The organism is Pseudoroseomonas sp. WGS1072, assembly GCF_049340465.1.
Taxonomy (GTDB): Bacteria; Pseudomonadota; Alphaproteobacteria; order Acetobacterales; family Acetobacteraceae; genus Pseudoroseomonas.
This window is the reverse complement of sequence record NZ_JBMPSU010000001.1, coordinates 1,212,501-1,268,042: the sequence shown is the minus strand read 5'-3', so window position 1 is coordinate 1,268,042 and position 55,542 is coordinate 1,212,501. Positions and strand designations below refer to the sequence as shown.

Sequence of the window (55,542 nt, the reverse complement as noted above, 5' to 3'; positions counted from 1 at the left end):
TGTTGCCGGCGGCGTTGGTGACCACCTCGTACATGGTGCTGAGCGGGATGCCGGCGCGGGCGGCCAGCGCCATGGCCTCCGCCCCGGCGGCGATATGCACGCCGGCGAGGAGCTGATGCACGATCTTGACCGTGGCGCCGAGGCCGATCTCCTCGCCGATCTCGTAGACCTTGCCCGCCACCGCATCGAGCACCGGGCGCAGCCGGTCGAACGCGGCGCGGGAGCCCGAGGCCATGACCGTCATCTCGCCGGCGGCGGCCCTGGCGGCGCCGCCCGAGACGGGCGCGTCGAGCGGCAGCAGGCCGCGCGCCTCGAGCCCGGCGGCGATCTCCTTCGCGTCGGCGGCGGAGATGGTGGCCGAGACCATGACGCCGGTGCCGGGGCGGAGCCGCGCGGCCAGGCCGTCCTCGCCGAAGAGCACGGCCTTGCACTGGGCGGCGTTGACCACCAGCAGGAGCACGGCGTCAAGCTCCTCCGCGAAGGCCAGGGCGTTCTCACCGGCCCCCGCCGCGCCGCCCTCGGTCAGGGCCGCACGGGCCGCGGGATTGAGATCGGCGCCATAGGTGCGAAGGCCGGCGCGCAGGCAGGATTGCGCGGCCCCCATGCCCATCGAGCCGAGCCCGACGACGCAGACCGTGTAGCTGTTGGCGATCATCCCGGCCTCTCTGTGAAATTATGATGGCATCCGTGATCGGCGCCCTTCTAGGCTCTGGGCGCGCGACAAGGAAGATCAAAAAATCACACGATTTCCAGAGATTTCACGAGAAGTCGCGTTTTGGCGTATGCCGGGCATGAAAAACCCCGGGAAGGCGTGCTTCCCGGGGCGGACGGGCCAGGCGCAAGGTCCTGGCGGTGGCCGGCAGCATTTGTTTTTGCCAGCGTCTTCACCCGATCAGGCAATTCCACCTGATCGGGATCTGCTCTAGCGGCGCGAGCGCCCGTCGCGGTAGCCGTCGCGGTAGGAGCGCTGCTGCGACTGGTCGTACAGGTAGCCGGCACCGGCACCGGCACCGGCACCGAGCAGCGCGCCCCAGCCGGCATTGCCGCTGAAGGAGCCGATGACGCCGCCCAGCGCGGCGCCGCCGGCCGTGCCGCCGACGACGTTGCGGGTGGACGGGTTCATGTCGGCGCAGGCGCCGAGCGAGAGGATGGCGGCCAGTGGCAGGGCGAGGCGCAGGGGTCGGATCATGATGGCGTTCCTCCTCGTCTCAGCGGGCCGCGCCGCGCGCCGGGCGCGCCGGTGTCGGGCAGGGATAGGTGGCCTGGGCCCAGCGGAACAGGCCGTCCAGCGCCGGCTCCGCGGCGTGCTGCGGGTTCTGCCGCGCCCAGGCGGCGAAGCCGAGACCGGTCTGCGCCACGGTCGGCGCCGGGTCCGGCAGGCAGAAGAGGGGCGGGCGCCGACCGCCGGCCGGATGAAGCGCCGTATGGTACTGGCCGGCCGCGGTCACATAGCCCTGGCAGTAGGCGATGGCTTCCAGCCGCAGCGGGCTGTTCGCCGGGGGGTCGCAGATGGCGGCGAGGTCGGCGACGGTGCGGACCTCGGTGACGGCGGAGGGGGTGGCGGTCTGGGCGATGGCCGGCACCGCCAGCGCCGAGGCGCCGATCAGGGCCATGGCCGTGAGCATAGTCCGCATATCGTGTCATCCTTGCGGTTGCGACGAACGTCCGGCCCCAGCCGCGCCCTTCCCGCTTCCACGGGGGCGGGGGCGGCCGGGCTTTCCATCACTGTCCGGCTGACGGTGGCGAAATTGGGGCGGAGCGCCACCGCGGGTCACAGTGGGCGGGAGTCATTCCGACTTGCGCTTGCGCGCCTTCTTCGGCGCCGCCTTCGCGCCGGACTTCTTGTCGGGAAGCTCCTCGAGCGTGGCGGAGCGCGCGGGGAGGGGTTCGTCTTCCGGGGCCTTCGGCTTGTCCTCGCGCTCGCCCGGCATGGTCACGGAAGGCGGGTCGCTGGCCGGGAAGGTGTCCGCCAGTTGCTGGTCCAGCTCGTCCGAGAGGGCCCGCGCCTGGCCCGTGACCTCGGTGCTGGCCTGATACCAGAAGGAGTCGGCCTGGCCCTCGGGACGTCCGGCTGCCTCCCAAAGCTCATAGGCCCGTTGTCGGATGCGGGCTTCCTGATCCTCGCCGCTCATGCGACTCTCCTTTATGGATCGCTGGTAACAAGGTTCGTCCAGCAGGGTTGCGGGATCAAGCGGCGGCCGGGTCAGAGTTCTCGCCCGATGAGGCGGTTGAGCGTGCGGCAGGCGGCGACCACGGCCATCAGCAGCAGGCCCTGGCGGATCAGCCCGCCCGGCGTCAGCCATTCGCCGCCGATCTGCAACTGGCGTGGCAGGTACTGCAGATACTGCTGCAGCTCCGGCTCCAGGGTCAGGCCTCCCGCCAGCTGGAGCGCCAGCCACCAGATGCCGCCGGCCAGCAGCAGCAGCGGCGCCAGGAACTCCGCGAGCAGCTCGATGAAGGTCAGGGCGAAGCCGGCGAGGGCGCGCGCCAGGGTGGCCAGGCCACGCAGGAGCGGGTTCGTCGCCGGTCGTTCATAAGGGCGGTCGAACATGGTGCGGGATTCGGTGCGGGACATTCTGCGCTCCATGCCGATGGCCAGGGGTGTGTCATCAGCGACTTTGGCCATTTCGGGTTGTGGCGTCAGGTAACGCTGACGTGAAGGCGGGAAGGGCCCTCAGGCGGCGATCTTCCCCAGCAGGCGGCGCGCCCGCAGGGCCAGGGCGCGGATGGTCTCGTCCGGCAGCATGTCCACGCCCGGCACCGTGTCGTAGTGCAGCTTCCGCTTGACGACATAGAGTCCACCGACGGCGGGGACGATGGTGGCGGCATCATAGGCGAGAAGGGACAGCAGCATCAGAAGCCCCGCGCGAGGCGCCCTCACGGACCGGCGGTGCCCTGGCGCGGCGGCGGGCTGTCAAGTCGGCTTTCCTCAAGGCAGTGCATCACGCAGGCCATGTCCTTTCGCCTGTCCCGGGGCATGGACGGCATTGTATTCCCTGCGGACGGCCGGGCGGGTGATTTCTTCGCTCCGCGCTCGGGAGGCTCAATGACGAGCTCAGGCTTTGTGATGTGGCCGAGGCTGAAAATTGCCCTTCATGGTGAGGGGATTGGCAGTAGGATAGCGCAATGGTTGCATTGTGGAACGGATGGCCTGACTCTCCGGAGCGGAGCGACTGGCACTGGATCGAGGACGGGGATGGCCTGCGCCCCCTCCTCTGGCGCGGCCAGGACTGGCCGGAGCCCGCGGACCGCATGAGCTGGCGGGACGGCTTTGCCATGCTGCTGCCCGAGGATCTGCGCCACGGCACCTACCATGGCCGCCTCATCATGCCGCCCACCGTGGCGGCGAAGTTCCGGCTCAATGTCATGCTGGCCGTGGCCTGAGGGCCGGCTGACGACCGGCCGCCAATGCCCCCGGCCCGCGCCGGGGGTCCGCCGGCCGTGCCGGTGCCCGCCGCCCGCGACTCAGCCCGGCGCCCGCGCGAAGCCGGCGGAGATGTCGGCCACGCGGCGCAGGGCCCCCTCCGGAAGCGGTCCCTTCAGCACGGCGGCGAGGGCTCCCTCGAATTCCTCCAGGCTGGCCATGCCGACCAGGATGGTCTCCAGCCCGGGCTGGGCCACGGCGAAGCGGATGGCGGCCTCCGGCAGGGAGGCGGCGAAGCCCTCGGTGACCAGGGGCATCAACTCCGCAGCCCGGGCGAGATCGGCCTCGTAGGATTCGCCGGAGCCCATCGGCGCGGGCGCCGGGCTGGCGACCGGATGGCGCGCGGCGGACCCGCTCAGCGCCCCACCCGCCAGGACGCGGATGCCGACGGCACCCATCCGCCGCGCCCGCATGCGGTCGAGCAGCCGCCCGTAATCCTGCGCCGGATAGCCGGCCGGAAGCGCGTGGCCGGCCGAGGGGTTCAGCATGTTGTAGATCACCTGGGCGCCGCCGAAGAAGCCGGCGTCGATCACCTGGTGCAGGGCGGCGGTCTCGCCGACGGCGGTCATCGCCGGCACCCGGATCCTGCCCGCCTCCTGGAGCGCGCGGAAGGCCGGCACGACCTCCTCCAGCACCTGGCGCACGCTCAGATTCTCCCCGCCGCCTTCCAGGGTGATCTCGTTGTGCAGGTAGAAGATGTCCGCATGGTCGCGCCGCAGCCGCCTGAGGCTGCCCTCGAGGGAGGCGGCGACGGCGCTGCCGATGGCGCCGAACTCCGCCGAGCGCAGGCGGACCTTGGTGCCGACCAGCGCCGACCCCGCCTTCAGCCGGTGCAGGGCGGCGCCGAGGTTCTCCTCCGAGGCGCCGTCGCCGTATTGCACGGCGGTGTCGAAATAGGTGATGCCGGCCTCGAGCGCCCGGGCGACGGCGCGTTCCCGGTCGGCCGCGGCGCCGCGCACCATGAGGCCGCCGACGCCGCCGCAGCCGAAGCCCAGGCGGGAGACCGGCAGGCTCTCCGGTCCGAAAGGACGTGTGCCGATACGCATCGTGAAACCTCCCCGGGCGCGCGGCTCGTCATGGCCGCCGTCGCGGAGGGCATGGTGCCGCCATGCGACGGCCGGCGCCAGGGGCGAGGTGGGGCCCTTCCCGGCCACCGCGTCAGCCCGTCCAGCTCAGCCGGATGGCGCGCGCCACCTCCTCCACGAACAGGCGCGTCTTGGCCGGCACCATGCGGCCGGGCGGCAGGACGGCGTGGACACCGCCGCCCTCGGGGCCGCTCCAGCCCGGCAGGACCTCCACCAGCTGGCCGGCCTTCAGCGCCGGCCCCGCCAGCCAACTGGCGATGAAGGCGATGCCGGCGCCCCCGATGGCCGCTGTCAGAAGGGCCTCGGAATAGTCCGCCGTGAGGCTGTAGGGCGGACGCACGGTCTGCCGCCGCCGGTCCTTCACCAGCACCCAGTCGGGCCATGCGGCGTGGCCGGTGAAACCGAGGCAGGCATGACGGACCAGCTCGGCCGGTACCCGCGGCGCGCCACGGCCGGCGAGATAATCCGGTGCCGCGACGAGGATGGTCCGGTAGGAGGCCAGGTGCCGCACGGTCAGGGAACTGTCGCGCTGCGGCGTGGCGACGACGCGGATTGCCACGTCGAAGCCCTCGGCGATGATGTCGACCAGGTGGTTGGAGAAGCGGGCCTCGATGCGGATCTGCGGATGCCGCCTCAGGAAGCCCGGAAGCAGCGGGGCGATCCAGTGCTGCCCGAAGGTCACCGGCAGCGCGACGCGGACGGTGCCCCGCGGGCTCGCGGCGTGGTCGCTGGCCTCCCGGTTGGCGTCGGCCATCTCGTCGAGCAGGCTCTGCACACGGCGGCAATAGGTCGCCCCGGCCTCGGTCAGGCTGACGCGCCGCGTGGTCCTGGAGAGCAGCCGGACCCCGAGCCGCCGCTCAAGCTGGCTGACCCGGCGGGAGAGGACGGAGGCGTCGCGGGCCAGCAGGCCGGCCGCCGCGGTGAAGCTTCCGGCCTCGGCGACGGCGACGAAGGCGGCCAGCTCCTCGAGCCGTCCGGGCTCGAGCAATTCCTGCGGGATCTGCACGAATGATTTGCGTACCGGCCACATTATCTCCCTTGTCGCATAGCCTACCCTGCGCGGCCAGGACAACAGGAGGCCCTGCATGGCCTCGGGCCGGGAGGCGGAGATGGTGAGATGTCGTCGCGTCGAAATCAGGGCGTTCGGACCGCCCGAGGTCATGACGATCGTCGAGGAGGATCTGGCCCCCCCGGCGGCGGGCGAGGCGCGGCTGAGGCACAGCGCCATCGGCTTCAACTTCATCGACATCTATCAGCGCAGAGGCATCCGTAAACTCCCCCTGCCGACGGGCCTGGGCTTCGAGGCGGCCGGCGTTGTCGAGGCGGTCGGCCCCGGCGTGTCCGGGATCGGGCCGGGCGACCGGGTCGCCTACATGAACGCCGGGGTCGGCGCCTATGCCGATCGCCGGAACGTCCCGGCGGCGAAGCTCGTGAAGTTGCCGGAGGCAGTGGGGGACGAGGCGGCGGCCACGCTGCTCTTCAAGGGGATGACGGCGCAGTACCTGCTCCGCGCCACCCACGCCGTCGCGCCGGGTGACCTGCTGCTGGTGCATTCGGCGGCGGGCGGCGTCGGCCAGATCCTGACCCGTTGGGCGACTGCCCTGGGCGCGACCGTCATCGGCACGACTGGATCGCCGCACAAGACGCCGGCCGCCCTGGCGGCCGGCTGCGCGGCGGTGATCGACCTGAACGACCCGGACTGGCCGCGAGCCTTCCTGGTGGCGACGGGCGGCCGGAAGGCGCGCGTCGTCTATGACGCGGTGGGCCAGGACACGCTGCTGAAGTCGCTGGACTGCGCCGCGCCCTTCGGGCTGGTGGTTAGCTACGGCAACGCCTCGGGGCCGGCGCCCGCCATCGATCCGGAACTGCTGGGCCAGAAGGGCGGGCTGTACCTGACACGCCCCTCGGTCTTCCCGCACAATGCCGAGGAGGGGGCCTTGCGGGCGCATGCGGCCGATCTCTTCGACGCGATCGTGAAGGGGCACGTGAAGGTGGATGTCGGCCAACGCTTCCCGCTCGACCGGATCGTGGACGTGCATCGCGCGGCGGAGGAGCGCCGTGCCGAGGGGGCGATCCTCATCACGCCTTGACGGCGCCGCCTCCGGCACGCCCGCGCCGGAGGCGGCGATCCGGTCCCGTTGCTGTCGCGGATCTGGCGGGATCTCCGGAAACCGGCCTTTCGCGGAGCCCGGGAACTGGATGTTCCTTCCGGGCCGGAAACCGGGCATCGTCCAGCCCGTTGGAGGTCCCGCAGCATGTATGTCCCGCCCGCCTTCCGCGAGGATGATCTCGCCGCCCTGCATGGAACGATCCGGGAAGCCCGCCTGGCGACCCTCGTGACCGCCACCTCCGAGGGCCTGGCCGCCACGCCGCTGCCGCTGTTCCTGGTGCCAGGGGAAGGCCCTCACGGCACGCTCTACGGCCATCTGGCGCGGGCGAACCCGCAGTGGAAGCTGCCGCCGGCGGGGGAGGCGATGGCGGTGTTCATGGGGCCGGACGCCTATGTCAGCCCGTCCTGGTATGCCTCCAAGCGGGAGCATGGGAAGGTCGTGCCGACCTGGAACTACGTCGCCGTCCATGCCTATGGCCCGGCCGAGTTCTTCGAGGATGCGGAGCGCCTGCTCGAGGTCGTCACCCGCCTGACGGAGCAGCGGGAGGCAGGCCGGGCCGAGCCCTGGGCCGTCAGCGACGCGCCGGGCGCCTTCATCCGCGCCCAGCTCCGGGGGATCGTCGGCCTGCGGCTGCCGATCGTGCGGCTGGAGGGCAAGCGGAAGATGAGCCAGAACCGGAGCGCCGAGGACCGGGCGGGCGTCGCCGCCGGCCTCCTGGCGAGCGAGCAGGCCGCCGACCGCGCGGCCGGGGCGCTGATCCCCCGCTGAGCGGAGGGGCGCCTCACCGGAGACGCAGGGGAACAGAGGCGGCGCCTGCCAGGCGGGTGGAATCTGCACCTTGCGCATGTCCACGTCCATCGGGACGATGCATTCAGGTTTGTTTCACGAAAGAGCAACGCCAACACATCTTATTCAGGTTATTCTGATTTCGAATTGTTCACACCTCGAACTCCTGTGGCTAAGCTTCCGCAGCCGATGGAATCGCGGCGTCGCATCGCCGGCTCCGGAGCGTGCCGGCGCCTGTTCCCTTGGAGGAGCGGCCGGCCCGGCCGGTGCCGGCCGACGGAATCGCTGTGCCCTTGTGGCATTTGCAACGGAGGTGCCTCGGGATGCCGCAAGCACTTGGACCCGCCATCCTGACGAGACTGGTGCTGCGGGGTGTGGTGCTCACCGGCCTCCTGGCTCTTCCCGCCTGCGGCCCGGCCGAGCCGCCGCCGCCCGAACCGCCGCGCCCGGTCCGCGCCAGCGTCGCGGTGTCGCAGCCGGGCGGCGAGACGGTGGCGCTGACCGGACAGGTGGAGGCGGCCGAGGAAGTCGGCCTGGCCTTCCGCATCGGTGGGCGGATGATCGAGCGCGGCGTGAACGTCGGCGATCAGGTCCGCGCCGGCCAGGTCATCGCGCGGCTGGAGGACAGCACGCCGCGCGACAATCTGCGCGCGGCCCGGGCGGCCACCGCGGCGGCGCGGGCGGCGCTGGTGCAGGCGCGCAACCACTACGACCGGCAGAACCAGCTGCTGCGCAGCGGCTTCACCACCCGCGCCAGTTACGACGACGCGGTCCGGCGGCTGCAGGCCACGCAGTCCCAGGTGGATGCCAGCCTGGCGCAGGAGAACATCGCCGAGACGACGCTCGCCTATACCGACCTCGTGGCGGATTCGAACGGTGTCGTCACGGCCCGTGGCGCCGAGCCGGGCGAGGTGGTGGCGGCGGGCCAGCGCATCGTGACCCTGGCCCGTGAGGGCGGACGCGACGCGGTGTTCGACGTGCCCGCCCGGCTGATGGAGCAGGCGGAGCCCGACCCGCTGGTCACGGTGTCCCTGAGCGGCAACCCCGCGGTCCGGACGACGGGACGGGTGCGGGAGGTCTCGCCGCAGGCCGATCCGGTGACGCGCACCTTCCGGGTGCGCGTCGGGTTGATCGACCCGCCGGAGGCCATGCGGCTGGGCTCGACCGTCAATGGCGGCATCCGAATCGGCGGAGTGAGCGGCATCGAGGTTCCGGCCTCGGCCCTGACCCGGGCCAACCAGGGTCCGGCGGTCTGGGTGGTGGATGGACAGGATTCCACCGTGTCGCTGCGCCCCGTCGAGGTGGTGCGCTACGATGCCGCGCGCGCCATCATCGCCGGCGGGTTGCGGGACGGCGAGGTGGTGGTGACGGCGGGGGCGCAGACCCTCCGGCCGGGCCAGCAGGTCCGGGTGCTCGGCGCCGCGCAGGCCGCCTCCCCGGGCACGGCCGGGGGCGCCGCGCGGTGAGGCCGTTCAACCTTTCCGAATGGGCGCTGAACAACCGCTCCATCGTCGTCTACCTGATGATCGTCGCGGTGCTGGCCGGCACCCTCTCCTTCCTGCGGCTGGGCCGGGCGGAGGACCCGGTCTTCACGATCCGCACCATGATCGTCCAGGCCAACTGGCCCGGCGGCTCCATGGAGGACACGCTGAACCAGGTCACCGAGCGGCTGGAGCGCCGGCTGCAGGAGACGCCCAACCTGAACCGGCTGCGCAGCTTCACCCAGCCCGGCCAGAGCCTGATCTATGTGGACCTGCTGGGAAGCACGCCGGACGCCCAGGTCACGGACACCTGGTATCAGGTCCGCAAGAATATCGGCGACATCCGCCACACCTTCCCGCCCGGCATCCAGGGCCCCTTCTTCAACGACGATTTCGGCGACACCTTCGGGATCGTCTACGGCTTCACGGCGGACGGCTTCACCCATCGCGAACTGCGCGACCATGTGGAGTACATGCGCTCGGAGCTGCTGAAGGTCCCCGATGTCTCCCGGATCGAGCTCATCGGGGCGCAGGACGAGCGGGTCTTCATCGAGTTCTCGATGGAGAAGCTGGCGGGGCTGGGCATCGACCGCAATGCGCTGATCGGCGCGCTGCAGGCGCAGAACCTGATCTCGCCCACCGGCACCATCGAGGGCGGGCAGGAGCGGCTGCTGCTGCGCGTCTCCGGCTCCTTCGAATCCGAGGGCGACATCCGGGCGATGAACTTCGCGATGCCCGCCGCCCAGGGCAGCCGCATCCTGCGCCTGAGCGACATCGCGGAGGTCCGTCGCGGCTACGCCGATCCGCCCCAGCCGATGTTCCGCGTGAACGGGCGGGAGGCGATCGGCCTCGGCATCTCCATGCGCGATGGCGGCGACGTGCTGCAGCTCGGCCACAACATCGACGTGGCGGCGCGCCGCGTCATGGCCGACACGCCGGTGGGGATCGAGATGAGCGCGGTGGCCGAGCAGCCGCGCACCGTCGCGCTGGCCATCGCCGACTTCATGGGATCGCTCTGGCAGGCGATCGCGATCATCCTGGTGGCGAGCTTCGTCAGCCTCGGCGTGCGGCCCGGCGCCATCGTCGCCCTGGCCATCCCGCTGACGCTCGCCATCGTCTTTCCCATCATGCAGATCGTTGGCATCGACCTGCAGCGCATCTCGCTGGGGGCGCTGATCATCGCGCTCGCCCTCATGGTGGACGACGCCATGACCACCGTGGACGCCATGATGAACCGGCTCGCGGCCGGCGACAGCAAGGAGGCCGCCGGCACCTACGCCTTCCGTGCCCTCGCCTTCTCGATGCTGACGGGCACGCTGGTGACCATCGCCGGCTTCGTCCCGGTCGGTTTCGCCCGCAGCTCGGCGGGCGAATACACCTTCTCCATCTTCGCGGTCGTCACCATCGCCCTGCTGGTGTCCTGGCTGGTGGCGGTGATCTTCGCGCCGCTGCTCGGCGTGCTGATCCTGCGGCCGCCCAGGCCCGGCACCTCCAACGAGCCCGGGCGCCTGGTGCGGGTCTACCGCTCCTTCCTCGGCACGGCGATCCGCTGGCGCTGGGTGACTATCGCCGCGACGGTAGGGCTCTTCGCCCTGTCGGTCTTCGGCATGCGCTTCGTCAGCCAGCAGTTCTTCCCGTCCTCGGACCGCTATGAGCTGATGGTGGACCTGACCCTGCCGCAGAACGCCTCGATCCATGCAACCGACGCGGCGGCGGCGCGGCTGGAGGCGATCCTGGCCCGGGACCCGGATGTCGAGCGCTGGAGCACCAATGTGGGCCGCGGCGCCATCCGCTTCTACCTGCCGCTGGACGTGCAGCCGCCGAGCAACTTCTTCGCCCAGCTCGTGGTGATCACCAAGGGCCTGCAATCCCGCGACCGGCTGGAGACGCGGCTGGAGCAGGTGCTGCTGGAGCAGTTCCCCGAAGTGGTCGGCCGGGTCTATCCGCTGGAACTGGGCCCGCCGGTCGGTTGGCCCATCCAGTACCGCGTCTCCGGCGACGATCCGGACAAGGTACGCGATCTGGCGATGAACCTGGCCAAGGTGGTGGCCGCGCATCCCTCCACGCGTGGCACCAGCTTCGACTGGATGGAGCCCGCCCGCCAGCTTCGTGTCCGGGTGGACCAGGACGAGGCCCGGCGCCTCGGGTTGAGCTCGGCGGCGGTGGCCAGCGCCCTGAACGCGGCGATCTCCGGCACCACGGTGACGCAGATGCGTGACGGCATCTACCTGATCAATGTGGTGGTGCGGGCGGTCGAGGCCGAACGGATGTCGGTCGAGGCCCTGCGGACGTTGCAGGTTCCGATCCCCGGCGGCCGGACGGTGTCGCTCAGCCAGTTCGCCACCTTCGACTACGAGCAGGAGTATCCGATCATCACGCGCCGGAACCGCATCCCGACGCTGACGGTCCAGGCCTATCTGCCGCGCGGCGTGCTGCCGAACGACGTGGTGGACGACCTGGCGCCGGGGATCGCCGCGGCGGCGGCGGCGCTGCCGCCCGGATACCGGATCGAGACGGGCGGCATCGTCGAGGAAAGCGCCGACTCCCTGGCCTCGGTGAAGGCGGTCGTGCCGCTGATGCTGTTCATCATGCTCACCGTGCTGATCTTCCACCTGAGGAGCTTCTCGCGGCTCTTCATCGTGCTGAGCGTGGTGCCGCTGGGCCTGATCGGCGTGGTGGCGGCCCTGTTGCTCTCCGGCAGCCCGCTCGGCTTCGTGGCCATCCTGGGCGTGCTGTCGCTGATGGGCATGATCGCCAAGAACGCGGTGATCCTGGTGACGCAGATCGAGGCCGAGCGCGCGGCGGGGCGCGGCGTCGCCGAGGCGGCGCTGGAGGCCAGCACCTCCCGCTTCCGGCCGATCATGCTGACCGCCATCTCCACGGTGCTCGGCATGATCCCGATCACGCCCACGGTGTTCTGGGGGCCGATGGCCTTCGCCATCATGGGCGGTCTCCTCGGCGCCACGATCCTCACGTTGATCTTCCTGCCGGTGCTGTACGTGACGTGCCTCGAGGGGCGGGGCGGGGCAGGGCGCGGCCGGGCTGATCCGGCCCCGGCCGCACGGCCCGCCTCCACAACAGGAAGCATGGAGCCAGTATGAGCGAGACATCCAGCACGCAGGGTCCCTCCCGGAGCCGGACGGCGCGGCGGTCCGAGGACGCCGCGCCGGAAGCCCGCCCGCGCGATCCTGTCGCCGTCGATCTCGGCCTGCAGGGCGGTGGCTCGCACGGGGCCTTCACCTGGGGCGTGCTGGACCGGCTGCTGGAGGAATCCTGGCTGGAGATCGATGCGATCAGCGGCACCTCAGCCGGGGCCATGAACGCCACCGCCCTGGTGGCGGGCTACCATCAGGGCGGGCGCGACGGCGCCAGGGCCGCGCTGGAGCGCTTCTGGAGCGCCGTGGCACGGGCGGCGCTGCTGAGTCCCTTCAAGCGCGGCCCGCTCGACATCCTGCTGGGCCGCTGGTCGCTGGACAGTTCGCCGGCCTTCCTGGCGATGGACATGATGGCCCGGCTGGTCTCGCCCTACGACATCCACATGGTCGGCGGCAATCCGCTGAGCGCGGTGCTCGCCGAGACCATCGACTTCGATCGCCTGGCGTTGGCGGAGCAGCGCCTCTACGTCACCGCGACCAATGTGCGCACCGGACGGGGCCGGGTGTTCCGCAACGCCGAGGTCACGCCCGAGGCGCTGATGGCCTCGGCCTGCCTGCCCACGCTCTTCCAGGCGGTGGAGATCGAGGGCGAGGCCTACTGGGACGGCGGCTATGCCGGCAACCCCACCATCACCCCGCTCGTCCGCGATGGCGGTTCGGCCGACGATCTCCTGCTGGTGGCCATCAACCCGGTGGAACGACCCGGCGTGCCCCGCTCCGCCACCGAGATCCAGAACCGGCTGAACGAGATCTCCTTCAACGCCACGATCATCAAGGAACTCCGCATGATCGCCCTGCTGCAGCAGGTCGTCGCGGAGAGCGGCGCGAAGCTGGACAGCAGCAGGGTGGAGGGGGCGCGCTGGGCCAGCTTCCGCGTGCATCTCCTCTCCAGCCCCGTGATGATCGATCTCGGCTATTCCTCCAAGCTGAACGCGGAATGGGCTTTCCTCACCTTCCTGCGCGACGAGGGGCGGCGGACGGCGGAACGCTTCCTGGCCGAGAATGGCGAGGCCATCGGCCGCCGCTCCTCGGTCAACCTGAACAAGCTGCTGGAGGGTGTCTGATCCCATGGGCCTTCTCGGCATCCTCCTGGGATTGGCCCTTCTCATGGGGCTGGCCTTCCGCGGCTGGAGCGTGCTCCTCCTCGCGCCCGCCGCCGCCCTGGTGGCGGCGGGCTTCGCCGGCGAGCCGCTGCTCGCCCACTGGACCCAGACCTTCATGGGCGGCGCGGCGGGCTTCATCGCGCAGTTCTTCCCGCTCTTCCTGCTGGGCGGGGTCTTCGGCAAGCTGATGGACGACAGCGGGTCGGTCACCGCCATCGCCAACGGCATGACCGCCCGGCTCGGCAGGAAGCGGGCCATCCTGTCCGTGGTGCTGGCCGGCGCGCTCGTCACCTATGGCGGCGTCAGCCTTTTCGTCGCCTTCTTCGTGCTCGCCCCGATGGCGCACGCGATGTTCCGCGCGGCCGATATCCCGCACCGGCTCATGCCGGGGACGATCATGCTCGGCGCCTCGACCTTCACCATGTCGGCGCTGCCGGGAACGCCGGCCATCCAGAACGCCATCCCGATGCCCTTCTTCGGCACATCGCCCTGGGCGGCGCCCGGGCTCGGCCTCATCGCCGCGCTCGTCATGGCGGCCCTCGGCCTCTGGTGGCTGGACTATCGCGAGAAGCAGGCGCGCAAGGCCGGGGAAGGCTACAGCCTGTCCGATCCGGACGGGCGGGAGGCCACGGAGCGGGCCCTCGACGATTCCGTGGTTCGCGAGCATGGCGCGATCTCCACGGAATTCGATCCGGCCGAAATGCGCCATGGCGAGCACGGCCGGAGCGAACCGGGCTTCTGGACCGCCCTGGCCCCGATCGGCGTGGTGCTGATGGTCAACCTGCTGATGACGGCGGTCGTCCTGCCGCGCATGGATACCGGCTTCCTGGCCGATCCGCGCTGGGGCGGCACCACGATCGGCGCGGTCGCGGGCGTCTGGTCGGTGGCCCTGGCGCTCTTCGCGGCCTGCCTGGCCGTGGTGCTGCTGAACCGCGCCAACCTGCCCTCCCTGCGCGCCACGCTGGATGCGGGCGCGAACTCCGCCGTCCTGCCGGTGCTGGGCGTCGGCAGCCTGGTCGGCTTCGGCGCGGTGGTGGCCTCCCTGCCGGCCTTCGGGATGGTGCGCGACCAGGTGCTCGGCATCGGCGGCGGGCCTCTGGTCTCCCTGGCGGTGGCGACGAACGTGCTGGCGGCGCTGACGGGATCGGCCTCGGGCGGGCTGACCATCGCGCTCGACACGCTGGGCCCGACCTATCTCCGGATCGCCGCGGAGCAGGGGATCGATCCCGGCCTGCTGCACCGCGTCGCGGTGATCGGCGCCGGCACGCTGGATGCCCTGCCGCACAACGGCGCGGTGGTCACGCTTCTCGCGGTCTGCGGCTCCGATCACCGGAACAGCTACCTGGATATCTTCATGTCCAGCGTCGTCAGCGCCCTGGTGGCGCTGGTGGTCGTGATCCTGCTGGGGAGCCTGATCGGCTCCTTCTGATCTGGGGGATCACGGCGGCTCTCCGAAGCGATACCCCACGCCCGGCTCGGTGCGGATCAGCTTCCCCCAGGGTCCGAGCTTCTGCCGCAGATGGCCGACATAGACGCGGAGGTACTGCGCCTCCCCGGCCTGCGCCGGGCCCCAGACCGAGGAGAGCAGCTGCCGGTGCGTCAGGACGCGGCCCTCGCCGCCACGCACCAGGGCGGCGAGCAGATCCCATTCACGGGGCGTGAGATGCAGGGGCTCGCCGCCGTCGAGGCGGGCGAGGCGATGCGCCAGATCGACCTCCAGCCCGCCGAACCGCCGCGGCGTGGCCTGGGCCTCCGGCGCGCGCTGGCCGGCGCGGCGCAGCGCGGAACGGATGCGGGCGAGCAGCTCGGCCAGCGCGAAGGGCTTCTCGATATAGTCGTCCGCCCCGGCATCCAGCGCGGCGACCTTCTCCGCCTCGTGATCGCGGGCCGAGAGAATGAGGATCGGCGCCTCCGTGAAGGCGCGCAGCCGGGGGATCATCGCCTTCCCGTCGCCATCCGGCAGGCCGAGGTCCAGCAGCACCAGCGCCGGCGCGCGCTCGGCGGCCATGCGCATGCCCTCGGCCACGGTCCCGGCGCGCAGCGGCCGGTAGCCCGCCGCCTCCAGCGCGGCGGCGAGGAAGCGATGGATCTGCGGTTCGTCATCGACGACGAGGATCGAAGGTTCCGTCATGTCGCGGGAAACCGGATGACGATGCGCGTGCCGCGCGCCTCCGCGACCGGGCTCTCCGCCGCGATGCGCCCACCCATCGCCCGCACCAGGCCGCGGCAGATCGCCAGGCCCAGCCCGCTGCCCGCCGCCACGCGATCGGTGCGCGTCGCGCGGAAGAACGGATCGAAGATGCGGTAGAGATCGCCGGCATCGATGCCGGGCCCGTCATCCTCCACGGCGATGACGGCCTCCGCGCCCTCGCGACGGACCTGCACGGCGACCCGGCTCCCCGCGGGGGAGAACTTCAGCGCGTTGTCGAGCAGATTGGCCAGGGCCTGATCGAGCAGCACCGGATCGAGCCGCGGTGCCTCGGGCCGCGATTCCGCCTCGATGGCGATGGGCCTGCCCCGCGCCTGGATGGCCCGCGCGACCGCCGTCTCCACCGCCTCGACAAGATCGACCGGCTCCCTGCGCGGCTCGATCTGGCCGTGCTCGATCCTGACCATGTCGAGGATGTTGGCGATCCAGCGCGAGAGGCGTGCCGCTTCCTCCTCCGCCGTGGCGAGCAGATCGGCGCGTGTCGCGTCGGACAGCACGGGGCCGGCGGTCCGCAGCGTGGCGATCGCGCCGCGAATCGAGGTCAGCGGCGTCCTCAGGTCATGGCCGAGCGAGGTCAGCAGCGCGCTGCGCAGCGACTCGGTCTCCGCGCGCGCCTCGCCGCGCGCGCGCTCCTCCATCAGCTCGGCGCGCTCCAGCGCCACGCCAGCCTGGTCGAGCAGCGCATCCAGCGCCCGGTCGGCCTCCGCCTCCAGCGGCCCGCCCTGTGACGCGCGCAGCCCGACGAGCCCCGCCAACCCGCGCGCCGTGCGCATGGGGCGGAACTGCCACGCGACCGATGGCAGCGTGTCGGTGCCGCGACCGGCCGCGCGGCGGTTCGCCACCGCCCAGCGCGCCGCGGCCATCGCCGCCTCGTCCGGCTCGGCATCCAGCGGCACGGCGGCGCGCAGCACGGGCTCCGGTGCGGTCTCGCCGGGCAGCGGCGGCAGCAGCAGCAGGACGCAGGACGGCGCGCCGGCGATGCGCGAGGCTTCCTCGGCGATCGCCTGCACGATGTCGGCCCTGTCGCCCGGGACACCGAGGCGGCGGCTGAACTCCACGAGCCGGCGCAGCCCCAGCATGCGCGCCCGCGCCGCGCGGACCGAGCGGCCGAGCCGGCCGGTCGTCCCCGCCAGCAGCAGCGCGACCAGCGCGAAGACGATGACGCCGAGGACATCCTGCGGGCCGGCGATGGCGAAGGTGTGGCGCGGCGGCAGGAACAGGAAGTTCCAGCACAGGAAGGCCAGCACCGCGGCCACGCCGCCCTGGACGGGACCGAAGCCGACCGCGGCCGCGACGATCGGCACAAGGTAGACCATGCCGAGCGCGGCCTCCGGCACCTCGGGATCGAGCGCGAGCCCGACGCCGGTGGCCAGCGCCACCAGCAGCGGGGCCGCCGCCCAGGCCAGCCAGGGGGGCACGGCGCGCGGATCGGGCGCCACGCGGCGCGGCGGCCCGGCGGGCGTGGGCACAAGGTGCAGCGTGAAATCCCCGGCCCGACGCAGCAGGAGGCCGGAGAGGGTGCGCCCCGTGGCCAGGCGCCAGAAGGGGGGCCGGCCGCGGCCGATCACCAGATGCGTCACGTTGCGCGCCCGTGCCTCGCGCAGGATGGCGGCCGGCACATCCGCGGCGATCACCGTCTCCGCCGTCGCGCCGAGTTCCTCGGCCAGCCGCAGCATCGCGCCGGGATCGCCGGCACCGGGGGCGGCGGGGCGTTCGACATGCAGCGCGAGCAGCGGCGCCTTCAGCGCGTCGGCGATGCGCCGGGCCTCGCGCACGACCGTCTCGGAGGCGGGATCGGCGCCGACCAGCGCCAGGACGCGCTCGCCCGCCGGCCAGGGACCCGGGATGGCATTGGCCCGCATGTAGCCGGTGACATCGGCATCGACGCGCTCCGCCGTGCGGCGCAGCGCCATCTCGCGCAAGGCGGCCAGATTGCCCTCGCGGAAGAAGCCCTTCAGCGCGCGGTCGGCCTGGTCGGGCCGGTAGATGCGGCCCTGGCGCATGCGCTCGATCAGCTCGGCGGGCGGGATGTCGATCAGCTCGATGGCATCGGCCTCGGCCAGGACGCGGTCCGGCACCGTCTCGGCGATGCGCACGCCGGTGATGCGCGCCACCGCCTCCGAGAGGCTTTCCAGGTGCTGGACGTTCACCGTGGTCCAGACCTCGATCCCCGCCGCGCGAAGCTCCTCGACATCCTGCCAGCGCTTCGGATGGCGGCTGCCCGGTGCGTTGCTGTGCGCCAGCTCGTCCAGCAGCAGGATCTGCGGCCGCCGCGCCAGCGCGGCATCGAGGTCGAACTCCTCCAGCATCTGGCCACGATAGGCGATGCGCGCGCGCGGCAGCAGAGGCAGTTCGCCGATCGCGGCCTGGGTCTCGGCACGTCCATGGGCCTCGACGAGGCCGATCAGCACATCCGCGCCGCCCGCCCGCCTGCGCCGCGCCTCGGCCAGCATCTCCATGGTCTTGCCGACACCGGGCGCGGCACCCAGAAAGACCTTGAGGCGCCCGCCTTCCGCCTTTCGCGCCAGGGCGAGCAGCGCGTCGGGATCAGGGCGGGCGGGCTCGCTCGGCATGGGCGGGGAATAGCATCACGTCCCGGCCAGCGCGTCGAGCGCCAGGTTGAGGCGCAGCACATTCACGCGCGGCTCCCCCAGCAGACCGAGTTCCCGGCCCTCGATGTGCTGCGCCACCAGGGCCGCCAGCCTGTCCTCCGGCAGGCCACGCGCCTGCGCGACGCGGGCGATCTGCCGCGCGGCATTCTCCGGGCTGATATGCGGATCGAGGCCGGAGCCGGACGCGGTGGCGGCATCGGCCGGCACCGTGGGGCCGCCGGCCGCCGCGACGCGCTGTCGCACGCTGTCGAGCAGCGTCGCCGAGGTCGGGCCAAGCTGCGACGCGGCGCCGGCGGCGGCGTTGTAGGGCTCCGGTGCGGTCGCCGAGGGGCGCGGATGGAAGTAGCGCGGCCCGGTGAAGGCCTGGCCGATGAGCGCCGAGCCGACGACGCGCCCGTCGCGCCGGATGAGGCTGCCACCGGCCTGGTCCGGAAACACCAGCCCGGCGATTCCGGTCATGGCGAGCGGCATGGCGATGCCGAGCAGCGCCGTCAGCAGCAGCACCATCGCGACGGCGGGACGGAGGATGGCGGTCATGGTTCAGGCGAGTCCCAGGAGCTGGAGGATCAGATCGATGAGCTTGATGCCGAGAAACGGGGCGACGACGCCGCCAAGCCCGTAGATCAGCAGGTTCCGCCGCAGCAGCGCGGCGGCGCCCACCGGCACGTAGCGCACGCCGCGCAGCGCCAGCGGCACCAGCGCCACGATGACCAGCGCGTTGAAGATGACCGCGGCCAGGATGGCGCTCTCCGGGCTCGCCAGGTGCATGACGTTGAGCACCTGCAGCTCCGGATAGCTCGCCACGAAGATGGCCGGCAGGATCGCGAAGTACTTCGCCACGTCATTGGCGATGGAGAAGGTGGTCAGCGCGCCGCGCGTGATCAGCAGCTGCTTGCCGATCTCCACCACCTCGATCAGCTTGGTGGGATCGCTGTCGAGATCAACCATGTTGCCGGCCTCGCGCGCCGCCTGCGTGCCGGTCTGCATGGCGAGCCCGACATCGGCCTGCGCCAGCGCCGGCGCGTCGTTGGTGCCGTCGCCGGCCATCGCGACGAGCCGGCCCTCCGCCTGCGCGCGGCGGATATAGGTGAGCTTGTCCTCCGGCGTGGCCTCCGCGATGAAGTCGTCCACCCCGGCTTCGGCGGCGATGGCGGCGGCCGTCAGGCGGTTGTCGCCGGTCACCATGACGGTGCGGATGCCCATGCGGCGCAGCGCGTCGAAGCGCTCCCGCATGCCGGTCTTGACGATGTCCTTCAGCTCGATCGCGCCGAGCAGGGTCGCGTCCCGGGCCACCGCCAGCGGTGTGCCGCCGGCGCGCGCGATGCGATCCACCGCCTGGGCGAGCGGCGGCGGCACCGCCACGCCGAGGCTGCGCGCCAGCGCGTCCACCGCGCCCTTGCGGTAGCGCCCCTGCGGCAGGTCGAGGCCGGAGATGCGCGTCTGCGCCGTGAAGGGCACGGCCACGGCGCCGGGCGGCGGGCCATCGGCCAGAACGCCGTGGCGGTCGCGCGCGAAGGCCAGGATGGAGCGCCCCTCCGGCGTCTCATCCGCCAGGCTCGCCAGCATCGCGGCCTCGGCCAGTTCGTGCTCGCCCACGCCGGGCGCCGGGACGAAGGCGGCCGCTTGCCGGTTGCCCAGCGTGATGGTGCCGGTCTTGTCGAGCAGCAGCACATCCACGTCGCCCGCCGCCTCCACCGCACGGCCGCTGGTCGCCAGCACGTTGAAGCGCACCAGGCGGTCCATGCCGGCGATGCCGATGGCCGAGAGCAGGCCGCCGATCGTCGTCGGAATCAGCGTGACGAGCAGCGCCGCCAGAACGGCGACGGAAGGCGGCCGGCCGTTCCAGCTCGCCAGCCCGACCAGCGTGGCGACGGCGATCAGGAAGATGATCGTCATGCCGGTCAGCAGGATGTCGAGTGCGATCTCGTTCGGCGTCTTCTGCCGGCTGGCGCCTTCCACCAGGGCGATCATGCGGTCGAGGAAGGTGGCGCCCGCCGCGGCGGTGATGCGCACCACGATCCAGTCGGAGACGACCAGCGTGCCGCCGGTCACCGCGCTGCGGTCGCCGCCGGACTCGCGGATGACGGGCGCGGATTCGCCGGTGATCGCGGCCTCGTTCACGCTGGCGATGCCCTGGACGACCTCCCCGTCCGAGGGGATGAGCTCACCGGCCTCGACCAGCACGAACTCGCCGACGCGGAGGTCCGTCGCCGGTCGGTTCTGCCACAGGCTGCGGTCGTCCTCGCGCAGCAGCACCCTGGCGCTCGCCTCACCACGGCCGCGGCGCAGGCTTTCCGCCCGGGCGCGGCCGCGGCCTTCGGCGACCGCCTCGGCGAAGGTCGCGAACAGCACGGTGAGCCAGAGCCAGAGCGCGATGCCGGCCTGGAAGCTCCAGGCATCGCCGAGAAAGGCGGCGCGGATCGCCAGCAGCGTCACGAGGATGGAGATGACCTCGGTGACGAAGATCACCGGGTTCCGCACGAGATGGCGGGGATTGAGCTTGCGGAGGGCATCGGTCCCGGCACGCCGCAGCGCGTGCCTGCCCAGGGCGGATGTCGTTTGCATGATCAGGGACCTCAGAAGGTCTTGCCGGCGAGCAGCACGAAGTGCTCGGCGAGCGGCCCGAGGGCGAGGGCGGGCATGAACTGCAGCCCGCCCAGGATGAGGATCACGCCGGCGAGCAGCCCGGCGAAGAGGGGACCATGCGTCGGGAACGTGCCGGTGGAGGCTCCGAGCTTCGGCTTCGCGGCGAGCGATCCCGCGATCGCCATCACGGGAACGACATAGGCGAAGCGGCCGAGCAGCATCGCGATGCCGAGCGTGGTGTTCAGCCAGGGCGTGTCGGCGGTCAGCCCGCCGAAGGCCGAGCCGTTGTTGCCAGTGGCCGAGGTGAAGGCGTAGAGCATCTCGCTCAATCCATGCGGCCCGGCATCCTGGATGGAGGAGACCGCCGAGGGCAGAACCAGCGACACCGCGGTGAAGCCCAGGATCGAGGCCGGCAGCACCAGCACGGCGAGCATGGCGAGCTTCACCTCCCGCGCCTGCACCTTTTTGCCGAGATATTCCGGCGTCCGGCCGACCATCAGCCCGGCCACGAACACCGCGAGCAGCACGAAGACAAGCATGCCGTAGAGGCCCGAGCCGACGCCGCCCGGCAGCACTTCGCCAAGCTGGATCAGGACCATCGGCACCAGGCCGCCGAGCGGCGTGAAGCTGTCGAGCATCGCGTTGACCGCGCCGCAGGACGCGCCGGTCGTGGAGGCGGTGAACAGCGCCGCCAGCGCCATGCCGAAGCGCAGGTCCTTGCCTTCCATGTTGCCCTGGGCGGGATCGACGCCGGCGGCCAGGTGCAGCGGGTTGCCGCCCGCCTCGGCCGCATAGACCAGCGCCATGGCGATGAGGATGTAGCCGAGCATCACGCCGAGCAGCGCGCGGCCCTGGCGGACGTCGCCGACGATATGGCCGAAGGTGAGGGCCAGCGCGAAGGGGATCACCTGTTGCGCCCAGATCTGCAGCGCGGTGGCCAGCGCCGAGGGTCCTTCGAAGGGATGCAGCGCATTCACCCCGAAGAAGCCGCCGCCATTGGTGCCGAGGTGCTTGATCGCGACCTGGAAGGCCACCGGCCCCAGTGCGATGGTCTGCGTGCCGCCTTCCAGCGTCGTGGCCCCGGCCGCGCCGACCAGTGTCTGCGGCATGCCCATGGCGACAAAGACAAGCCCGACGACGATGCTGAGGGGCAGCAGGACATACAGGGTGATGCGGAGGAAATCGGCCCAGAAGTTGCCGAGATTCTTCACGCCACCGGCCGCGAAGGCGCGGCAGACCGCCAGCGCCAGCGCGATACCGGTGGCGGCGGAGAGGAAGTTCTGCACCGTCAGCCCCGCCATCTGGCTGAGATGGCTCATCGCGGCCTCGCCGCTATAGGCCTGCCAGTTGGTGTTGGTCACGAAGCTCACCGCGGTGTTGAAGGCGAGCCAGGGCGACAGCCCGCCGAAACCCTGCGGGTTCAGGGGCAGCGCGCCCTGCAGCCGCAACAACGCATAGAGCAGCACGAAACCGCCGGCATTCGCCGCCAGCATGGCCAGCACATAGGCCTTCCAGCCCATGCCACGCGCGGGATCGATCCCGGCGGCTTGGTAGAGGGCGTGCTCCAGCGGCGCGAGCCAGGCGACACGCCCGGCCGCGACGGCGGCGATGTAGCGGCCGAGCGGGATCGCGGCGGCGATCACGCAGGCGAGGACGAGCGCGATCTGCGCCCAGCCGATCCAGGTCATGGAATCACAGGTCCTCGGGGCGCAGCAGCGCCCATACGAGATAGAGAAGCAGGCCAGCCGCGACGATCCCTGCCAGGAGAAGCTCGGACATGGCGGCTAGACGCGTTCGCAGCCGACGGCGTAGGCCGCCATCAGGGCGAGGATGCCGACGCCCAGCGCCAGCAGGAGCAGATCGATCACGTTTGTGCCTCATGCGTCGACCGAAGGGTCAGCGCAGCTCTAGGCGGGAGGACCGTAAAGGATCGATGCCGGTTCGCGGCGCCCTACATAAAGAACGCATAAAGACGCGCCGTCCGCACAGGCGGTCTTCCGCATCGCCGCGGGGCATGGTCAGCCAGTCCGGTGATCCATCGTGTCGGGGGCAAGGCCGGAAGGGCCGCTGTTCGTGCGACGGGGTTTCGTGGCGCGTTCCGCCTCAGCGGCCCCGGAAGCAGAAAGGGCCCGCCGAAGCGAGCCCTTGCTAAACGCCTGTGTTTCCTGAGGAAATCTGGAGCAGGGAGTGCGACCGGGTTCGAACCGTCGCTGACGCCGCAGGTGTAGAACAGGCCGAGCAGGAAGGTGAGGTTGCCTACCCGTAGATGACCAACTCCGACGGTTCGACGAACCCGAGTTGCACACAGACCGCGTGCTGGTCGAACAGCCCCCATTGTTCGGCGATCCGTCCGCCGACCATGCGCACGAACATCGTATCCACCGCCTCGAACGACTTGCCCGACGGCTGGAAACGTCCGACAGCGCGGCCGGTGTGCGTACCGGTATTGATCATGCGCATCGCGACCATGTCACCCGAGCCGACGACGAGTTGCGGCGCCTCGTGGTAGTCGGGGCAGACGCTCTTGATCCAGGTGACAATGTTGCGCAGCCCCTCGTGGCCAACCCAGGTGGGGCGGCCCGGGACGCCGGTCCAGTTCAGCCGGATGTTCGGCTGATGGGCGTGGAAGTCCTCAGTGTAGAATTCGGGGATGCGGTCCACCTCGCCGCGGCACCAGATCACCTCGATCGTCTGCCGTGCGATGTCCTCGTTCGTCATGCCAGTATTCCTCTCCTCGGTGTTCAGGGGGGTGCCCGCAGGGGGGCACATGGGGCGCGGGCGAGGCCCGCTTCCGCGCCACGTGTCGCCTCAGTCACGGCCCGCCTTGGCCAGCACCGCGTGCAGCAACACATCGGTGCCGGCGGCGCATGCCGCCGGATCCGTGTACTCGCGCTCGTTGTGGCTGAGGCCGGCCGCGCTCGGTACGAAGATCATCGCGGTCGGGGCGATCGGCGCCAGCGCGATCGCGTCATGGCCGGCGACCGTCAGGATGTCCTGGCACCGGTGGCCGCGGCTGCGTGCCGTCCGGCGGAGTAGGTCAACCAGCCCGGCATCGAAGTGGACCGGCCCGAACTGGTGGAACGGATCGAGCGTCATCGCGATGCCGGTGCGGCGCGACGCATCCTCGATGGAGGCATGCAGGTCCGCCGCCATCGCGCGCGCCACCTCCGGGTCGGCATGACGGACGTCGCAGGACATCTGCACCGTCTCCGCCACCGTGCCGCGGACGTTCGGGAACACCTTGACCCAGGAGGCGTTCGAGCGGCCCTGCTCGCCATGCGCTGCGCCGACCCGGCGGATGGCGAGGATCGCCTCCGCCATGCCCACCAGCGCATCACGGCGGTCCGTCAGGGGCTGCGCCAGATGCGACGCTTCTCCCGCTATGGTCAGGTTGAAGTAGCGCACGGTGTAGGTGCCGGTGACGATGCCAACCGGGATGCCGGCGCGTTCCAAGTAAGGCCCCTGTTCGACATGCAGCTCGAAGCAGGCCTCGATGGGGCGGCCGCCCACCGGTTCCAGGCCGAGCTCGTGCAGCGCCTCCAGCGCGTCGCCGATGCGCGTGCCGTCTGCATCTGCATGCGCCAGCGCCTGCTCCAGCGTATACTTGCCGGCGAAGGCGAAGGCGCCAGCGTTGCCGGGTGCGAAGCGCGCGCCCTCCTCGTTGGTCCACACGACAAGTTCCAGCGTGCGTTCCGTCGCGATGCCGGCGTCGTCCAGCGTGCGGAGCACCTCGAGCCCGCCTAGCACACCGAGCACGCCGTCGAACCGCCCGCCTGTCACGACGGTGTCGAGATGGCTGCCCATCATCACCGGTGCCAGCTCGGGCCGGGTTCCCGGCCGGCGGATGAACAGGTTGCCGATGCGGTCGCGGGCGACGCCGTAGCCGTTCTCCCGGGCCCAGCCGACCAGCAGGGCGCGGCCGGCGGAATCCTCCGGCGTCAGGCCGAGCCGGCGACAGCCGCCACCCGGAAGGGCGCCGATCTCGGCCATGCGCATCAGGCTGTCCCACAGCCGTTCGCCGTTGATCGCAAGGTTGCTGCCGCGGTCGGTCTCGGTCATGTCGGTGTCCCTGGCGACTGGCGGGATGCGGGAGAGGCATGGCCGCGCCTTCGCGGGCCATGCCCCTGCTTCGTTCAGGCGCGCCGCACGCCCCACGGATAGGGCGCCGGGCCTTCGACCATGCCGGTCAGCGTGCGCCGATAGGCGGTGCGGATCGAGAACTGGCCGATCGGAACGGAGGGCACGTCCTCGAAGGCGAGCGCCTGCATGTCAGCGACAATGCCGACGCGGCCATCCTCCGTCGGCTCCCGCAGCCAGCGCTCGTTCAGCTCCTCCATCCGCGCGCTTTCGTACCAGCCGGCCCAGCCCTGCGCGCCTTGGCCGCGCATCGCGGCGTTCATCGCGGGGTTCACCAGCGTCTCGCCTGTCCACCAGACGTGGAACATGCTCCAGCCCCCGCTTTCCACGGGGCCCCGGTTGGTGCGCCGCTGCAGCATCGCGCCCCAGTCGGTTTCGATCAGCTCGACGTTCATGCCGAGCTGGCGGAGCAGGGCGTTGGTGATCTGGCCGAAGGGCGCGATGGTCGCGAAGTCGGTCGGGCTGAGGATGACGATCTTCTCGCCCGCATATCCGGAGTCGCGGATGAGCTGACGCAGCTGATCGATCGAGGGGCGTTGCGCCATAGGGTTCGGGCTGGGCGGCGTGCCGTAGGGCGTGCCGCAGGGGAAGAAGGAGTGGCAGACCCGGTACGCAGAGGGGTCGTTGGCGGTCACCGCGGCCATGTAGTCGGCCTGGTTGACGGCGCGCATCAGCGCCTGGCGGAGCCTGCGGTTGTTGAAAGGCGGCTGGAGGTGGTTGAAGCGCATGATCGCGACATGCCCCGCCGGGTTGCCGTCCCCCAGCACGATGTTTCGGTTGCGCCGCAGCGCGGGCAAGAGGTCTGGCAGCACCTGGTCCCACCAGTCGATCTCGCCGGCCTGCAGCGCGGCCGCGGCCGTCGCGGGATCGGGGATGATCTGCCAGAGGATGCGGTCGAAATGCGCGACCTTGCCGCCCGCCGTCCAGTTCGGCTGTTCCTGCCGCGGGACGTAGCCCGCGAACTTCTCGTAGACTACGCGGTTGCCCGATGCGTATTCGCCGGCGACGAAGCGGTAAGGCCCGGAGCCCACCATCTCCGTGATCTGGCTGTTCGGGTCGGTCGCGGCGAGGCGCTCGGGCATCATGAAGGGGATGTTCGACCCCGGCTTGCCGATCGCGTCGATCAGCAGCGGGAAGGGGCGCTTCAGCTTGATGCGCACCGTCCTGTCGTCCGCGGCTTCCCACGCATCCACGGCATCGGCGAGCGTCCGGCCGAAAGTGTCGCGCGCGGCCCAGCGGCGGAGGCTTGCGGCGCAGTCGCGGGCGCGGACCGGCTCGCCGTCATGGAAACGCAGCCCGTCCCGCAGCCTGATCAGCCAGGTGAGCCCGTCATCGGAGACGCTGTGCCCTTCGGCCATCTGCGGATGCGGGCGCAGCTGGCTGTCCACGCCATAGAGCGTGTCGAAGACGTAGTAGCCGTGGTTGCTGGTAACGAGTGCTGAGGTCCAGACAGGATCGAGCGACGTGAGGTTCGCGTGCGGGACGAAGGTCATCACACGGGCGCGCTCGGACTGCGCGAAGGCCGGCATCGGCAGGGCGGCGGAGGCCACGGCGGCCCCGAGGAAACTACGGCGGTTCATGTCAAGCCCTCCAGGTTGGTTCCGGGTTGCGAGCCGGAATGGTCGTGCAGCTTGGCTTCGGGGGATGATGCGGCATGCTTCGGCCCCCTCGCGGCGCGTGGGCCATCACTGGGACAACAGGCGCCGGAGATAGGCATCGTCCACGCCGAGTTGCCGAAGGCGCGCGAGTTCGTCGAGCATGCACCACTGTTCGGCCACGCGGCCGCCTGCGATTCGGTAGATCGAGATCTCCTCCACCCTGATCTGGCGGCCGGTCGGCTCGAGGTTCCAATAGGCGCCGCGATGCGTGCCGGTGGAGACGTAGCGCGTGCAGACACGGTCCCCGCTCGCGAAGGCGTCGAGCACGTCCTCGTGCCAATCGGGGAAGGCGCGGCGGATGCGCTCGACGCCGAAGCGGGCGCCGTCGCGGCCACGGCGCGTCGGCACCTCGGAGCTTGGCGGCCAGTGGGCGACGAAATCCTCGGCGTAGACTTCGTCGATCTTGGAGACGTCCCCCGTGTTCCACAGGTCGTGCAAGGCAAGCGCGACCCGCAAGGCATCTTCGGACATCCGTCTTGCTCCTTCCCGAGCCGGTGGCAATTTCCGCCGGGGCGGTCGAGCGGACTGCTGTGCTCGGCCTCGGTTTTGGGTATGCTAAACACTGCGGGGGAAGCGAGGCAACCACGTTGAAAAAAGAAGCGGAAATTTTTCAGGAAGCCAGCCGCGGGGATGCGCCGGCCGCGATCCCGCGCCGTGCCCCGCCTCCAGAGATGGGCCTGACGCTACGCCGGCTGCGGCGGCAGCGCCAACTCACGCTACAGGATCTGTCCCGCCAGGCCGGGATCTCGATCGGCATGCTCAGCCAGATGGAACGCGGCATCGCAGCACCGTCCTTGCGCAGCCTGCTGCGCGTGGCGGAAGCGCTCGAGGTTCCGGTCGGATGGTTCTTCGATCCGCCGCGCGCGGCCACCGACATACCTGCCTGGGTACAGCGCCGTCCGCAGCGTCGTACCATTGAACTCGACGCAGAAGGGATCACGAACGAACTCATCACCCCACCCGGCGATGGCACAATCGAGCTCCTCCTCGTCACGATCCGTCCTGGCGGGTCATCCGGCGCGGTGTACACCCATGCCGGGGAGGACGCCGGTGTGGTGCGCGAAGGCCGGGTACATGTCGAGGTAGATGGCGAGGTTGCGGAACTATCAGCGGGCGACGCATTCCGCTTCGCAAGCACGCGCCCACACCGATTCTGGAACGCCGGCGACATTCCGGCCGTGGTCGTTTGGGCGTTGACGCCACCGTTCTACTGACGTCCAGCCACGAGGGGCACCAGGGCGCGGCTGTAGAGGACGGTGGCCAGCGTCGCGGTGCTGACCCGCTGAAGCCTCTCTCGGGTTTGGACACGGAGCGCTATGTTGAGAGTTACAGCCTCCGGGCGCCGGCGAGCCACCGGCTTGCGTTGATTGGCTGGATCGCGATCGTCAGATTGCGAAGGCAAGCGATCAAATCACAGCGCTGCCGAGACGCCCGCTGCGAAGCGCTGTTCCAGCTGCCAGCGCGAATCGCGCCGTGTTTGTCGGTAACTGTAATCAGCTTGCTTTCGTGGATCGGTAAGCCGCGTATTCAACGCGATTTCGTTGGGCGTCTTCTGGTACGAGGCCGAGCAAGCCAAAGGCGCCGAGCGCAGCGCTCAGGAGAAGGAGGTCGAGCATGGAGGTCCCCGTGTCAGGGAAGGTAATCTGCAAGCTGGCGATGCTGCGGTGCGATGCGGAACAGGCATTGGGAGCGTAAGGAATTCGTAAGGGCGCCCTGGCTAGAGGCCGAAAGGGCTGTCGCATCTCGGTCACGTACCCCGATGCTGCGCCACCTCCGTCCACATGGGTCGCGCACCGCCGCGAATCAGATTCATCTTCGGGCAGATTGACGTTGATCTGCCCGGCGTCTGCGGGCTCGTTGGCTGCAACAAGCTGCCCTTCTTCGCTGGCGCCGCGTTCTTGCGGTGCTGCTATCCTGGCGGCGGTTGTGATGGGGACCCGGACCCGAAAGCGCGGGGACCGCCGGAGACGCCGCACGGTGGGGCGGATCGATGGCGGTGGTGGGGATGGCGGCGAACCCGCTGGTGCCCACCAGGCCGGCCGTCATAGGGCCGGCCGCATGGTCGGAGGCGGGTGCGGAGGCGACACCGCACCCGCCATCCAGCTCATGGCATGCGCCGCTTGATCGTAGTCACTGACAACGTCGCCGCCCCGAGATCGAAGGTTGCCGTCGGCGAGATATTCCTGGCCATGACGCGCACCGTGTTGTTGGACCATGCCGCGGCGTCGAGCTCGACGAAGCGCGTCGAGGAGGCGAGCGCGGCATGGGCAAGATCCCCCTGCCGCGCGCCGGTGACGGTGACATCGAGCAGGCTGGTGATGCCCGGTGCCAGCGAGGGTAGATCCCACGCTACCTCCGCCGCGAACTCCCGCTGCCCGACCGGCAATGCGGGCGTGCCACAGAGCAGCGCCGGTGCCGCCTCTGGCAACCCGTAGAGCCGCAGCGCCTCGAACTCGATCTGCCCGTCGAAGCCGATGATACCGATCTGGGCATAGGCGACCGCCTCGGCCAGGCGCACCGTCATGCGGCGGTTCAGCGAGGCGTCGGCCATCACCGCGCCGCCGGTCCAGGCTTTGGACGGGATGTTCCACTGCAGGGTAGTCAGCGAAGCCAGCACGTCGCCAGCGATGTTCTCCCGGATGACCGTGCCGGCGCCTGAAGTTCGCGCGGATGGTCGCAGAATATGCTTGGCTCCTGGCTCGGATCACAGCAAGCGTAGAGGCCTGCCCTGCGCCACCTTGGATTGTCAGGGCTTACCGCGGTAGCGGCGGCCAATCTCGGTCAGTCGCGCCCGAGACTGACCATGAACAGACCCAACGCGCTCTCCCCCTCCGCCCGCGCCGTGCTGATCGCGGCCGCTGAGCGGGAGGACCGCCGCGCCCTTGCGCCTGACCTACCTGCCGCCGCCCAGCGCGCGGTGTTGCGCTCCCTGCTTCAACGTGGGCTGCTGGACGATGGTGCGGGGGAACTCCGCATCACCCTGGCCGGCCTGGCGGCGATCGGAGCTCCGGCACCGGTCGCAGCCCCTGCCGTCCGTGCCTGCCTGCGTAACGCCGCCCAAGCGGCGGTAGCGGCTTGGGAGGGAGGCAGCGGCATGGAGGAGGCCCTGACCAGCCTGCGAACTGCTCTGGCTGCGCCGCGCGGTCCGCGGGCCGACACCAAGCGCGCCCAGGTGCTGGCGTTGCTCCGCCGCCCCGAGGGCGCCAGCGGACCGCAGATCGCCGAGGCCACCGGCTGGGCGCCACATACGGTGCGTGGCTTCCTGGCTGGCGTGCAGCGGCAGGGGCATAGGGTCGAGGTCCTGGAACGCGTCCGGCAAGTTGGAGCCAGCAAAGCCGGCGCCCATGGCAGCTATACCGTTTATCGTCTGGCGGAGGAGGCCTGATGCGACGTCGGCCTCCTGCCGCCGATGCTAGCTCGTCATCTATTGCTGCGTCTCCCCCGCCGCGCCAGGGCAGGGGACTGAAAGTGTCTTGGCCTAGAGGCTGTTATGGACCTGCGGCGAGTTGAGCGGCCTGTTTGAGCATGAGGCAGGTGAAGGCGACGAGGTGAAGATCGGCAAGAGTGCTGGCGTAACGCTCATAATCCTTCACCAGGCGCCGGAAGCGGGTGGCCCAGGCGAATGAGCGCTCGACCACCCAGCGCCGCGGCAGCAGCACGAAGCCGCGCTTGGCTTCTGGCAATCTGACCACCTCCAGCTCGATGCCATGCGCCTTCGCGGCATCGGCTGCTTTGCTTCCCGTATAGCCCTGGTCGACATAGGCCAGATCGACGCTCTGCCCGGTGGAGGCCTGCACCGCCCGGGCCAGCCGCCCGACCTCAGCGCGGTCATCCGCGCTGGCGGGCGTGACATGGAGAGCCAACAGATGGCCCAGCGTGTCGACCGCCAGGTGCAACTTGGAGCCCTTCTTGCGCTTGGCGCCGTCATACCCCGCCCGCTCGCCGCTCTCAGGAGAGGAGCGTAGCGTCCGACTGTCCAGGATGGCAGCACTGGGCCGCGCCTTTCGCCCAGCGGCCAGACGCAGCACGGTGCGCAGATCCTCGGCCAGGGCTTCGAAGCAGCCTGCCGCCAGCCAGCGCTGCGCCTGCTGATAGACTGCCGCCCAGGGGGGCAGGTCGTTCGGCATCCAGCGCCAGGGCGCGCCGGTCTTCACCACGTAGCGCAGGCCGTTGAACACCTCGCGCAGGCTGTGCTCGCGCTGCCCGGCTGCCTCGGGCAGCAGCGTCAGGTAGGGCGCGACCAGCGCCCATTCGTCGTCAGAAACATCAGAGGGGTAGGGCTTGCGGACAGTCATGCTCCGCAGCCTGATCGTTACCCACCCGCAGGTCCATAACAGCCTCTAGATGCTTCCTGAATCGGGTAGCCCTGGCACCAGCTCTGAACGAGAACTGGTTTCTCCCTCCCGTGTCAGACAGGAGAATGGGCGCACACGACAGCGGCACGCCTACTGACACGCCCTGGCTCAACCTGCGCGTTACTGACCACGCTGCTTGCTCGACTTCATCCCAGCCAAGCGCAGAGTGATGGCACCGTCCGCAACCCTCCTTCATGCGGTAGTTAACCCCAGCTAACCTGTCTCCCCATCATGGATCGCTCTGGTGACGTTACGCTACGGTTTGGAGATCCGCGCTGCCACCGCCGCCGAGGCGCCCGGCCTCGCCGATCTGCTGGCGACAGCCGGCTACACCATCGATGCGCGCGATCTGGCAGAGCGGCTCGTGGCGTTGCGTCAGGCATCGGCAACGGCATTGGTGGCGCTGCAATGGGGGCCGCCCAGCGGCCTGGTGGTGATGCATTGGTATCCGACGCTCGAAGCAGCGCGCCCCAGGGCGCAGATCAGCACACTGTTGGTCAGCGTCGAAGAGCGCCGCCGGGGCATTGGCCGGCTACTGGTCAAGGCGGCTGCACAGGCTGCGCGCCTCGCTGGCTGCGGTGAAATAGAGATCATGACCACGCCGGATACGCCAGCTTTGAACGAATTCTGCCGAGCCACAGGCTTCGCCGAAACCGGTACCCGGTTCATTCGATCCCTGCGCAAACAGGGATAGCAGTGCATTCCAGCCTTCAGGCGCACGCGCTGATCAGCCTGCTTCCGTCCCGCTGTCGTTGCCGAGACCGCTACCCCTGATCTGGCCCGATCAGCGCGACAGTCGGGAAGTAGCTGCGGTAGCGTGCTGCATCCCGTGTCAGCAGGGGAAGCTTGGCCACAGCCGCCTGGGCGCCGATCAGGAAGTCGGGCAGAACGCCGGTGCGGGAGCCCCCACGGGAGCGATAGGCCTTGAAGACCTTGCCGGCGAGAAACAGGGCCGGGCGGGTGAGCGGCTCCAGCTGAAGACCAGCCTCCGCCACAAAGGCGTCCACCTGTTCGATGCCCGGAAAGCGGACCGACAGCTCGGCATAGACGACGTCGTTGATCAGCAGGGGGCCCTGTGCGGCAGCCGCTTCGAGCTGCCGCAGGGACCAGTCCACCCAGCGCGGGTCGTCGGTCGCGAGGTCGAGCAGGATGTTGGTGTCGATCAGCGTCGCCAAGGGCCGCTCAGTCCTCGCCGCGCGTCAGGGTCATGATCTCGTCGGTGCTCATGCCGGGCCCTGCAGCCCCGCGCAGCCGCGCGAAGCGGCTCTGCGGGCGTGGCGCCGCATCGGCCCGGGCGAGCAGAACCTGACCCTCAGGCGTCAGGCGAAACTCGACTGCGCTGCCGGTGGTGATGCCCAGGAGATCGCGCACCGGCTTCGGGATGGTGACCTGGCCTTTGCTGGTCACAGTGTTGGCCATGGCTGCCTCCGGTAATACATGTAATTCAGGGGGTATTACTTAGGGGTCTCCCAGGCTCATGCCAAGGAAGTTCTGGCGCACGCGATGGGGGCTGCCGACAGCCCTCCGCTCACACAAAGATCGGGTTCTTCAGGAACTCCCAGAAGCTGCCTTCCTCCTCCGCCGCGTTGGTGGCTCGTCCCATCGCCATGATCAGCGCCATGGCCGCATCGATCTTCTGCTCGGGACGCGCCCTGCGCGGGTAGACGTTCCCTCTCGCATCGTAATGCCCGACCACGTTGCCGAGGCACCATTCCAGCACCGGATTGCCGTCGTGCCGGATGCGGCCGGCCAGCATCGCCGCTCCCAGCTCCTTGGTGGGCTCTGAGAGGTTGCCCGTGCGCATGTGGAACTCGACGACCGGCAGCCCGTCGGCGGCCAGGGCTTGGCGCATCTGCCGCGCCTGCCAGGGGTCGAAGGCTAAGCTCTTGATCCGGAACCGCTCGGCTACGCCGCGCAGATCCTCCTCGATGGTCCGCATGTCCGTCTCATTGCCCGGCGTGACGACAAGGTGCCCCTCCGCTGCCCAGGCCGGATAGGAGGGGTTCCTGGCTTCCAGCACCGCTGCCTTGTTCAGGTAGCAGCGGGCAAAGACGTCGTAATGCGGCTTGCCGTCCGCTCCCCGCCGCGGGAACACCAAGGCCAGGGCGGTCAGATCGGTGGTTGCCGCCAGATCCACCGCCACATGGCATTCCTGCCCCGCCAGCGCTTCCAGGGTGAGGCCAGAATCGGCGCAGGCCTGCCAGGCTCGCGTGCTGAACAGCGCCTCGTCGGCGCCGACCCAGACGTTCAGGTGCCGGGTCTTGGCCGCGGCCTCCTGGGCCGGGTTGTTCCTGGCCTGGCGCATGATGGCGCGGATGGCATCGGGCTGCACCGCCTGGCCCCAGGAGGGGTTGGCCTTGATCCAGGAGGCTTCCTGCCAAGGGTCATCGCCCTCATCTACGGTGTAGATCAGCGCGAACAGCCGCTCATCCTGCTGCAGCCCCTCCAGCACGCGAACCGCATAGTCCCACATCTGCCGGCCGATGCCGCTGGTGTTGCCGGTGGCGGTGCTGATCGACAGCAGCAGCGGGTGGCGGCGCTTGCCCATGGCGGTGAGCAGCACGTCGTAGACCAGGGCGGTGCGGTGGCTGGCCAGCTCGTCACAGACCGCCACCGCCACGTTCAGGCCATCGAGCGATTTGGCATCTGAGGAAACGGGCACGAACTTGCTGGCGGTGTGCTCCTGGTAGATGGCGTTGGCCCGCTCGGCCACGCCAAAGGCCTGGCGGAACTCGGGGCTGCGGCGGACCATCTGCTGCGCGGCGTCGAACAGGATGCGTGCCTGGTCGCGGGTGACCGCGGCGGCGTAACCCTCGGCGCCCCCTTCGCCCTCGATGAAGGTCAGATAGAGGGCAATGGGCGCGGCGAATGTGGTTTTGCCGTTGCCGCGCGGTACGTAGACCACCGCCTGGCGGAACCGCCTGGTGGTGGTGCCACGCTCCACAAAGCCGAACAGATTGGCAAAGACAAAGCGCTGCCAACCCATCAGCCGCAGGGGGTGACCGGCCTCCGGCCCTTTGATGTTGGGCAGCTGCTCGGCGAACAGCATCGCCGCCTCGGCGAGGTCGGGGCGGAATTCCCAGAATCCCTCTCCACGATCCGCCATGGCCTTGTCGGCCAGGAAGCGCTCCGCCGCCTGGCGAACGTACTGACAAGCTGGGATCGTGCCGCCGGTCACCGCCTTGGCATAGGCCAGCGCTAGGGTCACGCCGGGGCAGGGCTCAGGAGGCGTCTTGGCGGCCATGGATCACCTGCAACCGGGTCCAGGGGCTTTCTTGGACCGGCGCCTCCGGCTGGCCTGCGGCCAGCCTCGGCCGCGCCGCCGGCGAGAAGCCCAGCTCGCTGGCCGCGCGCAGCATGGTCTCGGCGGCGTGGCGGATGATGCGGAGATAGGGCGAGGGGATCGGCTGACCATCCTTGCCGCGGGTCATCAGCGGCAGGGAGGAGCTGGCATCGAGCTTAGCCTGCTGCTGCACGGCCGTGCGATGGCGGTCCTCTGCCTCTACCCACACCGCCAGCACACCGCGGTCGAGCGGCTTGAGCAAACCTTTTGGCGCATGCGCTATGGCATAAGCCCAGCTCTCCCGCTGACCCGGGCTCATCCAGTCTGGGGCGGTGGCGGCCAGCTCGCCCTCCGGCACCGGCTCTCCCGCCCGTCCGCGGCCATGGCGCGTGACGTTGAAGGAGCCGCGCAGTTGGTGCAGCTGTGTCGGGATGGGCTTAGGGCCAGGGCGTGGCATCAAGGGGCCTCCACTGCCTCAGGGCGGCGTGTGGAGGCGATCTCCGCAAAGCCCCGGCCATCGCCCTCCAGCAGCGCCTGCTGGCCTGTGAAAGCCTGCCAGCGCAGTACCGCCACATCGACATAGGCTGGGTCGAGCTCCAGCGCGTGGCAGGACCGTCCCGTCATCTCGGCGGCGATCAGCGTGGTGCCGGAGCCGCAGAACGGCTCGTAGATCGCCTGGCCGGCGGAGGAGTTGTTCTCGATGGGACGGCGCATGCAGGCGACGGGCTTCTGCGTGCCATGGATTGTGGCCGCATCCTGATCGCGCGAGGGGATGGACCAGAGGGTGGTCTGCTTGCGGTCACCGGACCAATGGCCCTTGGCGCCGTCGCGCACGACGTACCAGCAGGGCTCATGCTGCCAGTGGTAATGGCCGCGGCTCATCACCAGCCGGTCCTTGGCCCAGATGATCTGGGCGCGGATCTGAAAGCCTGCTGCCTGCAGGCTCTCGGCCACGGTGCTGGCGTGCAGCGCGCCGTGCCAGACATAGGCGACCGCTCCGGGAAACAACGCCCAGGCCTCCCGCCAATCTGCCCGATCGTCGTTCAGCACCTTGCCGGTGCGCTGGGTGCCCGAAAGACCGACCTGATTGCGCCAGGCGGGATCGTAGGCGACGCCATAGGGCGGGTCGGTGACCATCAGGTGCGGCTGGACGCCGTTCAAGGCCTTGGCCACGTCATCCGCGCCGGTGCTGTCGCCGCAGACCAACCGGTGCCGCCCGAGCTGCCAGACATCGCCCAGGCGGCTCACCGGAGCCGCCGGCGCCTCGGGCACGTCATCCGGATCGGTTAGCCCAGCGGTGTCCTCCGCGGTGAGTGCCGCCACCTCCTCGGCGCTGAAGCCCGACAGCGATAGATCGGCGCCGAGGCCCGCGAGGTCCGCAAGCTCGGCCCGCAACATGGCCTCGTCCCAGCCGGCATTCAGCGCCAGCTTGTTGTCGGCCAGCACATAGGCGCGGCGCTTGGCCTCGGACCAGCCGCGGGCGACCATCACCGGCACCTCGGCGAGACCGAGCCGCTGTGCCGCCAGCACGCGGCCATGTCCGGCGATGATGGTGCCGCTCTCATCCACCAGCACCGGCACAGTCCAGCCCCATTCGCGGATCGAGGCGGCGATCTGCGCCACCTGCGCGTCGGAATGGGTGCGGGCGTTGCGGGCATAGGGTGTTAGGTGGGTAAGGGGCCAGCGCTCCACCTGATCAGCCGGCCAAGCCATCTGCTGCACGCTCAGAGCCTCCGCCGCAAATCGGCCGAATGTGCAATCGTGAAAAATCTGCGGGGGGCGCGGTCCCCGGGCACAAGCCGCCAACTTTTGACCCGCCCCCCGGGCGTCATGGCGATGCACCCCGCCGCTGGAGGCCACTCGCGGTCAGCGCGGCATGACAGGGGCGGCAGAGTGCGCGGAGGTTGGCGCGCGCCAGGCGCAGCTCGGGGCGAGCGGCGATCGGCGTGATATGGTCGATCTCGGTGGCAGCCGTCACCAGCCCTCGCTCCCGGCAAAAGCGACACAGCGGCTCCTCGGCCAGCACCGTCAGGCGCAACCGCCGCCACGCGGTGTCATAGCCGCGGGCGGATGCTGATCCGCGCTGCCGATCCAGTGCCTGCAGCTGCGCGCGCCGAACGGCTTGCGGATCGTGATGCGACGGGCGGTGCAGAGCGGGACGAGTGGGCATCCGAACCTCTGAAACGCAAAACGCCCCGGCGGGAGCCGAGGCGCAGATGTTCATCATGGAAAGACTATGCTCTTGCTGTCGGATAAAAGCAACAGAAATCAAGAAGGATGCTGCTGCAGACAGTCATTTCCTGATTGGGATTTCACAACAGCTTCCAGTGCTCTACCAAGCGTGTGAGCGCAGCCTGGATCTGGCCCATGGCATTCTCCCCTCGCATTCCACGGCGATCAGCGATGGTGCGAACGGCGAGATTCTCGAGGATGAGCGCATCACAGAGAGCTTGTGCGCTGGGCCCGAGTGCGGCATGCGCGGCTTGCAGAGACAGCTTGGCGTGTACCTGGCCCTCAATGCCGCTTCTTGCCGATGATCCAAGACTACCCAGTGTGCATGGCATCCCGCCCCTCGTAGCTTCGGCCAGTGCGAGGTAGCGGCGGCATGCTTCCCATTGTGCCGGGCTGATCGTGCCGGACCTGGCCATCTGATCGTGGCGCGCGGAAAGCGAGCGCGAAGCGGTGACCATAGTGGTGCTCCTTGGCTCAGTAGGGAACTGGACGCAGAGGGACGCTGCCATATGCAGCAAGACGCAAGGCTCAGAGGGCGTGCGGCTGTTCCAGCGACGCCAGCGACGCGTGCGACACGTTTTCCGTATAATCGCCCTACGCGCGCGCGCGAGTGACCAACCGGAAAAAGCGTCGCAACGTGTCGCTGGCGTCGCTGAGATGCCGTTCAGGCTTCCACATCCTGCCAATGTGCCCTGACACTCTCCGGCTTGACGCGTATGCCGAGGAAGCCGCGCCCACGGAATTGCCGGCAGTCCTTCGCGCGGGCGAACCCCTGACGCTCCAGCATGGTCGCGAACCATTTGCCGTTCCGTGGATCTTCGGCGCGGCTCAGAGCATAGCTCCGCCAGGACGCGAACAGCGCTGTGCTGGTCTCTCCCCAGTCCAGCGACTGGTCGCAGCACTCCTCGATCCATTGCTTCAGGACGTCCTGCTCCTCGAAATAGTCAGCCGTCGCATCCAGCACAGCCTTGGGCCGCGCCAGCCCACCTGCCTGCCACGCCATGCAGCCATCGATCATCCATCGTAGGATGCCGGGCCACTCCGCGCGCAGGCGATCGGGCAAGGTCGGGTCAGGGCGTGCTGGCTTGTGGAGGAAAGGCACCACGTTGAAGCGCCGGCGCGCCGCATCGTCGACATTGCGCAGGGCTGGCTTGTGATTGCCGCTGATCGTGAGCTTGAAGGCGGGCGTGAAGGTGAAGAAGTCCTGGCGCATATACCGCGCCGTGATTGGGTCTCCTCCGGTCAGTGCCTTGATCCGTGCTTCAGCCCAGGCGCGGCCTTCCTCCGTCTCGGTCGTCATGACCATGCGGGCGCCGTGCAGCATGGCCAGATCAGTGGGATGCCGATCTCCCTGGGATGCGGTGAAGGTGTCCATGGCGGCCGTGGTCGCGTAGGTGCCGAGGATACCGGCCGCCGTGACAAGCAGAACGCCCTTACCATTGCCGCCCGGCCCGTAGACAAAGAGCAGGGCATGCTCCTGCGTCACTCCGGTCAGGCAGTAGCCGAACCAGCGCTGCAGGAATCCGATCAGATCCTGATCCCGGGCACAGGCTTGGTCCAGGAAGGCAAGCCAGGTTGGGCATAGGGCCTGCGGAGCCGGTGTGATGGTTGTGCTCCGGGAGATCATATCCCTTTGGCAGGCGGGGCGGAGTTCCCCGGAGCGCAGGTCGACCGTGCCGCCAGGGGTGCCGAGAAGCCAGGGGTCGCAATCCCAGGCGGCACTTGTCACCGCAAAAGCCCGATCGGCCTGCACAAAGCGCTCAACGCCGCTGGAGAACGCGGCCTTGCCGGCGGACGCGATGGCTTTGCCTTCACCGGTGGACAGGGCATGTTGCCGGGCCAGCAGGCGCGCCCAGTCAAAGGCAAGGCGGGTTTCCTCACGCTGCCAGATGGCACCTGTCCAGCGGTACCACTTGCCGGCGTGGTGGCAGAACCGCAGCGTATCCCGGTGGCGTTCGACAAAGGCTGCGGCCACGCTGTCCTCTGTGATCAGCTTCCCAGCACTTCCCGATTGGTTGTGTCCCTGTCCATGGGACTGCGAAGCCGCATGTCGGCCTTCATCCCGCGCCTTGGCTTCACGTCCGTAGATATCATCCAGGCAGCGGTCGATATCATTGCGTCGCGCCTGCCAGCGCGCGTCGCGGTTTGCTGGGAGCACCGCTTCCATGGCGTCGATCAGGCGCTGCCGGGCCTCCATGTAGGGCACGCCACTCCTCGCCCATTTCCCTAGCAGGCGCACAGAGGCCGAGTGGTAGGCCTTGCCGCTGCAGATCTCCTCCAGCAGCGCCGCCTCATCCAGCGGCCCCTGATGCGGCTTGCCGTCCTTGCTCTGCCCTGAGCTGATATGGGGCTTGCCCTGCCAGATCTGGTCGAGCTCGTGCAGCTGGTCGATCGGCGTGCCTTCGCTGAGTTCCACGCGATGGGCCGGGTTCGCGTTCACGGAGCCGAAGTAGTAGGCCTGGGACAGCGTCCAGCTCTCCACGCTGAAGATCCCACGGAACACCCCGTTCAGCCGCCCCAGGAGATGGGTCCGCTGCGCTGGGGGCAGCTCGGCCGAGGTGGGGCAGAGAACCCGCCAGCGCGGCTTCTGGGGCGTATGGGAAGGGGAAGTGTAGAGCAGGCAGAGGAGGTCTGCCTTGGTGGCCGCCTCCACCGCGCTCTCGAAGGAGACCTCGCCACCATCGTAATCGGCCTCGATGCCGGTGATCGCCAGTACATTGCCGTCGTGGCGCAGGCTATCCTTGATCGTCCGCAACTCACCAAAGCGAGCCAGCTTGAGCCAGGGCAAACGGCTCTTCTCCGCCGCTGTCACCGTGTGGATCCGGCTCGCCAAGCTGCGGAGGGAATAGGGCTCCTCATGCTTCTGGGCGGCCGCATAATTGTCGAAGAAGGTGACCGCGAAGGGCTGGTCGAGCGGGCTGTTCACCTCGGCCTCGAAGGTCCAGTGATGATCCATCAGGCAGCCTCCTTCAGGCCAGCGGCCGAGAGTTGCGCCCGCACTGCCTGCAGGTGACGGTGGCGTGTGGTCCGGGGTGCTGCTGCGCCCATTCCGGCTGGCTGCAGGAGATCCATGACCAGGACCCTCTGCGCCGGGCTGAGGAGGCTCAGAGTATGGCCGAGGTCGAGCCGGAGCATTAGAGATCCCGCCGGATCGTGGAAGCCGGTGGCAACATGCTCGCCCATGCAGGAAAAGAGATGCCGATCGCGCGCCTCCCGCCGCTGCACCCACACAGCCCGCTGGACCCGGTGCCGAAAGCAGACCTGAGCGAAGGCGCCGATGCTGCCGCGGGCCGGATCGAAGTGGCGCAAACGGCTTAGCAGGTCGAGCATCAGCTCCTGCCGCAGATCTTCGCGCTCCATCGCGGGCAGGTGGCCCCTGCGCAGGGCGCGGCGCGCTATGCGGTCGGCGTCACGGTACAGCATCTCGATATCGAGGTCCGACTGATAGGACGTCATCGGCCGGCCTCCATCCGCTGCTTGGCGGCCAGCGCGGCGGCAATGCTGCCGAACAGTAGCCACACGGGCCGTTGGCGTGATCCGGAAGCTGGGAACACCTCCAAGGCGGCGCGTGGCAGTCCGTCCGGATCCGGTGCGTCGGTCAGCAAGTGCAGCTTGATCGGCAGGGCAGGGTTCGAGCCGCCAGGCGTGCTCCTCCGGCGGCGCGGAGCCGGGCTATTCCTGTGCATCATGTTCGGGTCCTTCTGAGTCAAGGACCGCGGAAGGCGTGGCAAAGCGTGCGGGATGCTGCTAAGAAAGCGGGTGTTCGAGGTCCGCGTTGCTGTGCAGCGCAAGAGTTCCCGCAGCCCGCCTGGCTCTGCCGCGGCGGGTTGCTTCGTTTCAGGCCTTGTAGCGCGGCAGGGCGGCCACCCAGCGGCGCAGGCTGGCATCCAGCACCAGCGTCGCGCGGCCGAGCTTTACGGCCTCAAGCTCTCCCCTGCGGAGGGCCTCATAGACGTTGGTCCGGCTGGCGCCGGTCAGCTCCACCACGCGATCGACGCGGTGAGTAAGCGGAGCAATCGGGGCTTCTTCGTGCAACGGCATGGTGCTGCGTTCCCTCGTGTGAACGCAGCGACCATCGATGATCACCCCCTGTGGTGGTGAAGCGCCGTATCTAGATACGGGTGGGCGTAACTAGTAACGGCCAGGCGTTACCGGTTGTTCGTCAGCTCTGGGGAATCGGAGCTCGGTACCGCATGGCGGCTTGCAGCAGATGCGGAGGTAAGGGACCGATGGGGGGCTGCTCTGGAGCAAGGCCGGCAGGGAGCCGGACAGCCTTTTCAGGCCGCAGCAGCGGCGCTGATGCACCGAGTGGCTTGTGCTGCAGGCTGAAGTCGCGCAGCCAAGCCATCCAGGAAAGCAGCTGGCGGAAAAGCCGTCCTTGCGTCATCGCCTGCTCTGGCGTGACGCCGTGCTGAAGCCAATACTCCTGGGCTAGGATGAGTGCTGCGTAGACCGGTGCGACGCCGCCGCATTCCCCCCAGATCAGCGGCAGTTTCCGCTGGATCGGTATTGGACCGTTCGTTTTTCCCCACGCCTCCAACACAGCCAAGGCGCGCTTGGTGGAGGCTGTTAGGGCCGGGTGAAAAACATTCATCTGCGCGATAAACAAAAGCAGTCGCCCAGCGGCCAGGAGAGATCCTCTCTGACCCTGCTGTAGCTCCTCGGCCCAGACTGCCGGAGGATTGGCCTCTCGCAGGCGACGGAATCCACCGGATGGCAGAAACAGCGTGTCCTCGACATGCTTGCGATACCGCAGCAATGCGGTTTGCGGATCGTCGTGCAGCAGAGTCACCGCACGAACTTGCTTCATACGACCGGCAACATAGTTGGGAGCATCGTCCAAGAGGCCTGCGGAATGCATCGCCAGGAACTCCTGCTGACGCCGGCGGTCAAAAGGTGCGACCAGGAAGGCCAGCAATTGATGGGCTGCCTTGTCGCTGTCGAGATGCAGGTCAAGCGTTGGGGGGTGTTTTGGCGCTGGCATGGCCATAGGCACTCCGCACTTTCTCCGCGATCAATCGCAAGGCAGCCCGATGCGGAGGGTTCGGACGTTCAGCCAAGCCTAGCCAAGCCACGCCAGTATACCGCAGCATACCAGGGAGTTCACTTTCCGTTCTCGTGATCAAATGGGTGCATAAGCGGCAGGAGGAGGCAGAACAAAAAGTCTGCGGCCTGAGTAGTAGATGAGTGATGGATGCCGCCGCCCTGAACCTCCACCTCCCGCCCCACCTCCGGGAGGTCTGCGCCCTCCTTGCTGCCGGCCTACTGCGGCTCCGCAGTCGTACCGCCGAGGATCTGGCGCAGGACCTCGAAACAGCCCGAGGCGCGGGAGAGGTTTCTCTACACTTCTCCGCCCAGCAGAGCGGTCCTGTGTCTCCAACGACTCGGAGATCCTCATGACCCGTCGCTCTGCCACCCAACAGCCAAAGGCTCTGGCTGCGCCTAGTGTTCCGCCTGTGCCGCCCACCTTTCCTGTGATCCCGCCCGCCGACGTGCTCGGCCGGCTGGCAGCCCTCAAAGCCGCACCCATCGCGCACCTGAAGAGACAGTGGCGCGAGCTCTTCGGCAAGGAGCCGCCGCCCTTCAACCGCGCCTACATTCAGAGCCGGCTGGCATACCGCATCCAGGAATTGGCCTATGGCGGGCTGAAGCCTCAAACCCGGGCTCGGCTCGAGGCCCTGGGTGAGCAATTAGACGGCGGCAACGTAGTCCTGCGCCGGGTTCGCGCCGACAACCGCCCGCTGCCCGGCACACGGCTCATCCGCGAGTATGGCGGGGTTCAGCATGTGGTGACGGTCCGCCCTGATGACTTCGAGTATGAGGGACGGCCGTATAGGTCGCTCTCCGCTATTGCCCGCCACATCACCGGCACCCGCTGGAATGGCTGGGTGTTCTTTGGGCTGCGCCAAGCGGGCGCCTCGGCATGAGGAGCCGGAAGCCTGTGGCCGAGGTGATGCCGGCCTCCGTGAAGAAGCTCCGCTGCGCCGTCTACTCCCGGAAGTCCACCGACGACGGTCTGGAGAAGGAATTCAACACCCTCGACGCGCAGCGCGACGCCTGCGAGGCCTACGTGGCCAGCCAGCGCGCTGAGGGCTGGCTCCTGCTGCGCGACCGCTACGACGACGGCGGCTTCTCTGGCGGCACGCTCGAGCGGCCCGCGCTGCAGCGCCTGCTGCGCGACATCCAGGCCGACCGGGTCGATGTCATCGTGGTCTACAAGATCGACCGCCTGTCACGCTCACTGATGGACTTCGCCAAGCTGGTGGAGGTCATGGATGCGCATGGCGTGACCTTCGTCTCCGTCACGCAGAGCTTCAACACCACCACCAGCATGGGCCGGCTGACGCTGAACATCCTGCTGAGCTTCGCGCAGTTCGAGCGAGAGGTCATTGGCGAGAGAATCCGGGACAAGTTCGCCGCCTCCCGCGCCCGCGGCATGTGGATGGGGGGCAAGGTGCCGCTCGGCTATGACGTGGTGGCCAGGAAGCTGGTGGTGAATGAGGACGAGGCGCCGCGGGTGCGCAGGGTCTTCGAGATCTTCGCGGAGACGGGATCGGGCATCGAGACGGTGGCCCGCCTCCGGGCGGAGGGCGCCACCAGCAAGGCGGGCCGACCGCTGGACAAGGGCGACGTCTACAAGCTGCTGCACAACCGCACCTATGTCGGCGAGGCCGCACACAAGGGGCAGGTCTATCCGGGCGAGCACCAGGGGGTCGTGCCGCGGGAGCTCTGGGATCGAGCGCATGCCGTGCTGCAGATCAGCCCGCGTGTGCGCGCCAACCAGAATCGAGCGCAGACGCCGGCGCTGCTGAAGGGGCTGATCTTTGGGGTGGACGGTCGGGCGCTGTCGCCGACTCATGCACGGAAGAACGGCCGGCTCTACCGCTACTACGTGGCGCAGCGCGTGCTGAAGGGCGATGCCGCCGGCGACGCCAGCATCGTGCGCCGTGTGTCGGCGGCGGAGATCGAGGCGGCGGTAGTGGATCAGGTCCGGGCGCTGCTGCGGCAGCCCGAGATCGTGGTCGGCACCTGGCGGGCAGCGCGCAAGGACGCGCCGGATCTGACGGAGGGCGAGACGCAGGATGCGCTGCACCGCCTCGACCCGCTGTGGGAGCATCTCTTCCCCACGGAGCAGGCGCGGATTGTGCGGTCGCTGGTCGAGCGGGTGGTGGTCGGCCCGGCCGGCGCCGACATTCGGCTGCGGCTGGATGGCCTCGGCGGCCTGGTCCGCGATCTCGGCGCCATCGCTCCCGAGGTCCTGAGGTCGGCAGCATGACCACGGCGACCAGCATCACGGTTCGGGTGCCGCTGGCGATCCGCCACCGGCCCGGGCGGAAGACCGTCGTGACGCCGATGACCGATGGCGTAGCACCGGTTCCCACGCGCGCCGATCCGGCGCTGGTGAAGGCTCTGGCACGGGCGTTCCGATATCAGCGCATGCTCGATCAGGGGCGGTACGCCTCCATCACTGAGATGGCAGCCGCCGAGCGCCTCGAGCGGGGCTACTTGGGCAGCCTGCTGCGCCTGACCCTCCTCGCGCCCGCCGTTGTCGAGGCGCTTTTGGATGGGCGGCACCTCGCAAGTGTAGAGCAAACGGCGTTGCTGGGACCGCTTCCTTCGGAATGGAGGCGGCAAATCGAGCGCTTCACCGGCCGTCGTGGCGGAGCGACCTAGGCAGAGACCCAAATGCTCTTCCTTGAGACCTCGCACCAGAGTGGTGTAAGGTGGTGCAGGTATATGTGAGGGACGCGGCGATGGGAGATTCCAAGCAGAAATCTGCAGCCGAAAAGTCGCCACACCGCCTGTCGGTCAGCCTTACGGAAGACCAGCATCAGCATTTGAGCGAGCTGGCTTTAAAGAATCGCGTGTCCGTTGCGTGGGTTGTCCGTGAAGCGATTGAGCGTCTTCTAAGGGATGATATGCCGCTTCTGCATGTGGGGAAAAAATGAGTAAAACTATGAAATCCATCCCCAAGACGCGCCATACGGCGCCGCCGGTCACGAGCGGTCAGCTTAATGGACGGTTCACTGATCTCGATCCTGACAAGCTTCGAGGCGGCTACTACACATCCGCCGAGGTAGCAGCTTGGTTGTGCGCTTGGTCGATCCGGAGCGTAGACGATCGGGTCCTGGAACCGAGTTGCGGCGACGGCGCCTTCATGGCTGCCTCGGTTACGAGATTCGCTGAACTCGGCCTCCGCGGCCCAGAGATTGCCAATCAGTTGACTGGCATTGAGATCCTTGCTCCAGAGGCTGACCGGGCCCGCGACAGACTGCGCCCGACGCTTGGCCTCCGCGTCCAAGACGCGGTGAAGACTATGGATTTCTTCGGCTGGTGGCAGGAGACTCAGCAACCAGCGTTTGATGTCGTGATCGGCAATCCACCCTTCATTCGGTACCAGACTTTCCCAGAGCCCCATCGCAGTCGCGCTATGGCAATTATGCAGGGCGTTGGATTGACGCCGAATCGGCTCACTAACATTTGGGTGCCATTCGTTGTTGCGGCGGTGATGAGCCTCAGGCCTGGCGGTCGGATGGGGCTCGTCCTGCCAGCGGAACTACTGCAAGTCACATACGCAGCTCAGCTGCGCTCCTTCCTGACCGACCGTTTCGCTCGCATCGACATTGTGGCCTGCAACGAACTGTTTTTCGAGAAGGCCGAGCAGGAGGTTGTCCTGCTTCTTGCCGACGGCGCTCTCGCGGACGCATCCGACGCGAACGCTTGTCGCGTCACGCTCACGGAAGCGGCCGCGGTGGCAGAGATCACTCGCGAGCTTCCAACTGCGTTTCTTGCCGCAGCGCAGCCGAAGACTATCCGCCACGACAACGAAAAATGGCTCAAGTATTTTCTGACCGAGCGCGAGATCGCCTTTATGCGCGATCTACGTGCAGCGCCGGTCACCACCACGATGAAGACGCACGCGAGCGTCGATGTTGGCGTCGTCACCGGCAAGAATGAATTTTTTGTCCTGTCTTCTGATCAAGTGGCTGAGCTGGGCATCGACGGCTACACGACGCCACTCGTCTCGCGCTCGGTGCAGCTCAAGGGTAGTCGGCTCGGCAAGGCGGATTGGAACGCGCTCGCTGCGTCGGGTGACCGGGTCCATCTCCTCAATGTAACCGCAGATCAGTTCGATGATATAACTGCGGCACTACGCACGTACATCCGCTACGGCGAGACAAAAGAGTTTCACAAGGGTTATAAGTGTTCGATCCGGAGTCCTTGGTACAAAGTGCCGTCTGTCTGGACTCCTGACGGCTTCATGTTCCGTCAGATTTACGACTTTCCCCGCATCGTGCTGAACAGTTCGGGCGCGACATCGACAGACACGATCCATCGCTTCACGTGCCGGACTGCGCGGCCCGAGCGAGTTATCGCAAACACCTACACGTGGCTAACGGCTGCGTCGGCCGAAATTGAGGGACGCAGCTACGGCGGTGGCGTGTTGGAGTTGGAGCCTACTGAGGCGGAGCGCCTAATGATGCCGACGCAGCTAAACGGCGCCATGCCCCTCATTGAGGCGGATCGGCTCATTCGGTCTGGCTGCCTCGATGCGGTTTTGGAGGAGAACGCCCGCATCATTCTGAAGGGCCACATGGGTCTTTCGGAGGAAGACTGCGGCACGCTGCGCGGCATCTGGACGAAGATGCGAGACCGACGCATGGCACGGCGGCGGGCAGGCAAGGGAGCCGCGGCCGCCCCGCGGAACGCAGGCGAGTGAGTGACGACGCGAGCAAGGCTGCAGCCAGAGCGCGCGTTGCCACCCTGGTCGAGGGCTTCCGGCGCAACGAGGTCGACTACCTTAGGGCCGGGTACAACGAAACGCAGGCCCGGACCGATTTCATCACGCCGCTCCTGGAGGCTTTCGGCTGGGATGTGCACAATTCAGCCGGGCATCCCACAGGCCTTCGAGAGGTCGTCGAGGAGGCCACGGTCGACGTCGGCGACGAGCGGCTGTCAAAGAAGCCAGACTACGAACTCCGGCTCGCGCGGCAGCGAAAGTTGTTCGTCGAGGCGAAGAAGCCGAGTGTCCGCATCGACCGGAACCGTGACGCCGCGTTCCAGACACGCCGATACGGCTACTCGGCCAGTCTCCCAATTGCGGTGCTGACGAACTTCCATCAGCTTGCGGTTTACGACTGCGTGCCGCGCCCGGCGCAAACTGACGAGGCGCACGTAGCCCGCATCCTGCATGTCGGCTACGCGGAGTTCGAGACCCGCTTCGACGAACTTTGGCCGCTCCTGTCGCGTGCTGCCGTCTATTCCGGGGACTTCGACCGCAGGTTCGCCGTCGACGTGACCCGACACGGCGCGGAGCAGTTCGACGACTTCTTCCTGCGACAGGTTCGGTCGTGGCGGGAGCGACTCGCCGCCGACATCCACGCACGCACGCCCGGTCTCAGCCCGCATGAGTTGACGTACGTGGTGCAGCTCTTCCTATCGCGCATCGTCTTCCTCCGCATATGCGAGGATCGTGAGATCGAAAGATATGAGACGCTGCGGCAGCTGCCCGGGACCGGCACGTTCGATGCCCTGGTTGCGGAGCTGCGGCGCGCAGACGGCTTCTATAACTCAGGCCTTTTCCGCCTCATCGACGACGCGCGGCTCGGCGTCCGGATCAGCGACGACGTACTGGCTGGGATCATCGCCGAGCTTTACTACCCCCAGAGCCCGTACACATTCGCTGTCGTGGAGACAGAGGTCTTAGGCGAGATCTACGAGCAGTTCCTCGGTGAGGTCATCACCGTTGAGGCTGGTGCCGTCCGGATCGTCAGTAAGCCGGAGGTGCGTGAGGCAGGCGGGGTGGTGCCAACCCCGCGCTATGTCGCGGATACGATTGTCCAGCGTACGCTTGGCCCGGCTCTGGCCGGTAAGGCGCCCGCAGACCTCAAGACGTTTACCGTCGCCGACATGTGCTGCGGCTCCGGCATCTTCCTTCTGGCAGCATACGAATTTCTGCTCGACCACTACCAGGCGTGGTACGTCGCCGACGGAGCGACGCGTCACGCCGGTACCACAATCTACGAAGCAGCGGGTGGGCAGTGGCGCCTACTTTTCGAGGAGAAGCGCCGCATCCTGCTGGCGCACATCCGGGGCGTCGACATCGACGCGAATGCGGTCGAGGTCGCGCGCTTCAGCCTGCTGTTGAAGCTTATTGAGGGCGAGACTGGCGAGGCGCTGCGCGACTATGTGGCGAACCGCCGCCGGCCTGCGCTACCGGCCCTCGACACCGTCCTACGGCCTGGGAACAGCCTGGTTAGCGCCGCGGAGTGGGTGGCGGTGCGGGGCGCGATGGCGCCTGTTCTTCTGGAGAAGGTGAACCCTTTCAGCTGGTCGGATGAGTTTCCGACGGAGATGGCGCGGGGAGGCTTCGACGCCATCGTCGGCAACCCCCCCTATATCCGCATCCAGACCATGATGGCCTATTCGCCTGAGGAGGCGACGTACTACCAGGACGCGAGATCGCCCTACAGGACGGCGCGCCAGGACAACTTCGATAAGTACGCGTTGTTCGTCGAGCGCGCGCTCACGCTCCTCCGACCTAGCGGACGCTTGGGCGTCATCGTGCCGCACAAGTTCATGACCATCCAGGCTGGCCGTGCGATCCGCGAGCTGATCGCCGTCAGCCGTAGCCTGGAGCAGGTCGTGCACTTCGGGGTGCAGCAGGTCTTCGGGCGCCAAGCCTCGAATTACACCTGCGTCCTGGTGTTGGACCGCCGTGGCGGCCACGCGGTACGCGTTGAGCGGGTCGAGGCGCTGGAGGCTTGGCGGTACGGTATGCCAGGCCAGGTCACAACGGTTCCGGTCGCCGAGTTGGGCGCCGAGGCGTGGCAGTTCGCGGACACAGCTACGCGAGATCTCTTCGCACGCGTGCGTGCGGCCCATCCGGCCGAGCTCGATCATTTCGCTGAGATCTTTGTGGGCGTCCAGACGAGCGCAGACGGGGTCTATATTTTCAAGGCAGCGGCAGAGGCGGATGCGGCGGTAACGCTACAGTGGGACGGGCGCGACTGGCCAATCGAGCGCGGTGTGCTGCGGCCGTGCATGCTTGACGCGCAGCTGTTCCCCTACAGACGGGCCCAGGCGAACCGTTGGATGATCTTCCCCTACGATCTGGTGCCGGGACCGCGCCGCACCGAGGCGCGGTTAATCCAGCCCGATGAGATGAAGCGGAGGTACCCAGGATGCTGGGCTTATCTCTCGGCGCGCCGCACTGAGCTGGAGCGGCGCAGCGTTACCGGCGGCGCGGAGGGCACGCGCCAGTTCTACCAGTTTGGCCGGTCGCAGAGCCTGACGAAGTTCGACACCCCAAAGATCATCCTGCCCATTCTGTCGCTCGAGGCCCGCTACGCGTACGACGAGGCCAACATCACCGTCACGGGCGGCGGCAACGGGCCGTACTACATGATCAGACCCCGGCCCGGCGCACGGGAGAGCAATGCCTTCCTGCTTGCGATCCTCCACCACCCGCTCTGCGAGGCGATGGTCAGAACCAACACGAGCACCTTCCGCGGCGGCTACTACTCCCACGGCAAGCAGTTCATTGAGCGCCTGCCGGTTCCGGCAGCTAGCGACGCCGAACGGGCCAAAATCGAGGAACTTGTCCGCGGGCTGATCGCGGCTCACGACGCGGCGAGTGCTGCGCGGACCCCACATCAGCGGATTCTGCACGAGCGCAGCGCGGTGGCGCTCCGTGAGCAGGTCGAGTCCCTTGTATCGGCCCTGTTCGGGCTGTCGGCGGATGATGTCGCTCTCGCCCGCGCGGTGCCGGTGCCGGCATAGAAAGCTGGCATCCTGGGAATCTTGGAATCAGCGGATTACAAGACCGAAGGTGCCGTTGCCGCGCTGTTCGAGGATCAGCTGCCTGCCCGTCATGTCTTGCGCGGTGAACTGAGAGGCGAGCGGTCCGATGTGAAGAAGGCTAGTGTAGTTTGACTGTGCTGATTCCCGGTTCCGCGCGTAGCTGATATCCATGACCACCATGCCGAGGGAACGACCGAGAAGAGTGACGTCAAACCTGACCTTTGCGGTTTCGAGGGGCTGACCTGTTACGCTCGTTCCGCGCGTCCAGGCGGCGCGAGCGAAGAGTACCCTCCGGAAATACGTCTTGGGATCGATTGGGGCTTTCGCCTGGACGAGGGTGATGCTTCCGCGCTGGTTCCCGGTCCCTTTCCGCTGTGCATCTGAAGCCGAGAGCTTCTTCGTCCAGCTTGCTAGCACCGTTGAACTTGAGCTGGTCGGCCGTGGTGGTGGCGGTGTGGAGATCGGGAGCGTCAATAGTGGACGCAGTGCAGGGCGGGATGCGCCGGCACCGCCAGCAGTAGCCGGCGACCGTGGCCTGGGTGGCTGTGGCACATCAAGAATCCCGCCTCTAGAAAGCGCCGCAAGGTCTGCTGGTGTCGAGACGAGGTTCAGACCCGGCCGCGGGCCCGAAAACCAAAATTCGATCGCTGCGCTGACAGCGTCCAACACTCCTCGATCATCGCCTTCGCGGGTATCAAGGATAATCCCTGCCTCGACATTGAGCGCACTCCCAGCACCCGTGAGGTTTGCGGAGCCTACATAGGCTGCGGCGGAGCCATCGCGCCGTACGAGGTGCACTGTCTTTGGATGGAAGTAACCATTTCCGAACGGTACCCATCCGGTGATGGCCGCGGTTGACGTTCAGGCGGCAGCGGTTGCGGGCGCTTGAGCACGCTGCCAGTTCCACGGCAGAAGTTCGTCGAGCCTGGAGACGGGGTGATCGGCGATACGGGCGAGCACATCAGCAAGCCAGGCACGGGGGTCAACGTCGTTGAGCTTGGCGGTGGTGATCAGGGCGTACATCATCGCAGCCCGCTCGCCGCCACGGTCGCTGCCCGCGAACAGCCATGCCTTTCTGCCGAGGGCCACCCCACGGAGCGCGCGTTCGGCCGCGTTATTTGTGAGGCAGATCCGGCCGTCGCTGAGGAACTGAGTGAACGCGGCCCAGCGCTTCAGCGCGTAATCCAGTGCCTTGGCCAGGTCATTGTGTCGTGACAGCCTGCCCCTGGTCTCCAGCATCCAGGCATAGAGATCGGCAACGACTGGGGCGACAACGCTCTGCCGGTGCGTGAGCCGATCGGCCGCCGGGCGCCGGTTCACCGCTCGCTCGGCCTCGAACACCCGGTCGATGCGCCGCACGGCCTCGGCAGCCAGCGGCGCGCGGGCGACCTCGGCCAGCTCGAACACCTTGCGCCTGAAATGCGCCCAGCACGCCGCCTCCGTGATCGGCCCGGGCTTGCGGCTGGCCAGGTAGAGATCACCGAACCCGGCATAGGCATCAGCCTGCAGGATCCCGCTGTAGGAGGCTAGGTGCCGCTTGGGGTGCTCGGCGGTACGATCGCGCGAGAAGTAGAACACCGCGGCCGGTGGCGCGGGTCCGGCAAAGGGCTGGTCGTCCCGCACATAGGCCCAGAGGCGCGCCGTGACCGTCTTGCCGCGGGCCAGCAGCGGCACGGTGGTATCATCCCCGTGCAGGCGCTCCGCCGCCAGAATATGCGCCTCGATGAGCGCGTGGAGCGGCGAGAGGGTGGCCGCCGCGGTGCCGACCCAGTCCGCCAGGGTGGAGACGCTCAGCTCCACGCCCTCGCGGGCGTAGCTCTCGCTCTGCCGGTTCAGCGGTAGGTGCTGGCTGAACTTGGCCTCCAGAACCATGGCGAGCAGGTTCGGTCCGGCCCTGCCGCGGGCGATCGGATGGAATGGAGCGGGCGGTTGGGTGATGTGCTCGCAGGCTCGGCAAGAGAACCGCTCCCGCACCGTTTGGATGACCTTCCACGAGCGCGGGATCACCTCCAGGGTCTCGGTGACGTCCTCGCCCAGCTTGGACAGCCTGCCCCCGCAGCAGGGACAGGCAGAGGGCGACGGGAGCACCACCCGTTCGCGCGGCAGGTGGGCAGGCAGAGAACCACGGGATGGCTTGCGCGGCGGCGGAGAGCCGGGCCGGGTTCCGGCCTGGCTCTCCGCCCGCGCCGCGTCCTCGGCCGCCGTGGCGACCAGTTCGCCGAGTTCCAGTTCCAGTTGATCCAGCAGCTTGCGGCCGCGCTCGGAGGAGGCGCCGAACTTGTCGTGCCGCAGCTTAGCGATCACCAGCTTGAGGTGGGTGATCATCGCCTCGGCGCCGGTAGCACGAGCCTCGGCCGCGAGGCGCGCCTCCCGCTCGGCCGCCAGTGCCGCGCGCAGGGTCTCGACGTCATCAGGATCAGCCGCGGCGGGCGTCATGCCGGAAGTGAATCAGGGACAGCCGCGCTTTGCCAGCACAATCCTCCGCTGAGGGTCAGCCCGCGGCCTGAGGTCTGTAAGTCAGTTGCGGGTTCCGCCAGTCAATGCCGTCAAGCATGTAGGCCAACTGTGCGGCGGAGATCGGCGCCGCATCACCCGCGGCCGTGGGCCAGAGGAAGCGTCCTCGTTCCAGCCGCTTGGCGTAGAGCGACATGCCCAACCCGTCGTGCCACAGGATCTTGAGCAGGTCGCCGCGGCGGCCGCGAAAGACGTACAGATCGCCCGCGTGCGGGTCACGCCCGAGCGCCTCCTGCACCTGCAAGGCCAGGCCGTTCATGCCGCGGCGCATATCCGTATGCCCGACTGCGAGCCAGACGCGGACACCAGAGGGAACCGGGATCACCCGCGCAGCACCAACAGCAGACGGCGCAGGGCAGCCGCCCCGATGCTCTCCGCCACGCGCAGGCGCGTGCCGTCCAGCAACACAATCTCGACGGAGCGCTCACCCTCCAGGGCATCGCCTGCACAGGATGCTCCTCCAACCCGTTCCATGGCCTCGGCCCCAGGAAGGGTTGATACGACATGAACCGGCACAAAGCTCGGCGCCTCGACCGCCAGCCGCCCCCGCCGCTGGGCGTCACGCCACTGCCAGATCAGGCCGCGGCTGACGTCATGCCGCCGCGCGACAACAGCAAGCCGGGCACCGGCATCAATCTCCGCCAGGATCCGGAGCTTGTCCTCGGTCCGCCAGCGTCGACGTCGCTCCACCCCATTGATGATCTCCATCCACGCCCGCCCTTACCAACACACTTAAGAACGTCCGTAAGATCAGCGATCACCCTAAGCTGAGAAGGCGTGACTCACCGGATGGGTACTCCGAACGACACGACACCGATCTTAAGCCCAGGGCGAGCTGAGCCTGCTGCCGCGAGCAGGGACGCTAAGTCGGCTTGCCGCGTGATCCCGTCATTCGACCCGACGAGGACGCTCACTGTGCCTCTGCTTAACCGCAGCCTATGCAGGGCAGGCGTGACGAAAGGCAGAATCTCACCACCAAAATACCCGGACTGCCATCGGAGCTCCGTCAGGGTCGAATCGTTCAGGACCGCGGCCTCAAGCCAAGTGCCGAGGGCGTTGGCGGGATCCCGTCCTCCCGTGTCGATGTAGCGCATGGCAGAATGATGCGGGTGATTACACGCAATCACAATCCTCGGGGCACAATGGGCTACCGGGGAAATGGAGCCAGCTTGCTACTTGAGATGCCCGCCCAATCAGGAGCCCACAATGGCGGTGATCGCAAATTATGGTCATCCAGGGTCAGGAGCGCTTCTTCGTTCCCCGGTACCCATCGCCAAGTAGTCGGATTGCTGAATTCCCACAATTCCAAAGCGGTGAATTATCTTTAAAATCAATGGGATGAAGCTTGATGGTTAAATCAGGCTACCCCCGAGCTTCGGAGATTTTCGCGCCTCCGGAGAGCGATTTTCGGGGTCGTTGCGTTCTCCAACCCTCAAGCCGCCACGGCAAAACCCCAGGAAACCTGGGGTGCACGGCTCCATCGGCGCATAGGAAATTTGGAGTTAGGAAACCGACTGGAGCGGGCGAAGGGATTCGAACCCTCGACCCCAACCTTGGCAAGGTTGTGCTCTACCCCTGAGCTACGCCCGCGCTCCGTATCGGCGTGGGGCGCGATATGTCATGCGTCCGGCGGCTCCGCAAGTCCCCGTCGCGGCCGGGCGAGAAAAATTCTGCATGGCGTGCGCCGCCGCGCGGGGAAGGGTGGGGGGCCGCGCGCGGGCCTCATCGGGACCGGCGCGCTGTGGCATAAGCCCTGGCATGTCCGAGACCCTCCCCCCTCTCTCCTCCGGCCTGGCGCCCGAGACGCCGGAGGGACTGCTCGCCCGCCTGGACCGGCTGGGCATCCCGGCCCGGACGGTGACGCATCCGCCGCTGCACACGGTCGCCGAGAGCAAGGCGCTGCGCGGCGCCCTGCCGGGCCTTCACGTCAAGAACCTCTTCCTGCGCCCGAGGGCGCCGGGCCCCTACCTGCTCCTCGTGCTGGAGGAGGACCGCCAAGTCTCGGTCAACGCCCTGCTGCGGGCGCTCGGGGCGGGGCGGGGGAGCTTCGCCACGGCGGCCGAGCTCTGGTCGGAACTCGGGGTGGCGCCCGGGTCGGTCTCGCCCCTGGGACTGGTCAATGCGCGGCCCGGCCGGGTGCGGGTCGCGATCGACACCCTCCTGCTGCGGGGCGACGGGCCGCTGCACCTGCATCCGCTGACCAACACCGCCACCACGGCGCTGGCGGCGGCGGACCTGCTGCGCTTCCTGCGCGCGCTGGGACATGCGCCGGAGGAACTGCCCCTGGATGGGCAGGAACCGCCGCCGGATTGACCGGCCGGGTCCGTGCCGCCTTGCGCCGCGCCGCTTCCGGCGCATCTATGCTGGGCAGGAACTGCTGAACTGGTGCTCTCTCATGGATACTTTCCTCGATCCCAACAAGGCGCCTGCCCCCGGCGGGGGTGGCGATGTCATCAAGGATGGCGATTCCAAGTCCTTCATGCAGGACGTGGTCAATGCCAGCCGCGAGGTGCCTGTCCTGGTGGACTTCTGGGCCACCTGGTGCGGCCCTTGCAAGCAGCTGACGCCCGCCCTGGAGAAGGTGGTGCGCGCCGCGCAGGGCCGGGTGCGGCTGGTCAAGATCGACATCGACCAGAACCGTGCCCTGGTGCAGCAGCTGTCCCAGATGGGGCTGCCGCTGCAGTCGGTGCCGACGGTGGTGGCCTTCTGGCAGGGGCAGATCGCCGACCTGTTCCAGGGCGCGTTGCCCGAATCGGAGCTGAAGAAGTTCATCGAGGCGCTGCTGAAGCTGGCCGGCGGCCAGATGCCGGCGGCGGATCTGCTGGCCGAGGCCAGGCAGGCGGCCGAGACGGGCGATCAGCAGACCGCGCTGGAACTCTTCGCCGCCCTGGCGCAGCAGGAACCGGAGAATGCCGAGGCCCTGGCCGGCCTGGCCCGCACGCTGATGGCGATGGGTGAGGAGGAGCGGGCGCTTCAGGTTCTCGACGCCGTGCCCGAGAAGCTGCGCGGCCACGCCGAGATCGCCGGCGTGAGGAGCGCGCTGGAGCTGGCGGCGGAGGGTCGCAAGGCGCGCGAGCGGCTCGCCGAGTTCGAGAGCCGCCTGGCCGTCGATCCGGACGACCACGCGGCGCGGATCGAGCTGGCCGTGGCGCTGAATGCCATGGAGCAGCGGGCGGAGGCGGCGCAGGCCTTGCTGGAGGCGATCCGGCGCGACCGCGCCTGGGGGGAGGAGGCGGCGCGCAAGCAGCTGCTGAAGTTCTTCGAGGCCTGGGGGCCCATGGACCCGGCCACCGTGAAGGCGCGGCGCGGGCTCTCGACCCTGCTGTTCCGCTGAATTCGGAAGGCCGGGGCATGGATCCCTTCCATCCCCGGCTGTCCGATCTGCCGGAGGAATTTCCGGTCTTTCCCCTGGCCGGGGCCCTTCTGCTGCCGGGCGGTCGCCTGCCGCTCAACATTTTCGAGCCGCGCTTCCTGGCCCTGACCGAGGCCGCCCTGGCCCGCGGGCGTCTCTTCGGCATGATGCTGCCGGACCCGGCGCATCCGCGCGTCGACGGGCAGTCCACGATCTTTTCCGTCGGCTGCCTGGGGCGCATCGCCTCCTTCGCCGAGACGGGGGATGGCCGCTACCTGATCACCCTGCTGGGCCTCATCCGCTTCCGGGTCCGCCGGGAGCTGCCGGTCCACCCGCGCGGCTACCGGTCCGTCAGCGCGGATTTCAGCCCCTATGCCGCCGACCTGGCCCCGGCGGAGGCATCGCCGGCAGACATCGACCGGCCTCGGCTGCTGGCGGCGATGCGGGCCTATTTCCAGGCGCGGCGGATGGAGGTGGACTGGGAGGCGGTGGAAGGCCTGTCGCTGCCCGTGCTCGTCACCACGCTGTGCATGATCTGCCCCTTCGGCGGCGCCGAGAAGCAGGCGCTGCTGGAGGCGCCGGACCTGCGGGAGCGCGCCGCCCTGCTGCTGGCGCTGATGCGGATGGATGCGGCCGGCCCCGCCGCCGGCGCGCG

Annotated in this window: 54 protein-coding genes and 1 tRNA gene (2 of these 55 running past the window's edge); 20 read left to right on the top strand and 35 right to left on the bottom strand. The window is 68.6% G+C overall.

What is annotated here, in order from left to right:
• From ltnD to ACF3NH_RS06025, 6 genes are all read right to left on the bottom strand, one after another.
• Window positions 1-655 carry the 5' portion of an L-threonate dehydrogenase gene (ltnD, locus tag ACF3NH_RS06050; protein WP_422922229.1) on the bottom strand. 254 nt of this gene lie to the left of the window's left edge, so only the first 655 of its 909 coding nucleotides appear in the window; it begins with the start codon at window positions 653-655; its stop codon lies off the left edge, out of view.
• Window positions 656-922: 267 nt separating this feature from the next.
• Entirely contained in the window at window positions 923-1,189 is a 267-nt protein-coding gene (locus tag ACF3NH_RS06045; protein ID WP_198367195.1) for a glycine zipper domain-containing protein, read from the bottom strand.
• Window positions 1,190-1,208: 19 nt separating this feature from the next.
• Window positions 1,209-1,634 (bottom strand): Rap1a/Tai family immunity protein, encoded by a 426-nt coding sequence (locus tag ACF3NH_RS06040; protein ID WP_198367196.1) that lies wholly within the window; start codon window positions 1,632-1,634, stop codon window positions 1,209-1,211.
• A gap of 153 nt (window positions 1,635-1,787) precedes the next feature.
• Window positions 1,788-2,132, bottom strand: a complete 345-nt coding sequence (locus ACF3NH_RS06035) for a DUF2934 domain-containing protein (RefSeq protein ID WP_198367197.1) — start codon at window positions 2,130-2,132, stop codon at window positions 1,788-1,790.
• Between the two features lie 71 nt (window positions 2,133-2,203).
• Window positions 2,204-2,575: a hypothetical protein gene (locus ACF3NH_RS06030; RefSeq protein ID WP_198367198.1), complete on the bottom strand. Its 372-nt coding sequence runs from the start codon at window positions 2,573-2,575 to the stop codon at window positions 2,204-2,206.
• 99 nt (window positions 2,576-2,674) lie between these two features.
• A complete protein-coding gene (locus tag ACF3NH_RS06025; protein ID WP_198367199.1) occupies window positions 2,675-2,854 on the bottom strand; it encodes a hypothetical protein in 180 nt (59 codons plus the stop codon).
• A 272-nt stretch (window positions 2,855-3,126) separates the two neighbouring features.
• Between ACF3NH_RS06025 and ACF3NH_RS06020 the strand changes: the two genes are divergently transcribed.
• Complete coding sequence (locus ACF3NH_RS06020; protein WP_198367200.1) at window positions 3,127-3,384, top strand: hypothetical protein; 258 nt, start codon at window positions 3,127-3,129, stop codon at window positions 3,382-3,384.
• Between the two features lie 81 nt (window positions 3,385-3,465).
• Here the strand turns inward: ACF3NH_RS06020 and ACF3NH_RS06015 are convergent, their stop codons facing one another.
• Together ACF3NH_RS06015 and ACF3NH_RS06010 are read right to left on the bottom strand one after the other, a co-directional pair.
• Window positions 3,466-4,470: an aldo/keto reductase gene (locus ACF3NH_RS06015; protein ID WP_422922228.1), complete on the bottom strand. Its 1,005-nt coding sequence runs from the start codon at window positions 4,468-4,470 to the stop codon at window positions 3,466-3,468.
• 112 nt (window positions 4,471-4,582) lie between these two features.
• Window positions 4,583-5,515, bottom strand: a complete 933-nt coding sequence (locus tag ACF3NH_RS06010) for a LysR family transcriptional regulator (RefSeq protein WP_422922227.1) — start codon at window positions 5,513-5,515, stop codon at window positions 4,583-4,585.
• A gap of 154 nt (window positions 5,516-5,669) precedes the next feature.
• Between ACF3NH_RS06010 and ACF3NH_RS06005 the strand changes: the two genes are divergently transcribed.
• From ACF3NH_RS06005 to ACF3NH_RS05980, 6 genes are all read left to right on the top strand, one after another.
• Window positions 5,670-6,599 (top strand): quinone oxidoreductase family protein, encoded by a 930-nt coding sequence (locus tag ACF3NH_RS06005; protein ID WP_422922226.1) that lies wholly within the window; start codon window positions 5,670-5,672, stop codon window positions 6,597-6,599.
• 165 nt (window positions 6,600-6,764) lie between these two features.
• A complete protein-coding gene (locus ACF3NH_RS06000; RefSeq protein ID WP_422922225.1) occupies window positions 6,765-7,388 on the top strand; it encodes an FMN-binding negative transcriptional regulator in 624 nt (207 codons plus the stop codon).
• 341 nt (window positions 7,389-7,729) lie between these two features.
• Window positions 7,730-8,872, top strand: a complete 1,143-nt coding sequence (locus ACF3NH_RS05995) for an efflux RND transporter periplasmic adaptor subunit (protein ID WP_422922224.1) — start codon at window positions 7,730-7,732, stop codon at window positions 8,870-8,872.
• Window positions 8,869-11,988: an efflux RND transporter permease subunit gene (locus ACF3NH_RS05990; protein WP_422922223.1), complete on the top strand. Its 3,120-nt coding sequence runs from the start codon at window positions 8,869-8,871 to the stop codon at window positions 11,986-11,988. The genes ACF3NH_RS05995 and ACF3NH_RS05990 overlap by 4 nt, the downstream gene beginning before the upstream one ends.
• On the top strand, window positions 11,985-13,106 hold the full coding sequence (locus tag ACF3NH_RS05985; protein ID WP_422922222.1) for a patatin-like phospholipase family protein: 1,122 nt from the start codon (window positions 11,985-11,987) through the stop codon (window positions 13,104-13,106). Before ACF3NH_RS05990 ends, ACF3NH_RS05985 begins: the two co-directional genes overlap by 4 nt.
• Window positions 13,099-14,574 (top strand): GntP family permease, encoded by a 1,476-nt coding sequence (locus ACF3NH_RS05980; protein ID WP_422922221.1) that lies wholly within the window; start codon window positions 13,099-13,101, stop codon window positions 14,572-14,574. Before ACF3NH_RS05985 ends, ACF3NH_RS05980 begins: the two co-directional genes overlap by 8 nt.
• Before the next feature lie 9 nt (window positions 14,575-14,583).
• On the opposite strand, the gene ACF3NH_RS05975 is transcribed toward ACF3NH_RS05980, so the two are convergent.
• The 10 genes from ACF3NH_RS05975 to ACF3NH_RS05930 form a co-directional block, all read right to left on the bottom strand.
• Window positions 14,584-15,276 (bottom strand): response regulator, encoded by a 693-nt coding sequence (locus tag ACF3NH_RS05975; protein ID WP_422922220.1) that lies wholly within the window; start codon window positions 15,274-15,276, stop codon window positions 14,584-14,586.
• A complete protein-coding gene (locus tag ACF3NH_RS05970) occupies window positions 15,273-17,927 on the bottom strand; it encodes an ATP-binding protein (RefSeq protein WP_422922219.1) in 2,655 nt (884 codons plus the stop codon). The genes ACF3NH_RS05975 and ACF3NH_RS05970 overlap by 4 nt, the downstream gene beginning before the upstream one ends.
• Before the next feature lie 15 nt (window positions 17,928-17,942).
• Complete coding sequence (gene kdpC, locus ACF3NH_RS05965) at window positions 17,943-18,503, bottom strand: potassium-transporting ATPase subunit KdpC (protein ID WP_422922218.1); 561 nt, start codon at window positions 18,501-18,503, stop codon at window positions 17,943-17,945.
• Window positions 18,504-18,506: 3 nt separating this feature from the next.
• Complete coding sequence (kdpB, locus tag ACF3NH_RS05960; protein ID WP_422922217.1) at window positions 18,507-20,531, bottom strand: potassium-transporting ATPase subunit KdpB; 2,025 nt, start codon at window positions 20,529-20,531, stop codon at window positions 18,507-18,509.
• An 11-nt stretch (window positions 20,532-20,542) separates the two neighbouring features.
• A complete protein-coding gene (kdpA, locus tag ACF3NH_RS05955) occupies window positions 20,543-22,240 on the bottom strand; it encodes a potassium-transporting ATPase subunit KdpA (RefSeq protein ID WP_422922216.1) in 1,698 nt (565 codons plus the stop codon).
• 4 nt (window positions 22,241-22,244) lie between these two features.
• Window positions 22,245-22,331 (bottom strand): K(+)-transporting ATPase subunit F, encoded by an 87-nt coding sequence (gene kdpF, locus ACF3NH_RS05950; protein WP_422924725.1) that lies wholly within the window; start codon window positions 22,329-22,331, stop codon window positions 22,245-22,247.
• A 477-nt stretch (window positions 22,332-22,808) separates the two neighbouring features.
• Window positions 22,809-23,270: an ester cyclase gene (locus ACF3NH_RS05945; protein WP_422922215.1), complete on the bottom strand. Its 462-nt coding sequence runs from the start codon at window positions 23,268-23,270 to the stop codon at window positions 22,809-22,811.
• A gap of 90 nt (window positions 23,271-23,360) precedes the next feature.
• Window positions 23,361-24,611: a Zn-dependent hydrolase gene (locus tag ACF3NH_RS05940; protein ID WP_422922214.1), complete on the bottom strand. Its 1,251-nt coding sequence runs from the start codon at window positions 24,609-24,611 to the stop codon at window positions 23,361-23,363.
• A 74-nt stretch (window positions 24,612-24,685) separates the two neighbouring features.
• Window positions 24,686-26,269, bottom strand: coding sequence for an ABC transporter substrate-binding protein (locus ACF3NH_RS05935; protein ID WP_422922213.1), 1,584 nt, complete (start codon window positions 26,267-26,269; stop codon window positions 24,686-24,688).
• A 105-nt stretch (window positions 26,270-26,374) separates the two neighbouring features.
• Window positions 26,375-26,818, bottom strand: a complete 444-nt coding sequence (locus ACF3NH_RS05930; protein WP_422922212.1) for an ester cyclase — start codon at window positions 26,816-26,818, stop codon at window positions 26,375-26,377.
• A 5-nt stretch (window positions 26,819-26,823) separates the two neighbouring features.
• On the opposite strand from ACF3NH_RS05930, the gene ACF3NH_RS05925 reads away from it, so the two are divergent.
• Complete coding sequence (locus ACF3NH_RS05925) at window positions 26,824-27,561, top strand: helix-turn-helix domain-containing protein (RefSeq protein WP_422922211.1); 738 nt, start codon at window positions 26,824-26,826, stop codon at window positions 27,559-27,561.
• Window positions 27,562-28,451: 890 nt separating this feature from the next.
• Here the strand turns inward: ACF3NH_RS05925 and ACF3NH_RS05920 are convergent.
• Complete coding sequence (locus ACF3NH_RS05920) at window positions 28,452-28,964, bottom strand: hypothetical protein (RefSeq protein ID WP_422922210.1); 513 nt, start codon at window positions 28,962-28,964, stop codon at window positions 28,452-28,454.
• Window positions 28,965-29,150: 186 nt separating this feature from the next.
• Here ACF3NH_RS05920 and ACF3NH_RS05915 point away from each other — a divergent pair, with 186 nt between their 5' ends.
• Window positions 29,151-29,732, top strand: coding sequence for a DUF3489 domain-containing protein (locus tag ACF3NH_RS05915; RefSeq protein WP_422922209.1), 582 nt, complete (start codon window positions 29,151-29,153; stop codon window positions 29,730-29,732).
• A gap of 103 nt (window positions 29,733-29,835) precedes the next feature.
• On the opposite strand, the gene ACF3NH_RS05910 is transcribed toward ACF3NH_RS05915, so the two are convergent.
• The gene (locus tag ACF3NH_RS05910) at window positions 29,836-30,642 is read right to left on the bottom strand and encodes an IS5 family transposase (RefSeq protein ID WP_422922208.1); all 807 of its coding nucleotides are present in this window, start codon (window positions 30,640-30,642) and stop codon (window positions 29,836-29,838) included.
• Between the two features lie 304 nt (window positions 30,643-30,946).
• On the opposite strand from ACF3NH_RS05910, the gene ACF3NH_RS05905 reads away from it, so the two are divergent.
• Window positions 30,947-31,396 (top strand): GNAT family N-acetyltransferase, encoded by a 450-nt coding sequence (locus ACF3NH_RS05905; protein ID WP_422922207.1) that lies wholly within the window; start codon window positions 30,947-30,949, stop codon window positions 31,394-31,396.
• A 70-nt stretch (window positions 31,397-31,466) separates the two neighbouring features.
• Here the strand turns inward: ACF3NH_RS05905 and ACF3NH_RS05900 are convergent, their stop codons facing one another.
• From ACF3NH_RS05900 to ACF3NH_RS05875, 6 genes are all read right to left on the bottom strand, one after another.
• Entirely contained in the window at window positions 31,467-31,877 is a 411-nt protein-coding gene (locus tag ACF3NH_RS05900) for a type II toxin-antitoxin system VapC family toxin (protein WP_422922206.1), read from the bottom strand.
• A 7-nt stretch (window positions 31,878-31,884) separates the two neighbouring features.
• Window positions 31,885-32,121, bottom strand: coding sequence for an AbrB/MazE/SpoVT family DNA-binding domain-containing protein (locus ACF3NH_RS05895; RefSeq protein WP_422922205.1), 237 nt, complete (start codon window positions 32,119-32,121; stop codon window positions 31,885-31,887).
• A 109-nt stretch (window positions 32,122-32,230) separates the two neighbouring features.
• Window positions 32,231-33,946, bottom strand: coding sequence for a terminase large subunit (locus ACF3NH_RS05890; RefSeq protein WP_422922204.1), 1,716 nt, complete (start codon window positions 33,944-33,946; stop codon window positions 32,231-32,233).
• Window positions 33,924-34,442: a phage terminase small subunit P27 family gene (locus ACF3NH_RS05885; RefSeq protein ID WP_422922203.1), complete on the bottom strand. Its 519-nt coding sequence runs from the start codon at window positions 34,440-34,442 to the stop codon at window positions 33,924-33,926. Before ACF3NH_RS05885 ends, ACF3NH_RS05890 begins: the two co-directional genes overlap by 23 nt.
• On the bottom strand, window positions 34,442-35,698 hold the full coding sequence (locus tag ACF3NH_RS05880) for a site-specific DNA-methyltransferase (RefSeq protein ID WP_422924723.1): 1,257 nt from the start codon (window positions 35,696-35,698) through the stop codon (window positions 34,442-34,444). The genes ACF3NH_RS05885 and ACF3NH_RS05880 overlap by 1 nt, the downstream gene beginning before the upstream one ends.
• Window positions 35,699-35,813: 115 nt before the next feature.
• The gene (locus tag ACF3NH_RS05875) at window positions 35,814-36,212 is read right to left on the bottom strand and encodes an HNH endonuclease signature motif containing protein (RefSeq protein WP_422922202.1); all 399 of its coding nucleotides are present in this window, start codon (window positions 36,210-36,212) and stop codon (window positions 35,814-35,816) included.
• Between ACF3NH_RS05875 and ACF3NH_RS05870 the strand changes: the two genes are divergently transcribed.
• Window positions 36,202-36,522: a hypothetical protein gene (locus ACF3NH_RS05870; RefSeq protein WP_422922201.1), complete on the top strand. Its 321-nt coding sequence runs from the start codon at window positions 36,202-36,204 to the stop codon at window positions 36,520-36,522. The genes ACF3NH_RS05875 and ACF3NH_RS05870 overlap by 11 nt on opposite strands.
• A 359-nt stretch (window positions 36,523-36,881) precedes the next feature.
• On the opposite strand, the gene ACF3NH_RS05865 is transcribed toward ACF3NH_RS05870, so the two are convergent.
• From ACF3NH_RS05865 to ACF3NH_RS05850, 4 genes are all read right to left on the bottom strand, one after another.
• Entirely contained in the window at window positions 36,882-39,173 is a 2,292-nt protein-coding gene (locus tag ACF3NH_RS05865) for a phage/plasmid primase, P4 family (protein ID WP_422922200.1), read from the bottom strand.
• Window positions 39,173-39,673, bottom strand: coding sequence for a sigma factor (locus ACF3NH_RS05860; protein WP_422922199.1), 501 nt, complete (start codon window positions 39,671-39,673; stop codon window positions 39,173-39,175). Before ACF3NH_RS05860 ends, ACF3NH_RS05865 begins: the two co-directional genes overlap by 1 nt.
• A gap of 381 nt (window positions 39,674-40,054) precedes the next feature.
• Entirely contained in the window at window positions 40,055-40,258 is a 204-nt protein-coding gene (locus tag ACF3NH_RS05855; protein ID WP_422922198.1) for a helix-turn-helix transcriptional regulator, read from the bottom strand.
• Window positions 40,259-40,379: 121 nt separating this feature from the next.
• Window positions 40,380-41,207 (bottom strand): hypothetical protein, encoded by an 828-nt coding sequence (locus tag ACF3NH_RS05850; RefSeq protein WP_422922197.1) that lies wholly within the window; start codon window positions 41,205-41,207, stop codon window positions 40,380-40,382.
• 406 nt (window positions 41,208-41,613) lie between these two features.
• On the opposite strand from ACF3NH_RS05850, the gene ACF3NH_RS05845 reads away from it, so the two are divergent.
• From ACF3NH_RS05845 to ACF3NH_RS05820, 6 genes are all read left to right on the top strand, one after another.
• Window positions 41,614-42,144: a DUF2924 domain-containing protein gene (locus ACF3NH_RS05845; protein WP_422922196.1), complete on the top strand. Its 531-nt coding sequence runs from the start codon at window positions 41,614-41,616 to the stop codon at window positions 42,142-42,144.
• Between the two features lie 14 nt (window positions 42,145-42,158).
• Window positions 42,159-43,493, top strand: a complete 1,335-nt coding sequence (locus tag ACF3NH_RS05840; RefSeq protein ID WP_422922195.1) for a recombinase family protein — start codon at window positions 42,159-42,161, stop codon at window positions 43,491-43,493.
• Window positions 43,490-43,891: a hypothetical protein gene (locus ACF3NH_RS05835; RefSeq protein WP_422922194.1), complete on the top strand. Its 402-nt coding sequence runs from the start codon at window positions 43,490-43,492 to the stop codon at window positions 43,889-43,891. Before ACF3NH_RS05840 ends, ACF3NH_RS05835 begins: the two co-directional genes overlap by 4 nt.
• 80 nt (window positions 43,892-43,971) lie before the next feature.
• Window positions 43,972-44,166, top strand: a complete 195-nt coding sequence (locus ACF3NH_RS05830) for a ribbon-helix-helix domain-containing protein (protein WP_422922193.1) — start codon at window positions 43,972-43,974, stop codon at window positions 44,164-44,166.
• An 8-nt stretch (window positions 44,167-44,174) separates the two neighbouring features.
• The gene (locus ACF3NH_RS05825) at window positions 44,175-45,938 is read left to right on the top strand and encodes an Eco57I restriction-modification methylase domain-containing protein (RefSeq protein ID WP_422922192.1); all 1,764 of its coding nucleotides are present in this window, start codon (window positions 44,175-44,177) and stop codon (window positions 45,936-45,938) included.
• On the top strand, window positions 45,935-49,000 hold the full coding sequence (locus tag ACF3NH_RS05820) for an Eco57I restriction-modification methylase domain-containing protein (RefSeq protein ID WP_422922191.1): 3,066 nt from the start codon (window positions 45,935-45,937) through the stop codon (window positions 48,998-49,000). Before ACF3NH_RS05825 ends, ACF3NH_RS05820 begins: the two co-directional genes overlap by 4 nt.
• 27 nt (window positions 49,001-49,027) lie before the next feature.
• Here the strand turns inward: ACF3NH_RS05820 and ACF3NH_RS05815 are convergent, their stop codons facing one another.
• The 5 genes from ACF3NH_RS05815 to ACF3NH_RS05795 form a co-directional block, all read right to left on the bottom strand.
• The gene (locus ACF3NH_RS05815) at window positions 49,028-49,192 is read right to left on the bottom strand and encodes a hypothetical protein (RefSeq protein ID WP_422922190.1); all 165 of its coding nucleotides are present in this window, start codon (window positions 49,190-49,192) and stop codon (window positions 49,028-49,030) included.
• 690 nt (window positions 49,193-49,882) lie between these two features.
• The gene (gene tnpC, locus ACF3NH_RS05810; RefSeq protein ID WP_422922189.1) at window positions 49,883-51,457 is read right to left on the bottom strand and encodes an IS66 family transposase; all 1,575 of its coding nucleotides are present in this window, start codon (window positions 51,455-51,457) and stop codon (window positions 49,883-49,885) included.
• A 55-nt stretch (window positions 51,458-51,512) separates the two neighbouring features.
• Window positions 51,513-51,860 (bottom strand): IS66 family insertion sequence element accessory protein TnpB, encoded by a 348-nt coding sequence (gene tnpB / locus ACF3NH_RS05805; RefSeq protein WP_422922188.1) that lies wholly within the window; start codon window positions 51,858-51,860, stop codon window positions 51,513-51,515.
• Window positions 51,857-52,243 (bottom strand): IS66-like element accessory protein TnpA, encoded by a 387-nt coding sequence (gene tnpA / locus ACF3NH_RS05800; RefSeq protein ID WP_422922187.1) that lies wholly within the window; start codon window positions 52,241-52,243, stop codon window positions 51,857-51,859. The genes tnpB and tnpA overlap by 4 nt, the downstream gene beginning before the upstream one ends.
• A gap of 807 nt (window positions 52,244-53,050) precedes the next feature.
• Window positions 53,051-53,125: transfer RNA gene (locus ACF3NH_RS05795), tRNA-Gly, on the bottom strand.
• 168 nt (window positions 53,126-53,293) lie between these two features.
• On the opposite strand from ACF3NH_RS05795, the gene ACF3NH_RS05790 reads away from it, so the two are divergent.
• The 3 genes from ACF3NH_RS05790 to ACF3NH_RS05780 form a co-directional block, all read left to right on the top strand.
• Window positions 53,294-53,848: a YbaK/EbsC family protein gene (locus tag ACF3NH_RS05790; RefSeq protein ID WP_422922186.1), complete on the top strand. Its 555-nt coding sequence runs from the start codon at window positions 53,294-53,296 to the stop codon at window positions 53,846-53,848.
• An 82-nt stretch (window positions 53,849-53,930) separates the two neighbouring features.
• The gene (locus ACF3NH_RS05785; protein WP_422922185.1) at window positions 53,931-54,869 is read left to right on the top strand and encodes a tetratricopeptide repeat protein; all 939 of its coding nucleotides are present in this window, start codon (window positions 53,931-53,933) and stop codon (window positions 54,867-54,869) included.
• Between the two features lie 17 nt (window positions 54,870-54,886).
• Window positions 54,887-55,542 carry the 5' portion of an LON peptidase substrate-binding domain-containing protein gene (locus ACF3NH_RS05780; RefSeq protein WP_422922184.1) on the top strand. 10 nt of this gene lie beyond the right edge of the window, so 656 of the gene's 666 nt are visible here — the first part of the coding sequence; its start codon is at window positions 54,887-54,889; the stop codon falls past the right edge of the window.

Coding starts and splice junctions, on each gene's coding strand:
- ACF3NH_RS05790 (WP_422922186.1), top strand. CDS start 53,294: ATGTCCGAGACCCTCCCCCCTCTCTCCTCCGGCCTGGCGCCCGAGACG.
- ACF3NH_RS06015 (WP_422922228.1), bottom strand. CDS start 4,470: ATGCGTATCGGCACACGTCCTTTCGGACCGGAGAGCCTGCCGGTCTCC.
- ACF3NH_RS05885 (WP_422922203.1), bottom strand. CDS start 34,442: ATGCCACGCCCTGGCCCTAAGCCCATCCCGACACAGCTGCACCAACTG.
- ACF3NH_RS06035 (WP_198367197.1), bottom strand. CDS start 2,132: ATGAGCGGCGAGGATCAGGAAGCCCGCATCCGACAACGGGCCTATGAG.
- ACF3NH_RS06000 (WP_422922225.1), top strand. CDS start 6,765: ATGTATGTCCCGCCCGCCTTCCGCGAGGATGATCTCGCCGCCCTGCAT.
- ACF3NH_RS05845 (WP_422922196.1), top strand. CDS start 41,614: ATGACCCGTCGCTCTGCCACCCAACAGCCAAAGGCTCTGGCTGCGCCT.
- ACF3NH_RS05970 (WP_422922219.1), bottom strand. CDS start 17,927: ATGCCGAGCGAGCCCGCCCGCCCTGATCCCGACGCGCTGCTCGCCCTG.
- ACF3NH_RS05945 (WP_422922215.1), bottom strand. CDS start 23,270: ATGACGAACGAGGACATCGCACGGCAGACGATCGAGGTGATCTGGTGC.
- ACF3NH_RS05895 (WP_422922205.1), bottom strand. CDS start 32,121: ATGGCCAACACTGTGACCAGCAAAGGCCAGGTCACCATCCCGAAGCCG.
- ACF3NH_RS06045 (WP_198367195.1), bottom strand. CDS start 1,189: ATGATCCGACCCCTGCGCCTCGCCCTGCCACTGGCCGCCATCCTCTCG.
- ACF3NH_RS05830 (WP_422922193.1), top strand. CDS start 43,972: ATGGGAGATTCCAAGCAGAAATCTGCAGCCGAAAAGTCGCCACACCGC.
- tnpC (WP_422922189.1), bottom strand. CDS start 51,457: ATGACGCCCGCCGCGGCTGATCCTGATGACGTCGAGACCCTGCGCGCG.
- ACF3NH_RS05835 (WP_422922194.1), top strand. CDS start 43,490: ATGACCACGGCGACCAGCATCACGGTTCGGGTGCCGCTGGCGATCCGC.
- ACF3NH_RS05880 (WP_422924723.1), bottom strand. CDS start 35,698: ATGGCTTGGCCGGCTGATCAGGTGGAGCGCTGGCCCCTTACCCACCTA.
- ACF3NH_RS05890 (WP_422922204.1), bottom strand. CDS start 33,946: ATGGCCGCCAAGACGCCTCCTGAGCCCTGCCCCGGCGTGACCCTAGCG.
- ACF3NH_RS06030 (WP_198367198.1), bottom strand. CDS start 2,575: ATGTCCCGCACCGAATCCCGCACCATGTTCGACCGCCCTTATGAACGA.
- ACF3NH_RS06020 (WP_198367200.1), top strand. CDS start 3,127: ATGGTTGCATTGTGGAACGGATGGCCTGACTCTCCGGAGCGGAGCGAC.
- ACF3NH_RS05930 (WP_422922212.1), bottom strand. CDS start 26,818: ATGTCCGAAGATGCCTTGCGGGTCGCGCTTGCCTTGCACGACCTGTGG.
- ACF3NH_RS05815 (WP_422922190.1), bottom strand. CDS start 49,192: ATGGATATCAGCTACGCGCGGAACCGGGAATCAGCACAGTCAAACTAC.
- tnpA (WP_422922187.1), bottom strand. CDS start 52,243: ATGGAGATCATCAATGGGGTGGAGCGACGTCGACGCTGGCGGACCGAG.
- kdpA (WP_422922216.1), bottom strand. CDS start 22,240: ATGACCTGGATCGGCTGGGCGCAGATCGCGCTCGTCCTCGCCTGCGTG.
- ACF3NH_RS05855 (WP_422922198.1), bottom strand. CDS start 40,258: ATGCCGTTGCACGAAGAAGCCCCGATTGCTCCGCTTACTCACCGCGTC.
- ACF3NH_RS05785 (WP_422922185.1), top strand. CDS start 53,931: ATGGATACTTTCCTCGATCCCAACAAGGCGCCTGCCCCCGGCGGGGGT.
- ACF3NH_RS06005 (WP_422922226.1), top strand. CDS start 5,670: ATGACGATCGTCGAGGAGGATCTGGCCCCCCCGGCGGCGGGCGAGGCG.
- kdpF (WP_422924725.1), bottom strand. CDS start 22,331: ATGTCCGAGCTTCTCCTGGCAGGGATCGTCGCGGCTGGCCTGCTTCTC.
- ACF3NH_RS05860 (WP_422922199.1), bottom strand. CDS start 39,673: ATGACGTCCTATCAGTCGGACCTCGATATCGAGATGCTGTACCGTGAC.
- ACF3NH_RS05875 (WP_422922202.1), bottom strand. CDS start 36,212: ATGATGAACATCTGCGCCTCGGCTCCCGCCGGGGCGTTTTGCGTTTCA.
- ACF3NH_RS05850 (WP_422922197.1), bottom strand. CDS start 41,207: ATGGCCATGCCAGCGCCAAAACACCCCCCAACGCTTGACCTGCATCTC.
- ACF3NH_RS06040 (WP_198367196.1), bottom strand. CDS start 1,634: ATGCGGACTATGCTCACGGCCATGGCCCTGATCGGCGCCTCGGCGCTG.
- ACF3NH_RS05825 (WP_422922192.1), top strand. CDS start 44,175: ATGAAATCCATCCCCAAGACGCGCCATACGGCGCCGCCGGTCACGAGC.
- ACF3NH_RS05940 (WP_422922214.1), bottom strand. CDS start 24,611: ATGACCGAGACCGACCGCGGCAGCAACCTTGCGATCAACGGCGAACGG.
- ACF3NH_RS05975 (WP_422922220.1), bottom strand. CDS start 15,276: ATGACGGAACCTTCGATCCTCGTCGTCGATGACGAACCGCAGATCCAT.
- kdpB (WP_422922217.1), bottom strand. CDS start 20,531: ATGCAAACGACATCCGCCCTGGGCAGGCACGCGCTGCGGCGTGCCGGG.
- kdpC (WP_422922218.1), bottom strand. CDS start 18,503: ATGACCGCCATCCTCCGTCCCGCCGTCGCGATGGTGCTGCTGCTGACG.
- ACF3NH_RS05985 (WP_422922222.1), top strand. CDS start 11,985: ATGAGCGAGACATCCAGCACGCAGGGTCCCTCCCGGAGCCGGACGGCG.
- ACF3NH_RS05865 (WP_422922200.1), bottom strand. CDS start 39,173: ATGGATCATCACTGGACCTTCGAGGCCGAGGTGAACAGCCCGCTCGAC.
- ACF3NH_RS06025 (WP_198367199.1), bottom strand. CDS start 2,854: ATGCTGCTGTCCCTTCTCGCCTATGATGCCGCCACCATCGTCCCCGCC.
- ACF3NH_RS05995 (WP_422922224.1), top strand. CDS start 7,730: ATGCCGCAAGCACTTGGACCCGCCATCCTGACGAGACTGGTGCTGCGG.
- ACF3NH_RS05935 (WP_422922213.1), bottom strand. CDS start 26,269: ATGAACCGCCGTAGTTTCCTCGGGGCCGCCGTGGCCTCCGCCGCCCTG.
- ACF3NH_RS05915 (WP_422922209.1), top strand. CDS start 29,151: ATGAACAGACCCAACGCGCTCTCCCCCTCCGCCCGCGCCGTGCTGATC.
- ACF3NH_RS05910 (WP_422922208.1), bottom strand. CDS start 30,642: ATGACTGTCCGCAAGCCCTACCCCTCTGATGTTTCTGACGACGAATGG.
- ACF3NH_RS05870 (WP_422922201.1), top strand. CDS start 36,202: ATGTTCATCATGGAAAGACTATGCTCTTGCTGTCGGATAAAAGCAACA.